47 protein-coding genes and 2 pseudogenes are annotated in these 48,552 nt (G+C 71.6%); 27 read left to right on the plus strand and 22 right to left on the minus strand.

Annotation, left to right across the window (positions count from 1 at the left end; translation table 11 throughout):
- Window positions 1-358: pseudogene (locus Pme01_RS12530) on the plus strand (methyl-accepting chemotaxis protein); the annotation flags it as partial.
- Window positions 359-447: 89 nt separating this feature from the next.
- On the opposite strand, the gene Pme01_RS12535 reads toward Pme01_RS12530, so the two are convergent.
- Both Pme01_RS12535 and Pme01_RS12540 read right to left on the minus strand, forming a co-directional pair.
- A complete protein-coding gene (locus tag Pme01_RS12535; RefSeq protein WP_168115531.1) occupies window positions 448-1,425 on the minus strand; it encodes a R2-like ligand-binding oxidase in 978 nt (325 codons plus the stop codon).
- A complete protein-coding gene (locus tag Pme01_RS12540) occupies window positions 1,422-2,000 on the minus strand; it encodes a TetR/AcrR family transcriptional regulator (RefSeq protein ID WP_168115530.1) in 579 nt (192 codons plus the stop codon). Before Pme01_RS12540 ends, Pme01_RS12535 begins: the two co-directional genes overlap by 4 nt.
- A 106-nt stretch (window positions 2,001-2,106) precedes the next feature.
- Here Pme01_RS12540 and Pme01_RS12545 point away from each other — a divergent pair, with 106 nt between their 5' ends.
- On the plus strand, window positions 2,107-2,517 hold the full coding sequence (locus Pme01_RS12545) for a RidA family protein (RefSeq protein WP_168115529.1): 411 nt from the start codon (window positions 2,107-2,109) through the stop codon (window positions 2,515-2,517).
- A gap of 13 nt (window positions 2,518-2,530) precedes the next feature.
- Here Pme01_RS12545 and Pme01_RS12550 read toward each other — a convergent pair whose 3' ends face one another.
- Window positions 2,531-3,010 carry a roadblock/LC7 domain-containing protein gene (locus Pme01_RS12550; RefSeq protein WP_168115528.1) on the minus strand — a complete coding sequence of 160 codons (480 nt, stop codon included), beginning with the start codon at window positions 3,008-3,010 and terminating at the stop codon, window positions 2,531-2,533.
- Between the two features lie 238 nt (window positions 3,011-3,248).
- Between Pme01_RS12550 and ggt the strand changes: the two genes are divergently transcribed.
- The 3 genes from ggt (at window position 3,249) to Pme01_RS12565 (ending at window position 7,241) form a co-directional block, all read left to right on the plus strand.
- A complete protein-coding gene (ggt, locus tag Pme01_RS12555; protein WP_373315486.1) occupies window positions 3,249-5,054 on the plus strand; it encodes a gamma-glutamyltransferase in 1,806 nt (601 codons plus the stop codon).
- Between the two features lie 144 nt (window positions 5,055-5,198).
- Entirely contained in the window at window positions 5,199-6,434 is a 1,236-nt protein-coding gene (locus tag Pme01_RS12560) for a cellulose-binding domain-containing protein (RefSeq protein ID WP_168115526.1), read from the plus strand.
- 105 nt (window positions 6,435-6,539) lie between these two features.
- A complete protein-coding gene (locus Pme01_RS12565) occupies window positions 6,540-7,241 on the plus strand; it encodes an SDR family NAD(P)-dependent oxidoreductase (protein WP_168115525.1) in 702 nt (233 codons plus the stop codon).
- A 9-nt stretch (window positions 7,242-7,250) separates the two neighbouring features.
- Here the strand turns inward: Pme01_RS12565 and def are convergent, their stop codons facing one another.
- Window positions 7,251-7,799, minus strand: coding sequence for a peptide deformylase (gene def, locus Pme01_RS12570; protein WP_168115524.1), 549 nt, complete (start codon window positions 7,797-7,799; stop codon window positions 7,251-7,253).
- 70 nt (window positions 7,800-7,869) lie between these two features.
- Here def and Pme01_RS12575 point away from each other — a divergent pair, with 70 nt between their 5' ends.
- On the plus strand, window positions 7,870-8,466 hold the full coding sequence (locus tag Pme01_RS12575) for a winged helix-turn-helix domain-containing protein (protein WP_203935584.1): 597 nt from the start codon (window positions 7,870-7,872) through the stop codon (window positions 8,464-8,466).
- A gap of 6 nt (window positions 8,467-8,472) precedes the next feature.
- Here Pme01_RS12575 and Pme01_RS12580 read toward each other — a convergent pair whose 3' ends face one another.
- A complete protein-coding gene (locus Pme01_RS12580) occupies window positions 8,473-9,828 on the minus strand; it encodes an NAD(P)/FAD-dependent oxidoreductase (protein WP_168115522.1) in 1,356 nt (451 codons plus the stop codon).
- Window positions 9,825-10,286, minus strand: coding sequence for a hypothetical protein (locus Pme01_RS12585; protein ID WP_239088194.1), 462 nt, complete (start codon window positions 10,284-10,286; stop codon window positions 9,825-9,827). Before Pme01_RS12585 ends, Pme01_RS12580 begins: the two co-directional genes overlap by 4 nt.
- 284 nt (window positions 10,287-10,570) lie before the next feature.
- Here Pme01_RS12585 and Pme01_RS12590 point away from each other — a divergent pair, with 284 nt between their 5' ends.
- Entirely contained in the window at window positions 10,571-11,941 is a 1,371-nt protein-coding gene (locus tag Pme01_RS12590) for a glycoside hydrolase family 28 protein (protein WP_203935585.1), read from the plus strand.
- Here the strand turns inward: Pme01_RS12590 and Pme01_RS12595 are convergent, their stop codons facing one another.
- Window positions 11,942-12,610, minus strand: coding sequence for a class I SAM-dependent methyltransferase (locus Pme01_RS12595; RefSeq protein WP_168115520.1), 669 nt, complete (start codon window positions 12,608-12,610; stop codon window positions 11,942-11,944). It abuts the gene before it with no gap.
- A gap of 115 nt (window positions 12,611-12,725) precedes the next feature.
- On the opposite strand from Pme01_RS12595, the gene Pme01_RS12600 reads away from it, so the two are divergent.
- The 10 genes from Pme01_RS12600 to Pme01_RS12645 all read left to right on the plus strand — a co-directional run bounded on the left by Pme01_RS12600 (window position 12,726) and on the right by Pme01_RS12645 (window position 20,597).
- A complete protein-coding gene (locus Pme01_RS12600) occupies window positions 12,726-13,010 on the plus strand; it encodes a hypothetical protein (protein ID WP_239088193.1) in 285 nt (94 codons plus the stop codon).
- Between the two features lie 111 nt (window positions 13,011-13,121).
- A complete protein-coding gene (locus tag Pme01_RS12605; RefSeq protein ID WP_168115519.1) occupies window positions 13,122-13,871 on the plus strand; it encodes an NAD-dependent epimerase/dehydratase family protein in 750 nt (249 codons plus the stop codon).
- Window positions 13,872-14,115: 244 nt separating this feature from the next.
- The gene (locus Pme01_RS12610; protein ID WP_168115518.1) at window positions 14,116-14,277 is read left to right on the plus strand and encodes a hypothetical protein; all 162 of its coding nucleotides are present in this window, start codon (window positions 14,116-14,118) and stop codon (window positions 14,275-14,277) included.
- A gap of 74 nt (window positions 14,278-14,351) precedes the next feature.
- On the plus strand, window positions 14,352-14,522 hold the full coding sequence (locus Pme01_RS12615; RefSeq protein ID WP_168115517.1) for a hypothetical protein: 171 nt from the start codon (window positions 14,352-14,354) through the stop codon (window positions 14,520-14,522).
- A 145-nt stretch (window positions 14,523-14,667) separates the two neighbouring features.
- Entirely contained in the window at window positions 14,668-15,432 is a 765-nt protein-coding gene (locus tag Pme01_RS12620; protein ID WP_168115516.1) for a DeoR/GlpR family DNA-binding transcription regulator, read from the plus strand.
- Entirely contained in the window at window positions 15,429-15,992 is a 564-nt protein-coding gene (locus Pme01_RS12625; RefSeq protein WP_168115515.1) for an HAD family hydrolase, read from the plus strand. The genes Pme01_RS12620 and Pme01_RS12625 overlap by 4 nt, the downstream gene beginning before the upstream one ends.
- Window positions 15,989-17,176 carry an MFS transporter gene (locus Pme01_RS12630; protein WP_168115514.1) on the plus strand — a complete coding sequence of 396 codons (1,188 nt, stop codon included), beginning with the start codon at window positions 15,989-15,991 and terminating at the stop codon, window positions 17,174-17,176. The genes Pme01_RS12625 and Pme01_RS12630 overlap by 4 nt, the downstream gene beginning before the upstream one ends.
- A gap of 100 nt (window positions 17,177-17,276) precedes the next feature.
- Window positions 17,277-18,203: an ABC transporter ATP-binding protein gene (locus tag Pme01_RS12635; RefSeq protein ID WP_168115513.1), complete on the plus strand. Its 927-nt coding sequence runs from the start codon at window positions 17,277-17,279 to the stop codon at window positions 18,201-18,203.
- Complete coding sequence (locus Pme01_RS12640; RefSeq protein ID WP_203935586.1) at window positions 18,200-19,258, plus strand: ABC transporter permease; 1,059 nt, start codon at window positions 18,200-18,202, stop codon at window positions 19,256-19,258. Before Pme01_RS12635 ends, Pme01_RS12640 begins: the two co-directional genes overlap by 4 nt.
- Window positions 19,259-19,379: 121 nt before the next feature.
- Window positions 19,380-20,597, plus strand: a complete 1,218-nt coding sequence (locus Pme01_RS12645) for an MFS transporter (protein ID WP_168115512.1) — start codon at window positions 19,380-19,382, stop codon at window positions 20,595-20,597.
- A 3-nt stretch (window positions 20,598-20,600) separates the two neighbouring features.
- Here the strand turns inward: Pme01_RS12645 and Pme01_RS12650 are convergent.
- Window positions 20,601-23,057: pseudogene (locus Pme01_RS12650) on the minus strand (lamin tail domain-containing protein); the annotation flags it as partial.
- 309 nt (window positions 23,058-23,366) lie between these two features.
- Between Pme01_RS12650 and Pme01_RS12655 the strand changes: the two are divergent.
- Window positions 23,367-25,457 carry a substrate-binding domain-containing protein gene (locus Pme01_RS12655; protein ID WP_168115511.1) on the plus strand — a complete coding sequence of 697 codons (2,091 nt, stop codon included), beginning with the start codon at window positions 23,367-23,369 and terminating at the stop codon, window positions 25,455-25,457.
- 10 nt (window positions 25,458-25,467) lie between these two features.
- On the plus strand, window positions 25,468-26,433 hold the full coding sequence (locus tag Pme01_RS12660; protein ID WP_168115510.1) for a glutathione S-transferase family protein: 966 nt from the start codon (window positions 25,468-25,470) through the stop codon (window positions 26,431-26,433).
- A 24-nt stretch (window positions 26,434-26,457) separates the two neighbouring features.
- Here the strand turns inward: Pme01_RS12660 and Pme01_RS12665 are convergent, their stop codons facing one another.
- The 4 genes from Pme01_RS12665 to Pme01_RS12680 form a co-directional block, all read right to left on the minus strand.
- Window positions 26,458-28,116: a hypothetical protein gene (locus Pme01_RS12665; RefSeq protein ID WP_168115509.1), complete on the minus strand. Its 1,659-nt coding sequence runs from the start codon at window positions 28,114-28,116 to the stop codon at window positions 26,458-26,460.
- A 106-nt stretch (window positions 28,117-28,222) separates the two neighbouring features.
- Window positions 28,223-29,860, minus strand: a complete 1,638-nt coding sequence (locus tag Pme01_RS12670; protein ID WP_168115508.1) for a methyl-accepting chemotaxis protein — start codon at window positions 29,858-29,860, stop codon at window positions 28,223-28,225.
- A gap of 195 nt (window positions 29,861-30,055) precedes the next feature.
- Window positions 30,056-30,820 (minus strand): lytic polysaccharide monooxygenase, encoded by a 765-nt coding sequence (locus Pme01_RS12675; protein WP_168115507.1) that lies wholly within the window; start codon window positions 30,818-30,820, stop codon window positions 30,056-30,058.
- Between the two features lie 231 nt (window positions 30,821-31,051).
- Window positions 31,052-32,503, minus strand: a complete 1,452-nt coding sequence (locus tag Pme01_RS12680; protein ID WP_168115506.1) for a S8 family serine peptidase — start codon at window positions 32,501-32,503, stop codon at window positions 31,052-31,054.
- 196 nt (window positions 32,504-32,699) lie between these two features.
- Here Pme01_RS12680 and Pme01_RS12685 point away from each other — a divergent pair, with 196 nt between their 5' ends.
- Together Pme01_RS12685 and Pme01_RS12690 are read left to right on the plus strand one after the other, a co-directional pair.
- Window positions 32,700-33,890: a winged helix DNA-binding domain-containing protein gene (locus Pme01_RS12685; protein WP_203935587.1), complete on the plus strand. Its 1,191-nt coding sequence runs from the start codon at window positions 32,700-32,702 to the stop codon at window positions 33,888-33,890.
- Window positions 33,891-34,096: 206 nt separating this feature from the next.
- Complete coding sequence (locus tag Pme01_RS12690) at window positions 34,097-35,686, plus strand: hypothetical protein (RefSeq protein ID WP_168115504.1); 1,590 nt, start codon at window positions 34,097-34,099, stop codon at window positions 35,684-35,686.
- Between the two features lie 49 nt (window positions 35,687-35,735).
- Here the strand turns inward: Pme01_RS12690 and Pme01_RS12695 are convergent, their stop codons facing one another.
- Window positions 35,736-36,176 carry an NUDIX domain-containing protein gene (locus tag Pme01_RS12695; RefSeq protein ID WP_168115503.1) on the minus strand — a complete coding sequence of 147 codons (441 nt, stop codon included), beginning with the start codon at window positions 36,174-36,176 and terminating at the stop codon, window positions 35,736-35,738.
- A gap of 294 nt (window positions 36,177-36,470) precedes the next feature.
- On the opposite strand from Pme01_RS12695, the gene Pme01_RS12700 reads away from it, so the two are divergent.
- Window positions 36,471-37,037 carry a hemerythrin domain-containing protein gene (locus tag Pme01_RS12700; RefSeq protein WP_168115502.1) on the plus strand — a complete coding sequence of 189 codons (567 nt, stop codon included), beginning with the start codon at window positions 36,471-36,473 and terminating at the stop codon, window positions 37,035-37,037.
- Window positions 37,038-37,076: 39 nt separating this feature from the next.
- Here the strand turns inward: Pme01_RS12700 and Pme01_RS12705 are convergent, their stop codons facing one another.
- Entirely contained in the window at window positions 37,077-39,143 is a 2,067-nt protein-coding gene (locus Pme01_RS12705) for a glycoside hydrolase family 55 protein (protein ID WP_203935588.1), read from the minus strand.
- A 281-nt stretch (window positions 39,144-39,424) separates the two neighbouring features.
- Between Pme01_RS12705 and Pme01_RS12710 the strand changes: the two genes are divergently transcribed.
- From Pme01_RS12710 to Pme01_RS12720, 3 genes are all read left to right on the plus strand, one after another.
- On the plus strand, window positions 39,425-41,539 hold the full coding sequence (locus Pme01_RS12710; RefSeq protein ID WP_168115501.1) for a sensor histidine kinase: 2,115 nt from the start codon (window positions 39,425-39,427) through the stop codon (window positions 41,537-41,539).
- A 65-nt stretch (window positions 41,540-41,604) separates the two neighbouring features.
- Window positions 41,605-41,997 carry a hypothetical protein gene (locus Pme01_RS12715; protein ID WP_205864106.1) on the plus strand — a complete coding sequence of 131 codons (393 nt, stop codon included), beginning with the start codon at window positions 41,605-41,607 and terminating at the stop codon, window positions 41,995-41,997.
- Between the two features lie 6 nt (window positions 41,998-42,003).
- Entirely contained in the window at window positions 42,004-42,348 is a 345-nt protein-coding gene (locus tag Pme01_RS12720) for a DUF3817 domain-containing protein (RefSeq protein WP_168115499.1), read from the plus strand.
- Here the strand turns inward: Pme01_RS12720 and Pme01_RS12725 are convergent.
- Window positions 42,323-42,715, minus strand: a complete 393-nt coding sequence (locus Pme01_RS12725; protein WP_168115498.1) for an ATP-binding protein — start codon at window positions 42,713-42,715, stop codon at window positions 42,323-42,325. The two genes, Pme01_RS12720 and Pme01_RS12725, sit on opposite strands and share 26 nt — an antisense overlap.
- A gap of 384 nt (window positions 42,716-43,099) precedes the next feature.
- Here Pme01_RS12725 and Pme01_RS31465 point away from each other — a divergent pair, with 384 nt between their 5' ends.
- Window positions 43,100-43,234, plus strand: a complete 135-nt coding sequence (locus Pme01_RS31465; RefSeq protein WP_275408521.1) for a hypothetical protein — start codon at window positions 43,100-43,102, stop codon at window positions 43,232-43,234.
- A gap of 105 nt (window positions 43,235-43,339) precedes the next feature.
- On the opposite strand, the gene Pme01_RS12730 is transcribed toward Pme01_RS31465, so the two are convergent.
- The 6 genes from Pme01_RS12730 to Pme01_RS12755 form a co-directional block, all read right to left on the minus strand.
- The gene (locus Pme01_RS12730) at window positions 43,340-43,816 is read right to left on the minus strand and encodes a YybH family protein (RefSeq protein WP_168115497.1); all 477 of its coding nucleotides are present in this window, start codon (window positions 43,814-43,816) and stop codon (window positions 43,340-43,342) included.
- Between the two features lie 139 nt (window positions 43,817-43,955).
- On the minus strand, window positions 43,956-44,456 hold the full coding sequence (locus Pme01_RS12735; protein ID WP_168115496.1) for a metallophosphoesterase family protein: 501 nt from the start codon (window positions 44,454-44,456) through the stop codon (window positions 43,956-43,958).
- A 16-nt stretch (window positions 44,457-44,472) separates the two neighbouring features.
- A complete protein-coding gene (locus tag Pme01_RS12740) occupies window positions 44,473-44,979 on the minus strand; it encodes a hypothetical protein (RefSeq protein WP_168115495.1) in 507 nt (168 codons plus the stop codon).
- A 140-nt stretch (window positions 44,980-45,119) separates the two neighbouring features.
- Complete coding sequence (locus tag Pme01_RS12745; RefSeq protein ID WP_168115494.1) at window positions 45,120-45,500, minus strand: STAS domain-containing protein; 381 nt, start codon at window positions 45,498-45,500, stop codon at window positions 45,120-45,122.
- Between the two features lie 129 nt (window positions 45,501-45,629).
- Window positions 45,630-46,355, minus strand: coding sequence for a GAF and ANTAR domain-containing protein (locus Pme01_RS12750; RefSeq protein ID WP_168115493.1), 726 nt, complete (start codon window positions 46,353-46,355; stop codon window positions 45,630-45,632).
- Between the two features lie 103 nt (window positions 46,356-46,458).
- Window positions 46,459-47,223 (minus strand): ATP-binding protein, encoded by a 765-nt coding sequence (locus tag Pme01_RS12755; RefSeq protein ID WP_168115492.1) that lies wholly within the window; start codon window positions 47,221-47,223, stop codon window positions 46,459-46,461.
- A 127-nt stretch (window positions 47,224-47,350) separates the two neighbouring features.
- On the opposite strand from Pme01_RS12755, the gene Pme01_RS12760 reads away from it, so the two are divergent.
- A complete protein-coding gene (locus tag Pme01_RS12760; protein ID WP_168115491.1) occupies window positions 47,351-47,641 on the plus strand; it encodes a hypothetical protein in 291 nt (96 codons plus the stop codon).
- Between the two features lie 23 nt (window positions 47,642-47,664).
- On the opposite strand, the gene Pme01_RS12765 is transcribed toward Pme01_RS12760, so the two are convergent.
- A partial coding sequence (locus Pme01_RS12765; protein ID WP_275408522.1) for an SGNH hydrolase domain-containing protein occupies window positions 47,665-48,552 on the minus strand: 888 nt, incomplete at its 5' end.

Below are 48,552 nucleotides of genomic sequence, written 5' to 3' on the forward strand. Positions count from 1 at the left end.
GGCCCAGGAGACCGCGAAGGCGACCGAGGACATCTCCCGCCGGGTCGAGGCCATCCAGGCCGACACCACCAACGCCGTCGAGGCCATCGGCGAGATCAGCCGGATCATCGACCGCATCAACTCCTACCAGACCACCATCGCCGCCGCCGTCGAGGAGCAGGCGGCCACCGCCAGCGAGATCAGCCGTAGCGTGGCGGCCGCGGCCACCGGAAGCACCGAGATCGCTCAGGCGATCGGTGGTGTGGCGGAGGCGACCGACACCACCAGCGGCGGTGTGATCGAGACCGAGCGCGCCGCCACCGAATTGGCCGAGATGAGCGGCGAGCTACAGCAACTGGTCGCGCGCTTCAAGTACTGACGGCCGTGGTGGAAGGGGGTGGCGGGGGACCCGCCGCCCCCTTCCACGTCGAAGGTCAGCCGGCCGAGGCGGTCAGCTCCGCCGCTGAGCTACGTGGCGGCCAGCTCCGCCGCGTCCTCGGCGCCGAAGGTCTCCTCCAGCTCCTCCGGGGACGCGTCGTAGTCGATCTGCCCGACCGGTGTCCCGATGGCCGACTCGATCGCGCCGAGGCGGCGTGCGGCGCGGCTCGACGCGTACGCCATCAGCTCGTCGACGTCGAGGTTGAACGCCTCCTGGTCGCTGTGCTCCATGGCCCACTCGATCTGGGCCATGGCGTGCGGCAGCAGCTCGACGAAGCGCTCCTGTACGACCTGCCAGTTCTTCTCGTCGGCGGCGACGTGCCGGCGGCAGGTGAAGGTGCCCCAGGCCATGTGCCGCCGCTCGTCGTCACCGATCCGCCGCACCAGCGTCCGCATGCCGGGCAGGATGTTCCGGGTCGTACAGATCTTGTTCCACACGTAGTAGCCGGTCAGCGCGAGCGAGCCCTCGACGACGTGGTTGTACGTGACGCTGGCGCGTACCTGGTTGGCCGGCGACGGGTCGTCGTCGAGCGAACCCAGCGCCTCGGGCAGGGCCTCGTAGAAGATGGCGCGGTACCCCGGGTTGTCCTCGATGTACGAGTGCAGGTCGTCGGTGACCCCGACCGCGTCGAGCCAGCGGCGGAAGACCTCGGTGTGCCGGGCCTCCTCGAAGGCGAACTGGGTCAGGTACATCTGGTCGCCGAAGCGGCCCTCGGCCGCCATGGCCCGGAGAAACGGCTGGATGTCCTGGGTGACCGCCTCCTCGCCGGCGATGAACTGGGCGCACAGCATCGTCGCGGAGAACCGCTGCCGCTCCTCGAGCCGCTGCCAGTCCTCGGCGTCCTGGCTGAAGTCGATGTCGGCGGCGTTCCAGAACTTACGGTTGCCCTTGGCGTACAGCCGAAGTGGCAGCGAGTCCCAGCTGAGGCCGCCGGCGCGCAGGGAGTGGAAGCCGGTCCGGTGGACGGTGTTCGTCTCCTGCTCGGTGTTCGTCGATCGGTCGATCATGGCTGCTCCGAGGGGATGAGTCGGGACACGACACGCGCGACGCTCTCCGCGGCGTGTTCGGGCGGGTCGAGGGGGAGAACCAGATGGCTGACGGTGAGCCGGACGGCGGTGTCGGCGACCAGCTCGGCGTCCGGGGTGGACCACTTGTCGCGCAGTTGGGCGACGATCCGCTTCCGGGCGGCGAGTACGACCGGCTCGCCCCGCGTGGTGATCAGCGGGAGCAGCTCCTCCGCGCCGTCGCCGGTGAGTGAGGCCTTGACCAGGGGGTTGTCCTGGCCGTCCTGGAGCACGTACCGCACCGCCTCCCGGATCGCCCGGTGCGGGTCGGCGTACGCGTTGAGCGCGGCCCCGATGCCGTCGAGCAGGCGGGCGGTCTCGTGCAGGACGAGCGCCTGGGCCAGCCGGCTCTTGTCGCCGAACTCGTTGTAGACCGTCTGCCGGCTCACGCCGACGCGGGCCGCGACGTCGGCCATGCGCAGGCGGCGGAAGCCGTACGCGACGATCAGTTCGCCGGTGGCCGTCAGGAGCGCGCTGCGGAGATCCCGGCGTACCCGGTCGGCGAACCGCTCACCCATGTCGGTGAGTTTTACACTCTTCGATGCGCCGTCAAGGGCCGTCGCGAATCGCGCCAATCGGCTACTCTCCGGTGCGTTCCGACCACCGCCGACGGGAGAGTCACCCATGTCTGTCCACGATCGCCTGACCGCCGTGCCCGACCTCGCCGCCGGGCCGGGGTACGCGCATGCCGTGACCGTTTCCGGGCGGTTGGCTTTCGTCTCCGGTCAGGTCGGCATGGACGCGGACGGGCGGGTCGTCGGCCCCGGTGACCTGGCCGCGCAGACCAGGCAGGCCCTGACCAACCTGCACCGGATCCTGCGTACGCTCGGCGCGGACTGGCCCGACGTCGCGCGCTTCGGCTGGTACGTGCTGGACGTGAGCCAGGTCCAGACGATCCGGGACGTGCGCGACGAGGTCATCCGGCCCGCGATGGGTGACCGGCCCAACCCGGCGAGCACGCTGGTACAGGTGTCGGCGCTGTTCCGGCCCGAGTTCCTGATGGAGGTCGAGGCGGTCGTCGCCCTTCCGGACTGACCGCGGCCTGATGTCACAGGCCGGTGCTCTGCTTGAGCGCCTCGATGAGCCGTGGCGTCAGGACCTCGCCGGTGCCGTGTGCGAAGAGCGTCATCGCGTGCGCGGTGGCGCCCAGGTTGGCCTCCTTGGTGGCGAGGACGCTCAACGCGCAGCCCGGGTTGATGGTGCGGACCAGTACGTACCCCTCGTCCATGCCGATGACGATCTTGTTGGCTTCGCCGAGGTCGAAGACGCGGGAGGCGCCGGCCGCGAGGCTGATGACGGCCGAGGTGATGGCCGCCAGCCGCTCGGCGTCCGCGCGCGGGCCGTCGGAGTCCGGCCGCCGACCCTCGGCGTCCCGCCGTGATCGCCAGCCCGATCCGGCGATCAGCAGGCCGTCGGAGGAGACCGTGATCGCCGCCCGTACCCCGGCGGTCTGCGTGACGAACCGGGTGAGCAGGCGGTTGACGTGGTCGGCGTCCGGGCTCGGGGGCGGCGTACGGCCGGGCTCCACGGCGTCCTCCTGGGCGGGGTGTGGGCGGGCTTCCCTACCCCGATGGGGGCAGCGGTACACCGGCTGAGCCGCATGAATTTTGACGCCGGTGAGTCGACCGATCGTGGATGGCGGACCCGGATTCGGTGACAGAGATCGTCATCACGATTACCCTTGGCGATGCTTCGCGGTTTGCGGCCGAGGCGCGACGGGTACCCGCGGACAGCGAAGCCCGTCGATCTGAGGAGCACCCATGCGAATGCGCCGGGCGACCATTCTGACCGCCCTCACGCTGTCGATCCCGTTGTTCACCCCGCTGACGTCGGCCCGGGCCGAGACCGTGCGGGCCGACCACCAGGCCGTCAGGTCGGCCGTTGCCGAGGGCTACGGCGGAGCCATCTCCACCGTGGACCCGACCGCCACCGACGTCGGCCTGGAGGTGCTGCGCCGGGGTGGCAACGCGGTCGACGCCGCGGTGGCCGCGGCCGCCACGCTCGGCGTGACCGAGCCGTTCTCGGCGGGCATCGGCGGCGGTGGCTTCTTCGTGTACTACGACGCGCGCAAGCACGCCGTGTACACCATCGACGGGCGTGAGGCGGCACCGATGTCGATGCGGGAGGACGCCTTCGTCGACCCCGCCACCGGCAAGGGGTACGCCTTCGACGAGGCGCGGGTCAGCGGCGTCTCGGTCGGGGTTCCCGGCACCCTGCTGACCTGGCAGGAGGCGCTGCGGCGGTGGGGTACCCGGTCGCTCGGCGCGTCGCTGTCGCCGGCCGCGCGGGTCGCCGACCGCGGGTTCCCGGTCGACGCCACGTTCGCCGGCCAGATCAGCGAGAACGCCGCCCCGTTCGGCCAGTTCGACTCGACCAGCAAGCTGTACCTGCCGAAGGGCGAGCCGCCGGCGGTCGGTTCGACGTTCCGCAACCCGGACCTCGCGGACACGTACCGTCTGATCGCGCGGCGCGGCGTCGAGGAGTTCTACCGGGGCGGGGTGGCCCGCGACATCGTCTCCACGGTGCAGCACCCGCCGGTCGCGGCCGACCCGGCCGTACCGTGGGCGCACCCGATCCGGCCCGGCACGATGAGCATGTCCGACCTGGCCGACTACCGGGTTCGGACCCCGGCGCCGACGCATTCGCGGTACCGCGGACTCGACGTGTACGGGATGGCCACGCCGTCCAGCGGCGGCACCACCGTCGGGGAGGCACTCAACATCCTGGAGCGCTCCGACCTGAGCCGGCTGCCCCGGGTCGAGGCCCTGCACCGGTACCTGGAGGCCAGCGCACTCGCGTTCGCCGACCGCAACCGCTACCTCGGCGACTACACCTCGCGCGCCACGCTGGAGCAGTTGCTCAGTGACGGGTTCGCGGGGGAGCGGGCGTGCCTGATCGACCCCGCGCACGCGCTGCCGAAGCCGGTCGGCCCGGGCGTACCGGACGGCTCCTACGGCCGCTGCGCCAAGGCGGCGGCCGGCGAGGCCAACACGCAGGGCACGCACACCACGAACCTGACCGTGGCCGACCGGTGGGGCAACGTCGTGGAGTACACCCTGACCATCGAGCAGACCGGCGGCAACGCCATGGTCGTACCCGGCCGCGGTTTCCTGCTCAACAACGAGCTGACGGACTTCAACTTCACCAACACGCAGGCCCCCGCCGCCGACCCGAACCTGCCCGGGCCGGGCAAGCGGCCGCGCAGCTCGATGTCGCCGACGATCGTGCTGGCGGACGGCAAGCCGTACCTGGCGGTCGGCTCGCCCGGCGGCTCGACCATCATCACCACGGTGCTGCAGATCCTGCTCGGGCGGCTCGACCTGGGCCTGACCCTGCCGGACGCGATCGCGGCGCCGCGGGCCAGCCAGCGCAACACCGCGAGTGTGCAGGCAGAGCCGGCGTTCCTGTCGTCACCGGAGGCCACGGCACTGCAAGAGCTGGGCCATGCGTTCACCGGTACCCCCGAGATCGGGGCGGCGACCGGGATCGAGTTCCGGCGTGACGGCCGGATGCTCGCGGCGGCCGAACCCACCCGCCGGGGTGGTGGCTCGGCGGCGGTAGTGCGGCGCTGACCGAACCTTCCATGATCGCGGATACTTTTCCATGCTTCGGCACGGCAAAGTATCCGCGATCATGCGATGCTGGGGTGGGCGTGCGGGATACATGTACATCGATGAGCGGGCGGTGCTCTTCACACCCCACCGATCGGAGAGAGCATGTCTTCGTCGCGCATCCTGTTCCCGTGGCGCCGGCGCCACCTCGCCGCGTTGGCCGCCGCCGCGACCTTGCTGGCGGCTGCCGGCTCCGTGGCCGTCACCACGAGAGCGAGCGCCGCCGGTACCTGTCGCGTCGACTACACGACGAACCAGTGGACCGGAGGGTTCACCGCGAACGTACGCATCGCGTCCGGTGACGCCCTCCACGGCTGGACGGTCACCTGGACGTACGCCGCGGGCCAGCAGGTCACCAGCGCCTGGAACGCCACGGTCACCCAGAGCGGCACGGCCGTGCGCGCCGCCAACGTCTCGTGGAACGGGGAGGTACCGGCCGGCGGGTCGACCGAGTTCGGCTTCCAGGGCACCTGGAGTTCGGCCAACCCGGCGCCGTCCGACTTCGCCGTCAACGGGGTCGCCTGCGGCGGCGGTGGAAGCCCGGGCCCGACCGGCGCCCCTACGACCGCGCCGCCGACGGCGGTGCCGCCCACGACAGCGCCGCCCACCACCCGGCCTCCTACCGCGCCTCCGACCTCGACGCCACCCGGCTCCGGCGGCTGTGCGGGTGCGGTGATCTGCGACGGTTTCGAGGGCCAGAGCGGCACCACGCCCGCTGGAAGCTGGTCACCGACCTATCCGGACTGTTCCGGCAGCGGCACCGCGACCGTCGACACGGCGGTCACGCACGGCGGCGCCCGGTCGCTCAAGATCACCGGTACCGCCGGGTACTGCAACCACGTGTTCGTCGCCTCGACCGCCGACCTCAGCAGGGTCGGGGCCAACTGGTACGTCCGCTTCTACGTCCGCCACACCACCCAGCTACCCGCGGCGCACGTCGCGTTCCTCGCGATGAACGACTCCGGCCAGAGCGGAAAGAACCTCCGCCTCGGCGGGCAGAACGGCGCCCTCCAGTGGAACCGTGAGCTCGACGACGCGACGCTGCCGGAGCAGAGCCCCGCCGGGGTGGCGCTCAGCGCCGCGCTGCCGACCGGTACCTGGAACTGCGTCGAGTTCAACGTCAACGGTGACGGCACGATGCGTACCTGGCTGGGCGGCTCCCAGGTGGCCGGCCTGACCGCCGACGGTACGCCGACGCACGATGTCGACAGCCAGTGGCTCGCCCGGTCCTGGCGACCGTCGCTGACCAGCCTCAAGCTCGGCTGGGAGGCGTACGGCGAGGGTACGGACACGCTCTGGTTCGACGACGTGGCCGTCGGGTCGAGCCGGATCGGCTGCTGACGGTACCCGGTGCCATGATCGCGGAGACTCTTCCGTGCCGGAGCGCGGAAAAGTTTCCGCGATCATGAGGTGGGAGCCAGCGCAGCCGGGGTAGGGGAGGGGGCCGTGGACCGGATCGTCGTGATCAGCGGCGCCAATCGTGGTATCGGCCGGGAGGCCGCCCGTCAGTTCGTCGAGCGCCGGGACACCGTGGTCGTGACCGCCCGCCGGGCCGACCAGGCCGGCGAGGTCGCCGCCGAGCTGAACAGCACCGCCGAGCGCGAAAGAGCCGTCGCCCGCCGGCTCGACGTCACCGACCAGGAGTCGATCGTGGATCTGGCCACCGACCTGGAGGACCGGTTCGGCCGGGTGGACGTACTGGTCAACAACGCCGGTATCCACTACGACGACTGGCAGAGTGCGGTCGACGCCGATCTCGACGTCGTACGGGAGGCGCTGGAGACCAACCTGTTCGGCGCCTGGATGCTGAGCCAGCACCTGCTCCCACTGCTCCGGGCCGCCAGGCACGGGCGGATCGTCAACGTCTCCAGCGAGCTCGGGTCGCTGGCCGTGATGGGCGGCGGCGCTCCCGCGTACAAGGTCTCGAAGGTCGGTCTCAACGCGCTGACCCGCATGCTCGCCGACGAGCTCGCGGGCGACGGCATCCTGGTCAACTCGGTCTGTCCGGGCTGGACGGCCACGGACATGGGCGGTCCCGGCGGCCGCCCGGTCGCGGAGGGTGCGGCCGGTATCGTCTGGGCCGCCGACCTGCCCGACGGCGGCCCGACCGGCGGACTGTTCCGGGACGGCCAGCCGCTGCCGTGGTGAATGTCGGCGCTACCGGATCCGGCCGAAGATGGGGTGGGGGCTGAGCTTGACGCGCGGCGCCGAGCCGCCGTTCCACGGCGCCTCGCGGATCGCCTTCATCGCCGCCCTGCGCCGCTCGGTGTCCATGCGGTCGATGAAGAGCACGCCGTCGAGGTGGTCGGTCTCGTGCTGGAGGCATCGCGCCATGTCACCGGAGCCGACGATCTGAAGCGGGTCGCCGTGCTGGGAGAAGCCCTTCGCGACGACGTTCAACCGCCGCTTGGTGTCGAAGTACAGGCCGGGGATGGACAGGCAGCCCTCCGGGCCGTCCTGCTCCTCCTCGTCGGGAAAGCGCAGCACCGGGTTGACCAGGTGACCGTACACACCGCCCACGTGGAACACGAAGACCCGCAGACTCACGCCCAACTGGGGCGCGGCGAGGCCGGCGCCCCGCTCGTCGCGCAGGGTGTCGGTCAGATCCCTGAGCAGGCTCCGCAGCTCCCGGTCGAAGGTCATCACCTCGTCGGCCGGCGTGGTCAGGACGGGGTCTCCGAACAGGCGTACGGGCAGGACGGCCATGGCGCTCCCTCGACGGCGTCGACACGCAGGTGCGTTGACTCGGTCTTTGCAAAGAACCATACTTTGCAAAGTGACGGAGGAACAGCGTGATGCGGTAGCCGAGGCGGCCCTGCGGCACCCGGTACGGGCGGCGTTGATGGAGCTGATCGGCGTGCGGGGGACCGTCACCTCCGCGCAGGCGGCCGAGGCGCTCGGTGGCAGCACCGGGCTGTACTCGTTCCACCTGCGCCAACTCGCCCGGTACGGTCTGATCGAGGAGGCGCCGGCCGGCCGGGGACGGGTGCGACCCTGGCGCCTGGCCACCGCGGAGCCCACGCCCGACGCCGCGAGCAGCGCCGCGACCGATCTCGACGGCCTCGCCCGCGGGCTGGAGGACGAGAGCTACCGGCGCTGGCAGGCCCAGCGCGACCGGGCGCCGGCGCGTTGGCGTCGGGACGAGGCGTTCAGCCAGGTCCTGTACCTCACGCCGGCCGAGCTGACCGAGATGGGCAGCGCGATCCGGGACCTCATCAGCCGGTACCGGCGGCGTGAGGACCGGCCTGCCACCCGGCCACCCGGCGCCGCCCCGGTGGCCGTCGTCGCCCGCCTGTTCCCGCTGCTGGAGCCGGACGCGCTGGAATCCGGTCCGGCGCAGCCCGATCCGCCGGAGCCGGACGCGGAAGCCTGACGCCCGTCAGCCGGACTGGGTCACGAGTGTGGGCGCCCGCGCCGCCGTCTGCAGCGGCTTGCGCGGCTCCTCCAACTCGCCGAGGGCGTTGATGTCGCGGGGGAAGACCGACGCCAGCACCCAGTCGGTGAACACCCGTACCTTCCTGGGGTTGCTCGGCAGCATCGCCAGGTGGTACCCGCGATGCAGCAGCCAGGCGGGCACGCCGCGCAGGCGGATGCCGTAGATCTGGGCGACGCCTTCGAGCCGGCCCAGCCCGGCGACCGCGCCGGCGAAGCGGTGCCGGTACGGCTCGGGCGGGTGGCGGTGGTCGGCGCGGAGTTCGGCGACGAGGTTGTCGGCGAGCCGCCGCCCCTGCCGGATCGCGTGCTGGGCCGTGGGAGCGCAGAGGGCGTTCGGATCGTCGCTGGTCAGGTCGGGTACGGCCGCGCAGTCACCGCCGGTCCACGCGCCGGCCTGGCCACGCACCCGCAGGTACGCGTCGGCGAGTATCCGGCTGCGCTCGTCGCGGGGCAGGTCGGTGTTGTCGACCAGCGGGTTGGGCCGTACCCCGGCCGTCCACACCAGCGTGTTGGCCTCGAGCACGTCGTCGGCGTACCGGCCGCCGAACCTGATCCGGCCGCCTACACAGGACGTGATGGTGGTGTTGAGACGGACCTCGACCCCCCGCTCCCGTAGCACGTCCGCGGTGTACTCGCTGAGCTCCGGGCTGACCTCCGGCATGATGCGGCCGGTAGCCTCGACCAGGATCCAGCGCAGGTCCTCGCGGCGCAGCCCGTGGAACGCCTCGACCGCGTCCCTCGACAGGTCCGACAGCTCGCCGAGCGCTTCGACACCGGCGTACCCGCCGCCGACCAGCAGGAACGTCATGGCGCGCCGCCGGACCTCGGGGCTGGTGGTCGACGCCGCCAGCGAGAGCTGGGTCAGTACCCGGTTGCGCAGGAAGACCGCCTCGCCGAGGGTCTTGAAGCCGACGGCCAGTTCGGGCAGCCCGGGAATCGGCAGCGTCTTGGAGACGGCGCCGGGGGCGACCACCACGTGGTCGTACGGGAGGTCGCGCTCCTCGCCGTCGACCAGCCGTACCTGGGCCGTACGGTCGGCGTGCCGTACCCTCACGGCCTGGCCGTTGCACACGGAGAACCGGGGGAGCACGCGGCGCAGCGGAACGGCGACGTGCCGTGGTTCGACGGTCCCGGCGGCCACCTCGGGCAGCAGCGGCTGGTAGGTGAAGTACGACAGGGGATCGACGATGATCAGTTCGGCCTCGCCCGGCCTCAGCCTCTTCTCCAGCCGCCGGGCAGCGTAGAGGCCGACCGCGCCGCCGCCGATGATGAGGATCCGGGGGGTGTGGGCCCTGGTCATGGCGGTCTCCTCAGCTCGTGGTCCGCCCTGTCCGCTGCGCTTTCCAACGCCTTGTTGTCGAACGCCCTGTTGTCCAACGCCCTGTCCACCGTCGCCGCGACCGCGCCGTACGCCAGGTGCGGCAGCACGTCGGCGACCCAGTCCGCGGCGCTCCACTCGCGCGGGTCGGTGATCCGCAGCAGGGTCATCGGTACGTTCGACCCGAGCATGGCCAGGGTCGCCAGGGTGACGGCCTCCCGCGGCCACGACCGCGGCCGGCCCGCCGTCAGCGCGTACCCGGCGGCGACGGCCATTCCGGTCGCGTACCCGAGCAGCGCCCCGATCCCGGCGCTGCGGTTGTCGGCGCGCTCGTCCTCGCCGAGGTCGAGGCCCAGGGCGTCGGCCAGACGCCGTGCGGTCCGCTGCGGTGTCGTACTGGCGGGGCGGCCGCGAAGCGCCATGTCGAGGTAGCTGACCATGTCGAGCGCCACCGTGCCGGCGGCGCCGGCGACGAGGCCGCGGTACAGCGGACGCACCACCTGCGGCTACCCGCCGGTCGACCCGCTACACCCGTCGCCGCCGTATACAGGCCCCCACGGACCGGCGATCGCGATCGCCGGTACGACGGTTCGCGCAGAACGTTGCCGTGACGCGGCAACCGGGAGCGAAGATCCTTGACGCTGTTCCCCGGTGTCGGATACATCTCCATCGAGATTCATCTCTTGATGGCCGTTGTCGACGGGAGGCGAAGGTGGCGAAGCGGGTGTCCCGCCGACAGGTGCTCATCGGCGGACTTGGCGTCGCTGGTGCGGTGGCGGCCACGGTCCCGGCCCGTCCGGCGTCCGCCCGTTCGACGACGGTCGCGGTATCGGCCGCCGACCTGCCGTGGCCGCATGCGCGGGCCATCGTCGCGGAGACCGTGGTCCCATCGTTTCCCCCGGTGACGTTCGACGTGACGGCGTTCGGAGCGAAGAACGACGGCACGACCGACAACACGGCGGCGTTCAGGCGGGCGATCGAGGTGTGCAACGCCGCCGGTGGAGGGACCGTCCTCGTGCCGCCGGGTACGTACCTCACCGGCGCGATCCGCCTCAGGAGCAACGTCAACCTCCGGCTCGCCGGCGCGACGCTGATGTTCTCCGGCGACGAGAGCAGGTACCCGGTCGTGCTCACCCGGTACGAGGGGATCGAGTGCATGAACCGGTCGCCGATGATCTACGCGTACGGCGAGCGGAACATCGCGCTGACCGGCGACGGCACCCTCGACGCCGCCGCCACGTCATCCTGGAACAAGGGCTCCGACCGGGCCTGGCTGGAGACCCAGGTGTCCAAGCCGCCGCAGCAGCGGGTGGTGCCCGGCTCCGGCCACGCCATGCGCTCGGCGTTCGTCGAGCCGTACCACTGCCGGAACGTGCTGATCCAGGGCGTCACGCTGAGGAACTCGATGTTCTGGCAGATCCACCCGACGCTGTGCCGCAACGTGACCGTGGACGGCGTAAGTACCGATCCGAGCACGGCGCACAACAACACCGACGGCTGCGACCCGGAGTCCTGCGACCACGTGGTCATCCGCAACTGCGACCTCGGCGCGCACGACGACAACGTCGCCATCAAGTCGGGCCGCGACGCCGACGGCCGGCGGGTCGACGTGCCCTGCCAGAACATCGTCGTGTTCGGCTGCCAGATGAACGGCAACTGGGGAGCGATCACGTGCGGCAGCGAGCAGACCGGTGGGATCCGCAACGTGTACGCATACCGCAACGCGCTGGTCGGGGCGACCAAGTTCGCCCTGTACGTGAAGTCCAATACGCAACGCGGTGGTTTCAGCCAGAACATCAACCTGGACAGCTTCTCCGGAACGGTCAACCGCGCGTACGCGTACGTGACCATGACCTACAACGGTCAGACCGGCAGCTACCCGCCGGCGTTCGGGCCGTTCACGATCACCAACTCCTCGTCGTCGAGCGCGCCACGGGTGTTCGACGTGAGCGGCCTGCCGAGCGACCACGTCAGGGGCTTTGCGGTCAGCAACTGCGACTTCAACGGCGTGGCCGACCCGTCGAACGCCTTCAACCACGTCGACGGCGTCGTCTTCAACGACGTGAAGATCAACGGCAGGACTGTCCAGCCGTAGCTACAGCCGGGACGGCAGCCGCCACACGGTCGTGGTCTTGACGTCGGTGCTCTCCAGGGATCGGTTGACGGGCACCTCGTGGACCGCCACCGACTCCAGGTGCTCCCGGGGCAGGTAGGCCCGCCCCGGATCGCCGACCAGGACGAGAGCGCCGCGCGCGGCGGCGCGGCGCAGGAACGGCAGTACCCGGTCGGTCATGGCCTTGCTGTAGAAGACGTCCCCGGCCAGCACCACCTCGGCCCCGTCGGCGTCGCCCGACAGGACGTCACCCAGGACAGCGGTGATCTTGACATCGTTGGCGTCCGCGTTGGCGGCGATGGCCGTGACCGCGAGCGGATCGATCTCGTTGGCGGTGACGGTCGCCGCACCCGCCCGGACGGCGGCGATCGCGACCAGGCCCGAGCCGGCGGCGAGGTCGAAGACGGTCCGGCCCCGGATCAGGTCGGGATGATCCAGGATGTACCGCGCCAGGGCCTGCCCGCCCGCCCAGGCGAACGCCCAGAACGGCGGCGGCTGCTCGCTGCCGCGCAGGTTCTCCTCGGTCTTCTCCCACAGCGCGATCGCGTCGTCGGCCAGGTGGAGGTGGACCTCCGGCACGTACGGGGCGGGGGAGAGCCGGGTGTGGGCGCGGACGAAGGCGTTTTCGGGCGAGTTGACGAGCGGGTGCACAGGCCGAACTGTACGCACCGGGCCTGGCTACCGGTTGGCACCCGTACCGGCACTCCGTCGCACCGCCTCTGCCGTTAGCTGAGTCACTGACGGAGATCAGCCAGAGGGGGATGCGATGGTCACCAGTGTGGAGTCGGTACGGGCGGAGGCGTTGTTCGCCTCGCCTCTTCAGTCCTCCGACCAGCCGGCCGCCCCGGAGGTCCTGCGGGCGGTGGCGACGACGCTGCGCCGGTTCGGGTCGCGCGGGTGCGCCGCCCGGGTGGCCGGCGAGTTCGGTGAGCACCCGGATACCGCGGTCCACCGGATGACGTGGGCCCTAGAGATGATCCGGTCCGTGTACCCGACGCCGGCCCAGCCGGACGCGCAGCCCGAGCCGCAGCCCCTCGCCCTCGCGGGCTGACCGGGATCGCACGGCGTCGCCGAGGCGGTGGCCTCAGGCGCGGCCCCGGGATCACGACCTTGCCGACGTCGTGACGATCACGGGACGGCCCGACGTGAGATCATTTTCGATGTGCGAGTACTCGTCGTAGGTGGTTCGGGGTATGTCGGCGAACTCCTCACGCCGCTGCTGGCTCGGCTGCACACCGTCCGCGTTCTCGACCTCCGGCCGCCCTCGATCCGGTTCGACTACGTCGCCGGGGACGCCACCGACCCCGCCGTTCTGGCGGAGGCGATGGCCGGGGTCGACGCGGTGGTGCACTGCGCGATGGGCACCAACCGGCTGGACCAGCCCGGCGCGGTGGCGAACGCGTTCGACGTCAACGTCAAGTCCGTCCATCTGACGCTGGTCGCCGCCCACGACGCGGGCGTGCCGCACGTCGTACACATCAGCAGCATGTCGGTCTACCGTGACCTGGAGCGCCGACGCCTCGACGACGAGTCCGTACCGCCGGACGCGACGGACCTGTACGGGTTGACCAAGCGGCTGGGGGAGCAGGTGTGCCGGGCGGCGGTCGAGGAGTTGGGGATCTCGGTCACCGCGCTCCGGCTGACCTGGCCCACTCCGGATGACGTGTGGCCGGCGTGGGGGTACTACGACCCGCCGAAGGTGCTGCGCAACGACGACGGCGTCGTCATACAGGCGACCGCGGCGACCGACCTGGCCCGCGCCGTGGCGGCGGCGCTGGAGTTTCGCGACGGCTTCCAGGTCTTCACGATCTCCGGTGACCGGTCGGCCCGGCTGTGGAGCACCGCCAGGGCGCAGCGCCTGCTGGGCTGGGCGCCAACCTTTGAAATGACCTCCGAACCGGATGGCCGTTAGTCCGATTCGTCCGAGTTCGGTGTCGTACGCGGGACGTTTTTGTTAAGTGCCCGTCAACTGACGCAAAAAGAACGGCGTGCTGTCGCTTTCCCGCGAAACACTGCACATGCGATGTTGGAGGGGCCCCGACGACCGAGGAGGCGTCGTGCTGATTAAGACGACCAGCTGTGATGTGGGTGTTCGGATCGATCTGTCGTGTGACTCCTGCGATCTGTTGTTTTTGCCGCGGCCGAGCACCCCGCAGGTGCTCTCGGCGGTCTGGAAGGCGGCGGCGGCCCGGGGGTGGAAGGCGACGGAGCCGGGACCGCGGGGGCGGCACTACTGTCCGGCCTGCGCCGACCTGCTCGCCGGGGGGAGGGTGGCCGAGGTCGTGGAGCCGGAGGCGTACCCGCGCAAGTCGGCCTGAACGTCGCCGGGGCTACCCCTCGAAACCGCCTCGACCTGCGGATAACCGGGTGGTGCGATGGGTATCCGTACCGTGTGACGAAGCCTGAGCCGCTGCCGGAGTACGAGCAGCGTACCGATGTCCATCCGATCGAGGATCGCCCCGATGTCCTCGAAGCGGTCGAGGACGACACGACCGCGCCGGGGTTCCCGGTTCCCGAGGCCGGCCCCGACGACCTGACCCCGCGGTTCCGGGAACCGCTGTAGCGCCGGTCGCTGAATGAGCGCGGCGGGGCCATGCTTCCCCGCCGCGGCGGTCTGCTGCGTCCACCTGATCTCGATGGGCTCGCCGCGCGCCCGTCCGAACAGAATATCTTGCTAAACGAACAGCATTGATGTTCTACTCGAACACGTGACTGTTCAACAACGCCACCAGGCCATCGTCGAGGCGCTCCAGGCCCACGGTCGGGTGACCGTAGCCGAGCTGAGCGCCCGGGCCGGCGTGTCGGAGATGACCATCCGCCGCGACCTCGAGCTGCTCGAGCGCGAGGGGCTGCTCCAGCGGGTGCACGGCGGTGCGGTCAGCACCGTCTCCGGCAGCTACGAGCCCCCGTTCGGGGTCCGCGCCCGCCTGCGCTCGGAGGAGAAGGCGCGCATCGGTACCGCTGCGGCCGCACTGATCGGCGCGAACGAGACGGTGGTCATCGACGCGGGTACGACCGCGCTGGCCGTCGCGCACGCGCTGCGGGGCCGCCGGCAGTTGACCGTGTGCGCGCTGAGCGTGCCGGCCGCCGCCGCGCTCGGCGACGAGCCGGGCATCCGGCTGATCGCCGCCGGCGGCGACGTGCGCCAGGGCGAGCAGGCCTTCGTGGGCCCGCTGGCCGAACGGATCTTCGACGACTTCCGCTTCGACACCCTTGTCCTGTCGGTCGGCGGCGTCGACGCGGAGCACGGGCTGACCGACTTCAACCCCGACGACGTACGCCTCAAGCGCGCCGCCGTCGCGGGCTCCCGCCGCCGCATCGTGGTGGCCGACTCGGCCAAGCTGGGTCGGGCGACCTTCGCCCGGATCGGCCCGACCCAGCTCGCCGACGTCCTCGTCACCGACGAGGGTGCGAGCGAGGACCAGGTGACGGCGCTGCACGCGGCGGGCGTCAACGTGGTGATCGCGGCATGATCGTCTTCGACTTCTGCGGCGTGCTCGGCGAGTGGCCGACACCGGCGGACCGGGCGGGGCTGGAGCGGCTCGCCGGCCGGGCGGGCGAGGAGTTCTGGGCCGACTACTGGTGCCACCGGCCGCCGTACGACATCGGGGCGCTCACCGACGAGGAGTATTGGGCCCGGGTGGCACCCGCCGCCTCGGTGTCCGCGCTGGTCGAGGCGGACACCGCCGCGTGGGTACGGCTGCGGCCGGAGGCCCTGACGCTGGTGGACCAGTTGCCCGGGCCGAAGGCGATCCTGTCCAACGCGCCGGCGCGGCTCGCCCACGCGATCGACACCGCGCCGTGGGCCGGACGCTTCGCCCACCGGGTGTTCAGCGCCGACGTCGGTGTGGCGAAGCCGCACGCGCGGGCGTACCGGGCGCTGTGTGAGCGGCTGGGTACCGCGCCCGACGAGATCGTGTTCGTCGACGACCGGCTGGAGAACGTCGTCGCCGCCGAGGCGGAGGGCCTGCGCGCCGTCCACTTCACCGACTTCCCGACGCTGAAGACGGCCCTGCGGACGGTGCTGCGGTGACAGGCGTGGCCGTGCCGCCGGTCGCGCCGCCCCGGCTGCGGCCGCTCGCCGTCGTGGGCGCTGTCGCGGCGTTCGCGCTGATCGGGGTGCAGCAGGCGCTGTACGGGCCGGCGATCCCGGCGCTGCGCGAGGTACACCAGATCTCGGCCGCCACCGCCGGCGCCGCGCTCAGCGTGCACTTCGCCGGCGCCATCGCCGGGGTCCTCGCGCTGCCGCTGGCCCGCCGGCTCGGCGTACCGGACGGCCTTTTCCTGGCCGGGTCGCTGGCGCTCATCGCGGCCGGCTGCGTCGCGTTCGTGTTCGCGCCGGCCTGGCCGGCGGCCCTGGTCGCGGTCTTCGTCGCGGGCGTCGGGTTCGGCGGCGTCGACGGCGGGGTCAACCAGGTCTTCACCGAGGTGTACGCCGACGGCGGCCACGGCATGCTCAACCTGCTGCACGGATGCTTCGGGGTCGGCGCCATCGCCGGCCCGGTCGCGGTCGGCGTGCTGGCCGGTCGCGCCCCGGCCGGTTATGCGGCGGCGTTCGCCGGCTGCGCGCTGATCGCCCTGGTGGCTCTGCCGATGCTGCGGGGCGTCGCGGGGACCGGTCGGTCCGCACGAGCGGAGCGGCCCGAGCCGGCCGAGCGGGCCCGCGGGTCGTCGTGGCGCCGGGCCGGCCTGGTCGGCGCCACCGGGTACGCGTTCATCGCGTTCTTCGTCCTGAACGTGGGCCTGGAGACCGGCGCCGGCGGTTGGGAGACCACCCACCTGATCGCCATCGGGCTGACCGCGCCGGCGGCGGCCTCCGCCACGTCCGGTTTCTGGCTGGCCTTCACCGCGGTGCGCTTCGCCGTCGTACCGCTCTGCCGGCGGTACCAGGCCCGCACCATCGTGATCGCGTCCACGGTGCTGACCGTGGTGGCCGGGGTCGCCACCCTGCTCGACCCGCTGGCGCCCCTGGCGTACGGGCTGCTCGGCGTCGCCGTCGGGCCGCTGTACCCGACCGGCCTGGCCTGGCTGGCCCAGGTACGGCCGCAGCTGACCTCGACCGTGGTGGCCGTGTCGATGGTCGGCGGCATCTGGGGCCCCTCGGCCATCGGGCTGGCCGTGGAGGCGTACGGCGCCGGTGCCGTCGCCTGGGCGATGGTCACGCTCGCCGTCGCCGGTCTGGCCACCGTCGTCGCGATCGACCGGGCGAGACGGTAGACGGTCGGGCGCCGGGGCCGCGATGGTGGTCGATGGTATGGGGGCCCCGAGGCTTGCCGGCGGACGCTACGATCGCCGCGTCGACGGGGAGGTACAGACGTTGCCCGATCATGAGTACGGCGTGCTGGCAAGGGGTGTCACACGCCGGTTCGGCTCCGTGGAGGCGCTGCGGGGTCTGGACCTGACCGTCCCGTACGGCCGGGTCACCGCCCTCGTCGGCCCGAACGGTGCCGGTAAGACGACGCTGCTGCTGGTGCTGGCGACGCTGCTGCGGCCGGACGCGGGGGAGGTGCGGGTCGCCGGCCTCGACCCGGCTGTCCACCCGGACCAGGTACGGGCCTCGATGGGCTGGATGCCCGATGTGTTCGGCGTCTACGACCAGCTCACGGTGCGCGAGTACCTGGCGTTCTTCGCCGACGCCTACCTGCTGGGCCGGTCCCGGGCCGGCGAGCGGGTCCGGTCGCTGCTCGGCCAGGTCCACCTCGACGAGTACGCCGACCGGCCGGTACACGTACTGTCGCGAGGCCAGAAACAGCGGCTGGCGCTGGCCCGCGCACTGGTGCACGAGCCGCGGGTCCTGCTGCTCGACGAGCCCGCGTCGGGGCTGGACCCGCGCTCCCGGATCGAGCTTCGCGACCTGCTGCGCGGCCTGGCCGAGGCGGGCACCGCGGTGCTCGTGTCCAGCCACATTCTCACCGAGCTGGAGGAGATCGCCGACCGGATCGTCTTCGTCGCCGACGGCCGCACCGTGGCCGAGCACGAGATCGGCGACCTCGCCGCGCGGACCGCGACCGGCTGGCGGGTACGCGCGACGGACCCGGTGGCGCTGCACGCCGCGCTGGAACGACACGGGGTGGCCGCCGGCGAGGCCAACGGCTCAGGTACCGAACTCCCGCCGATGTCCGAGGACGAGGCGGCCGATCTGCTCGCGGCGCTGGTCGCGGAAGGGGTACGCGTGGTGACCTTCGCGCCCATCGGGAGCCACCTGGAGTCGGCCTACCTGGCCATGGCGCAGGAGCGGCGATGACCGGCGGCACGATGACGGACGACCCGACGACCGGTGAGCACCTGAGCGGCGGCCCGACCACAGGCGGTGGCTTGGTGCGCGGGATCGCGCTGGTCACCCGCCACGAGTTCCGGGTCCGGCTGCGTACCGGCCGATGGCGGTGGCTGCTCGGCGCCTGGGTGGCGGTGATCGCGGTCTTCACCGGACTGCTGCACAGCGCGCTGGCCGTCACCGAGACCGAGCCCGGCATACCGCTGTTCGGCGGCCTGATGCTGTTCGTCCTGGCGCTGGTTCTCATCATCAGCCCCGCGCTGACCGCGCAGTCGATCAACGGCGACCGTGAGCGCGGCACGCTCGCCACACTCCAGGTGACCCGGCTGTCCGCGGCGCAGATCGCGCTCGGCAAGCTCCTCGCCGGTTGGGGGGTGGGGCTCACGGCGCTGGTGCTGACCGTGCCGTTCGTCGGCTGGGCGATGCTCCAGGGCGGGGTCGGCGGTCTGCGCGCGCTGGTGGTCATGGTCGTCGTCGCCCTGTTGATCGGCGTGGTGTGCGCGGTCTCCCAGGCGCTGTCGGCGCTGGTCGCCCGCAGCATCACCTCGGCGCTGCTGTCGTACGTCACGGTGTTCGCCCTGACCGTCGGCACGCTCGTCGCGTTCGGCCTGGCGTTGCCGTTGACGGCGGAGAAGGTCCAGCAGAGCACCTTCGACGGCCAGGAGTACACGACCAGTCGGGTGCGCACCGAGCGGGTCTGGTGGCTGCTCGCGCCCAACCCGTTCGCGGTGCTCGCCGACGCGGCGCCGCGACTTCCCCGGCCGGTCGACCCCTACACCGGCCAGCCGGAGCCGGTGCCGTTCGACCCGCTGGGCGAGGTCGGGCACGAGGTGCGCCGGCTGCGCGTGCCGTCGACGCCGGGCGGTCCCGAGGCGCCGGTGCCGGTGCCGGAGACGGAGTCCGGGCCGGTCTGGCCCTACGGGCTCGCGTTCGACCTGCTGCTCGGGGTCGGCGCCGGCTGGTTGACCGTACGGCGGTTGCGAACCCCCGCCCGTACCCTCGCGAAGGGGGTCCGGGTCGCCTGAGCGATCGTGGACACTCGGCCGATCCCGGGGTCGTACGAGTGTCCAGGACCCGCTGTGATCCGCGCCCAAAGCAGGTCTGATCCGGGCCGCGGCGTCAGACGCGTGTCGCAGGATTGGGCCCATGCGTCTGGAGCCCTACCGTCACGTCTTCGCCCTTCCCGGAGTGCTGCGACTACTACTGGTCGCGCTGCTGGCTCGGGTGCCGGTGACGGCCGTGGGGATCACGCTCACCCTCCACGTCGTACTCGATCTCAAGCGGGGATACGCGGCGGCCGGGGCGGTCAGCGCCTTGACGACGATCGGGATGGCGCTCGGCGGGCCGATCCTGGGCAGGTTCGTCGACCGGCGCGGGCTGCGGCCGGTGCTGCTGCTGACGACCGTGGCGTCGATGATCTTCTGGGCGGTCGCGCCCGAGCTGCCCTATCCGATGCTGCTGCCGGTAGCGTTCGTGGGTGGAGCGTTGACGCTCCCGGTGTTCTCGGTGGTCCGGCAGTCACTGGCCGCGCTCGTCCCCGACGAGCACCGCCGCGCGGCGTACTCCATCGACTCCATGTCGGTCGAGATCACCTTCATGGTCGGCCCGGCGCTGGCCGTGGTGATTCTGACCAGCACGTCCGCGACCGCCACCATGTGGGGACTCGGCACGGCCATTGCGCTCGCCGGCATCGGGCTCTACGCGTTCAACCCACCGACGAGGAGCGACGAGGAGCGCGCAGCCGGTACCCCGACCGAACGCCATCGCGTGCTCAACCCACGACTGGTCACCGTGCTGGCGGCGGTCGCCGGGTCGACGTTCGTGCTCGCCGGCACCGACGTCGGCATCGTCGCCGTGCTCAGGGATTCGGACCAGGTCAGCTGGACCGGGGTTGTGATCATCGCCTGGTGCGCGGCGTCCCTGGTCGGCGGCTTCGTCTACGGTGCCCTGCCGCGCCCGTGGTCACCTTTTGTGATCATGGCGCTGCTCGGCCTGCTCACGATGCCGGGTGGGCTCGCCGGCCACTGGCAATGGCTGTGCCTGCTGCTGGTACCGGCCGGCCTCCTGTGCGCCCCGGCGATGGCGTCCAGTTCGGACATCATCAGCCGGATGGTGCCGGCCCCGGTGCGGGGCGAGGCGATGGGCTGGTACAGCTCGGCGCTCACCACCGGCTCCTCGCTGGGCGCGCCGGCGGTTGGGTTCGTCATCGACCGGTTCGGGTCGGCCTGGGGCTTCGTTCTCGCCGGCGCCGGCGGCGCGGTGGTGGCACTGTTGGCGCTCCTGGTGACCCAGCGTCGTCCCGGCGCCCCCGCACCGACGCCGGCGCCGCAGGCGTTGGCCGGCGTCGGTGCGGGGGCCCCGTGATCGCTAATCGTCGTTGGTGATCGTCCCGGTGGCGGCCGCGCGGGTGTACCGGATCCGCGAATCGCCGCCGACCACCAGCGCGAACCGCTCGTCGGGCTCGCGGCGCCGGTCGCCGTTGACCGTCACGGTGAACGTCACGCTCGTCGTACCGGCCTTGACCTGCTGGCAGCCGAACAGCCGCTGGTAGTCCTGACCACCGGCGGCGGTCTGGTCGAACGTCGACGCGCACAGCAGCCCGGCCTCCGACAGCGGCCGCGACAGCGTCACCGTGAAAGCCAGCGGCCGGGTACCGCTGTTGCCCTCGGCCACCGACGCGTCCGTTACCGAGACGTACGGCCGCGACCTGAACCGCGCCACCTGCGGGTCGTGGTCGCTCACCCCACGTGCGCCGTCACCGGAGAAGTCCGCCGGGAAGTCGGCGTTGACGTGCGCGGCCCGTACCTCGATGAAATCGCGGTACAGGTTGTCGTCGACGAACAGGTTGTCCAGCGTCTGCGCCTGCCCCTGGAACACGTACGAGTACGCGGCCGCCGGGTTGACGCGGGCCAGGTCGTCCCACAGGTTGTGCAGGCCGGCCCGGTACAGCGGGCCCAACTGGTCCGACGGGGTGTCGGCGTCGGTACGGGCGATCGGGTCGTCCGGGCGCGGGAACACGTTGAGGTCGCCGCCGTAGACGAACCGGGCATCGGGAGCGGCCGCACGTACGGCGTCAGCGATCGCGGCACCGTACGCCGCCTGCTCGGTCCGCTGACCGACCCGGGCGTCCGGGGTGGAGGAGTAGTGGTTGCTCACCGCCCACAGGTCATAGCCTTCGGAGATCCCCGGTGCCGCCTTCACGAAGAAGTGCGCCACCTGGGGTGCGCGGGTGTAGACGTTGCTGCCGTCCACGCCGGTCGACCGGTCCACGTCGGTGGGCAGCGCCGCGTTGAGCGCCTTCGGGTTCTGCACGTCGGCGTTGTACGCCAGCCCGGCGGCGCGGTAGCGCACCGTCGGCGACGAGCCGAGGATCGGGTCGGCCGCCTCCGGCGCCGGCAGCGACAGCCGGTCGGTCCGGTACAGGAACGCCGACGTGATGCCGCGCGCGTCGGCGCCGTTGCGGTCGTACGCGGTGTCGTACGCCGGCCCACCCCGTGCGGCGATCGCGAGCGCCAGATCCTGGAGCACGTCCGGCTTCCCGTCGGCGTTGTCTTTCGGCCCGGTGTCGGCCGTGCCGCAGACGAGAGCGCCGGCTGCGACCGTGCAGATGTCCTGGTCCTCGGCCTCCTGGGTCAGGATCAGGTCCGGCGCCTTCAGGTCGTCGACCACCTGGGCCGCGATGCCGTTCAGGTGAGTGGTGTACGCGGCCTCGCTGGCCGGCACGTAGTCGAACGGCGGCCGGACACCGGTACAGCCGGGGTTGCCGGTGAAGTCGCAGCCGTCGAACGGGTCGTCGCGGTAGTCGTACAGGTTCTCCATGTTGAACGTCGCCACCGCGGCCTGTTCGTCGCGGTCGGCCGCCCGCACCGGGTGGTTGGCGGCCGGGTCCGGGCCGGGCGTGAACGCCACCTGCTCGGGCTGGACGCTGTACTTGCTGAAGCCGTAGCTCACCCCGCCGAACGCGTCGGCGGTCACCGTGTCGAGGTCGCGAGCGGGCGGGAGCAGCGCGGTGTTGTCACCGGCCCCGTTGTTACCAGCCGCCTTGACGCCCTGGCTGCCGATCAGGATGCGCTGCCCGTTGCCGTTGTCGAAACGGGTACCGGCCACGTCGTCGAGCGGGTGCGCGTCGCGGAAAACCCTTCTCGCGTACGGGTCGGAGCGGGTGGCGAGCGGTTCCTCCCGGTCGATCAGCCAGATCTCCGAGTCGGCGGTGGAGGCGAAGACGTCCCGGGCCCCGGTGACGGGGCTGCCCGCCCGGATGCGCATCCGTTCGCCCTCGTGGCGTTCCCAGTACCGGTCGGCCGCTGCCGAGTCGGCCGGCGGCCGGGTGTCGGTCACCGCGACGGCCGTGTTCACGTCCAGCCCGCTGGCGAGCACGCTGACCAGCGAGGCGGAAGACAGCTGGGTCTGGTTGAAGTACTCCGACACCCGGGCGCGCAGCACCACCTCGTCGCCGACCGTCGGCGCGTACCCGCCGACCAGGGTGGTGAACGAGCCCATGAACACGAAGATCCCGTCGGAGCTGGTCGGGTCGCCGTCTCCCGAGCCCAGCCGGCTCTGCAGGAAGAAGCCGTACTGGTCGGCGCCGGCAGACGTACGGGCCAGGGTCTTCTGGGTGATGACGCCCCGCACCTGGTACAGGCTGCTGCTGGTGGCGTTGCCCGACGCCGGGGCCAGCGGCGAGCGGTCGGTACCGCCCGTCTCGCTGTCCAGTGTGGAGCCCTGTACCTCTCCGACGGTGAGTACGGTGTCCGCCGCGGCCGCGCCGCTGACCGGCCCGAGTGCGGATAACGCGGTGGCGGCCACGGCGACCGTGGCCAGGATGTTCGGTAAACGCATCGATCCTCCGACCTCGCTGATGCACCGCAGAGGTTACGGCCCCGCATTGACGGATGTCTGATCCGCCATCGACGCGAGGGTGAACACGCGGGTCGGGGAAGGGCGCTGTCTCCCCTTCGGGTGAGGGCGTCGTTTTGGCGAGGGGTGTTGTTTCGTGCAGGAAAACTTTGATCTTCTGTGATCGGACGGTCACACGGAGCGCTCGAACGGTGCTAGCGTCAATGACCGGCGTAAATATTCACCCGACAGGGGTGCCTCGAACATACGACTCCGCGACCGGAGGGAATCGAGGCGATGGCCGACGCTCGGCACGACAGCGGCGATGTGGGTGGCACCGAACGCGGCGACGCGACGACTGAGTACCGGCGGGGCACCGCCAAGGGTGCCGCGTCGGTTCCGGGTGGCCTCTCGTCGCCGTACACGCCGGGCGTTCCACGCCGGCCCCCCGCACATCCGACACTCCCGTACGCTCCGGTCCCACGGCGCGGAGTAGCGCCGTTCGTCGGCGAGTTGCTGCCACCCGCCATGCCCGGCCGCCCCCGGCTGCGGCGGGTGCCGATCGACCAGGTACCGGCCGATCGGGTGCCGATCGATCGGCCGCCGGTCGCCCGGCCGCCGGTGGATCGCGTACCCGCCAGCCATACGGCGGTGGGCCGAGCGCAGGTCGGTCGGACGATCGCGGGTCAGGCGACGGCGCCGCTGCCGTCCAACCACCGGCGCCGCGAACGGGGCCGCCACTGGGCGGCCGTGTCCGGCCTACTGATCGGCGCCCTGACCATCGGAGTCGGCGGGGCCACCCTGATCAGCCAGGGCCCCGGAGCGATCGGGGTCTGCCCGCCCCCGATCCTGCGCATCGTCGCCGCACCGGAGATCGCGTCGCCCATCCGGGACGCGGCGAAGAGCATCGGCGGCCACTGCGCGCCGGCCGCCGTCGCCGCCCAGGAGCCGGCCGAGACCGTACGCGACCTCGAGGCCCACCCGCCGGACGTGTGGGTGCCGTCCTCCACAGCGTGGCTTCGGCTGGCCGATGCCCAGGGGTACCGGGCGGCCGGCACGTCGCTTGCCCGGTCCCCGCTCGTGGTCGCCACTCCGCGCCCGGTCGCCCGGTCGCTGGGCTGGCCGGGTCGCCAGCCGACCTGGACCGAACTGGCCGACAGGACGTACACCGGCGAGATCCAGCGGTTCAGCGTGCCCGACCCGCAGCGGGTGACCGCCGGGCTGCTCGCCGTGCTCGGGGTGGACGCCGCGGTCGGCCGGGGCGGCGACGGCCCCGGCGCGGCGAGGATGCGGGCGCTGACCTTCCGCAGCCGGCTCGCCGACGCCGACGCCGACCCGGCCCGGCTACTTCGCCAGGTGACCGCCGTACCGGACCCGGCCCGCGACGTCGGCCTGTTCCCGGTCACCGAGCAGGCGCTGTGGTCGAGCCTGACGGAGACCGGCGCCCGGTCGCTGGTCGCGGTGTACCCGCCCGACGGCCTCGTCGAGGCCGACTACCCGCTGGTGGCGTCGGACGGCGTACAGCACGACGCGGCGCGCCGGCCGGTCGTCGCGCGCCTGGGTGCCTGGTTCCGGAGCGGCGCCGGCGTCCGCAAGCTCACCGAACACGGCTTCCGGCCACCGGCGGGTGTGGCCGACGCGGCGGTGCCGGTCCGCGACGGGCTGCTGCCGCGGTACGGCCTGGCGTCGCCGATCCCGCCGGACGCGCGGGCGGTCACCGAGGCGGTCACCGCGTGGGCGCGGTACCAGCGGATGCGGTTCCAGGCGCTGTTGCTGGTCGACCAGTCCGCCTCGATGGGCGACCCGGTCCGGGACGGCGCGGGCGACCCCACCACCAAGGCGGCGCTGCTGCGCGAGTGCGCGGGCGAGGCGGTCCGGCTGCTGGGCGAGGACACCAGCCTCGCGATGTGGCTGTTCCCGCCGGCCCGAGCATCCGGCACGCCGTTCGTCGAGGCGGTACCGTTCGGCCCGCTCGACGGGGCGGTCGGCGGGGTGCCGCGCAGGACGGCGCTGAGCCGGGCGCTCGCCGACTACCAGCCGACGTCCCGTACCGGCGCACCCCTGCACGAGGCGGTGCTGCGGGCCACCGACGAGATGCGGCAGAGGTACCGCTCCGACGAGGTCACCCTCGTCGTCGTGGTAACCGACGGGCCGGACGGAGGGTCCAGCAGTCGGGCGTCGTTCCTGTCGAAGCTGGCCGGGGACGTCGACCCGTCCCGCCCGGTACCGGTGTTCGCCGTCGGCTACGGACCCGGCGCCGACATGGCGACCCTCCGCGAGGCGGCGCGGCTGACCGGCGGGCAGGCGTTCGCCGCCGCCAACCCCCGTGACCTCGACAGCGCCGTCCTGGCGGTGTTCCTGGCCGCGCACCAGGGCAGATCGGGCTAAGGTCGACAGCATGTCGGTCGCGCAGTTCAGCCAGGAGACATCCGGCAAGGGTGAGTGGGTACGCCAGGCCAACCGGTTCACCGGTCGGGTGAGCGCCGCGTCGACGTCGGCGCCCGGCGAGGGCCCTGACGACCAGGGGCGCTGGCCGGTCGAGCCCAACCGGTACCGCTTGATCTGGTCGAAGGCCTGCCCGTGGGCGCACCGCGCGGTGATCGTGCGCCGCCTGCTCGGCCTCGACGACGTGATCTCGCTCGGTACCGTGGACCCGATCCGCGACGAGCGTGGCTGGCGCTTCACCCTCGACCCTGACGGGCGCGACCCGGTCCTCGGCGTCGAGTTCCTCGCCGACGTGTACCGCGCCACCGACCCCGACTACACCGGCCGGGTCACCGTGCCGGCCTTGATCGACACGCTCACCGGTCAGGTCGTCACCAACGACTACCCGCAGCTCACGCTCGACTTCTCGACCGAGTGGACGGCGTTCCACGGTGACGGCGCCCCGGACCTGTACCCCGAGGCGCAGCGGCCCGAGATGGACGAGCTGATGTCGGAGATCTACACCGACGTCAACAACGGCGTGTACAAGTGCGGCTTCGCCGTCTCGCAGGAGGCGTACGAGAGCGCGTACCGGGGGCTGTTCGCGCGGCTGGACGCCCTGTCGGACCGGCTGGCCAGGCGCCGCTTCCTGATGGGCGACGCGATCACCGAGGCGGACGTGCGGCTGTTCACCACGCTGGTGCGCTTCGACGCCGTCTACCACAATCACTTCAAGTGCAACCGCAACAAGCTCACCGAGATGCCGGTGCTGTGGACGTACGCCCGCCGCCTGTTCCAGACCCCGGGATTCGGCGAGACCGTCGACTTCGACCAGATCAAGCGGCACTACTACGGTACGCACGCGGTGATCAACCCGAGCGGGATCGTGCCCGCCGGCCCGGACCTGCGCGGCTGGGTCATGCCGCTGGGCGACCGCTGACGGTGTCTGTGTGACGCCCAGCGCTCACCAGGGCAGGTCCGGTCGGATGCTCGGCCGGTAGACGCGGTAACCGGCGGAGTCCTGAGCCATCGCCGGGATCCCCTGGCGGGCGAGTTCGCCCTCGAAGGCGCGCCGCACCGGTGAGTCGACGGGGAAGGCGTACGCGGGGTCGGCCGCGGCGTCGACCGCGCGCCGGTACGGCTCGTACCGGTCCTTGCCGCGGGCCAGGTCGTCGCGGACCACGGCGCAGACGATCCGCTCCCGGGTGAGGTAGGACAGCCGGTTGCACGTCGGGTAGTCGCTGTAGACCCGGTCGGCGTCCAGCCGCCCCAACGCTGTGATCAGGTCGCGGACCTGGCGGTCCGGCGCGGACGCCTGCGGTACGTTCCGCACCGCGACGACCGTCGCGATGAGCATCGTCGCGGCGAAGCAGGCGAGCACGGCTGTCGAGGCGACCGCGGCGGCTCGTCGGGTCGTCCCGCCTGTCCCGCCGTCCGGCCGCAGCCGGCGCGCTGCCGCCCACAGCGGCCACAGGACGGCGGGCAGCGAAACCGGTAACGCGTGCAGGTAGCGGGCGTTCGACATGGGGTCGATGCCGGCGGTCGCGCTGCGCACGTACAGGAAGAGGCCGAGCGCGGCGGCGACGACCAGGGCGAGCCGGCCCGCGTGCCGGACCCGCTCGGTCGGCTCGTCCGCTCGCGTGGTGGCCCTTAGGCCCGCGACCGCGAGCGCTGCCGCGAGCGCCAACAGCGCCAGGTACACCGGAGCCCAGGACAACTGCCAGGGCACGCACCGGTCCGGACGGCACAGCCCGGTACTGAACGGAATCCCGACCAGGACCCCGCCGTACAGCCGGTCGGTCAGGCTGACCGGCGCGATTCCCTGGCTGAGCGCGACCACCTGGGTCAGCACGTTCTGGCCGGGTGCGGCGTGAAGCAGATGCGCGATCATCGGCGCGGCGCCGATTGCGGCGCCCGCAGCCAGCATCGCGCCCGCCCGGCCGAGCAGCTCCCTCCTGCTCGTCCAGATCAGCAGCGCGGCGCCGGCCGCCAGGTACGGCAGCGGCAGCCAGTTGTCCCACAGTACGAACCCGACGGTCAGGCCCCAGGCGCCGAACATCAGCGGGCGTCGCCATCCCCGTTCCGGACTTCTGTTCGCCAGCTCCACCGGGATCAGGACCAGCAGGGCGGCGGCGGCGCTCAGCTCGGGGTACCCGCCGGAGGCGCGCAACTGCATCGACACGATGTGGTCGGAACCCAGCGCCATCAGCCCGACGACCGCTACTGCGAACCAGCGGGTGCACAGGCGCGCGGTCAGCCGGTACATCAGCCATCCGAACGCCACGTACAGCGCCAGCACCATCGGTAGGCGCAGCGCGAGCACCGACGGGCCGAACAGTCCGACGACCGGAGCCGCGAGGTACGCCTCGAACGCGCCCATGTAGTCGTCGCCGTAGAAGTACGACGGGAAGTGGCGCCCCTCGGCGATGTGCAGCGCCATCAACCCGGTCGTCGACTCGTCGCCGTCGGTGTTGGGCACGTTCAACAGGATCAGTACCAGGCGATAGACCACCCCGAGCGCCAGCAGCGCGGCAGCGACGGCCGACGGCCTCCACCGCCCCCGGCGTGGCACGGGCGTGGGGGAGAGCGGCGGGCGGACCGGACGCTCGACCGTGTAGGTCACGGTGGCAGTATCTCAAGTGGACATCGATGGGTGTGCCCCGCTCCGGCGCCGAATCACCGGAGCGGGTTGCCCAATGTGTACAGAGCCGGCGGCTGGAGCCGGTGGCTCACACCCGGAACTGGGTGACGATCTGCTGCAGCTCGGTCGACATCTGAGCCAGGTCGGCGGCGGCCCGGTTCGCCTCGGCGACGCCGGTGCTGGTCGACTGCGCGGCGGCGGCGACGCCGGTGATGTTCTGCGCGATGTCGGTGGAGCCGCTGGCCGCCTCCGCCACGTTGCGCCCGATCTCACCGGCCGTCGCGGTCTGCTCCTCCACCGCGGAGGCGATCGTCTCGGAGTACCCGTGGATCTTCTCGATGACCTCGGCGATCTGTCGGATCGTCTCGACCGCGGCGTCGCTGTCGGTCTGGATCGCCTGGATCCGATCTGAGATGTCCTCGGTCGCCTTCGCGGTGGCCTGGGCGAGGTCCTTGACCTCGCTGGCGACGACGGCGAAGCCCTTGCCAGCCTCGCCGGCGCGGGCCGCCTCGATGGTGGCGTTCAGCGCCAGCAGGTTGGTCTGCTCGGCGATCGAGGTGATCAGCTTGACCACGTTGCCGATCTCGGTGCTGGACTCACCGAGCTTGGTGACGGTCTCGTTGGCCTGCTCGGCCACCTTGACCGCGCCCTGCGCCACCTGGGCGGCGTCGGTGGCGTTGGCGGAGATCTCCCGGATCGAGGCGTTCATCTCCTCGGCGCCGGTCGACACCGTCTCCACGTTGCGCGAGACCTGCTCCGCGGCGGCCGAGACGTTGTCGGCCTTCGAGCTGGCCTCCTCGGCGCTGCCGGCGATCTGGTGGCTCACCGCCGACAGTTCCTGGGCGGCGCCGGCCAGGGTCTCGCTGCTGGCACCGATGGTCGCGACGGTCTCGCGCAGCCGCGCGGTGGCGGTGTCGAGGCCGTTGGCCATCTGGCCGATCTCGTCACGGCCCGTCAACCCGGCGGTACGGGTCAGGTCGCCGACGGCGAGCCCCGCGGCCACGTCCGACACCCGGCGCAGCGAGACGACGATGGCGCGCGCCACCAGCAGTCCGAACGACGCGGCGATGGTCATGGCGAGGAGCTGTAGGCCGAGCGTGGTGTTGCGGGCGTGGATGTACGTCGCGTGCGCCTGGTCGGCCCGGTGCTTGTTCTCCTTCTGCTCCGTGGCGACGAGCTCCTGGACGATCCCCTCGGCCCTGTTCCCCGTCGGGGCGAGGAGCGTGTCACGTACCCGCTCGGCGCCGTCGAGGTCGTCGGTCCTGCTCGTGTCCATGAACTGCTGCCGGCCGCGCTGGTAGTCCGCCCAGACGGCGCGTAGCTCGTCGACTTTCCGCGGCTCGACCGACTCCTTCTGGTAAGCGGCGAGCTGGGCGGAGAACCGCGCGTCGTGGTCCTTGATGGCCTGCTCGTACCTGGCCACGTTGGCCGCACTCTGCGAGACCGAGTAGTTGAGCACGTCGGTACGGGTCTGGCGCATGGTGAGCGACAGTTCCTCGAGGTTTTGCAGCCGGAGGGTGCCCGAGACGTACAGGTTGCGCGCCGCGTCGTCGAGCGCCGACATCTTGCTCACCGCGTACAGACACACAGCGTCGGCCGAGAGCGCGAGAAACATGATCACGAGCATGATCTTCGTGAGCATCCGCCGGTTCGCCAGCCAGCGATTGAAGCCGCCGAGAAGCGACGTGCTCGGTGTCGAAGCGCCACCCTTGTCCGATACAGACATCGGTATCCCCGTTTGCTCAACAACTCCCGCGTATCGGCCGGTCGGCTCGCCAACGCCTGTCCAGGCTCAGATCGGAGACTCGGGTCGTACGTTGAGAAATTGGGAGAGGTTGAATGGTGGCGATTTTCACTGGCTGGCTACCCGTCGGCTACCCGGTCGCTCCGGGTCGACCGATTTGTCGGATCTTCTGCCTTGTCACACCTTCTGCCAGAGGGCCGGCGTGTTCGGCGGCTCCCAGCCGGTCTGCGCGGTGTGCGCCTGCCGGCACTGGTACGTCGCGCCGCCGTACGTCACCCGGTCGCCGACCTTGTACGCGGTGCCCGCCGACCAGGTGCCGCTCGCCGGCGGCGCGGTCGTGGGTGTCGGGGTCGGGCGTGGCGTGCTGGGCGGCGTGGCCGTCGGGGTGGGCGTGGGGTTGCCCCCTCCGCCGCCTCCGCCGCCGATCTGGAGGTCCACGCAGGAGTAGAAGGCGTTCGTGGTGTCGGCGATGTTCCACACCGCCAGGACCAGCTGACGCCCGGTCCGGCCGCCCAGGTTGACGCTATGGGAGACGTTGGCCCCCGGCTGCCGGCCGCCGTCGTCGAACACCGCGATCCGGCTACCGCCGATGAAGTACTCCCAGGTACTGGTGGCGTGGCGGGCCGTCAGCACCCAGTTGAACGTCACCGTGCTGCCGACGGACGTGGCCGGCCAACCCTTGTTCGGGTCGTCGAGCTGAGCGAAACGGCTGTTGCCGCCGCTGCAACTGCGTAGCCCCTTGGGCCCCTCGACGCTCTGCGGTTCGTACACGATGTCGCCGCAGTTGGCGACGCGTCCCTGGGCGCACATCGCCTGCCGGCTCGGCGGTGAGGACACGTACCCGTGTGCCGAAGCGGGCGAGGCCACCATGAGCGAGGCGGCAATGAAGGACACGGTCATCGAGACCAGCGCCATCAGCGGTATGCCGAACTTTCTTCGCATCGGACTGCTCCTTATGCGTGGGGCGGGTGCGGTCACGCTATAAGAAGGCTTGTTTATAGTAAATAAACTTTATCGAAATTTGCTGATGGAGAAACGGCGGGGACCGATCGCTTGGCCGGTAGGTCGTTACTGGTCACGTCGCCGGATGACGGGCCTGAAGCCGTCCGGTGATGGCGCCCGGCGCCGTCGAAAGCTCCGACGGCGCCGGGCGGCGGTGGGTTCGCGGAGTTCTTACCTGGCGCCGAAGAACCACGCCGCGGAGGCCGCGTCGACCAGGCCGGCGCCCTTGTCGGGCGCCATGGTGTACGAGCCGACCGTCGCGTACGGTGCGCCGTTGCTGAACTTGTACGCCGTCGACTTCAGCGCGTTCTCGATCTGCGCCGGGGTCGCGTTCGGTGCGACCTGGAACAGCTGGGCGACGATGCCGACGATGTGCGGCGTCGCCATCGAGGTACCGCTGATCGTGTTGAACGTGCCGATGTCCAGTAGCCCCGGGCCGTTCTGGGGAGCCAGGCCCGTGGTGCAGACCACCAGGTACAGCCGGCAGGACGAGGTGATGTTCGATCCGGGAGCGGAGATGTCCGGGTAGGTGTCCGGGTGGCCGGCCCAGCCTCGGCTGGAGAAGTCGGACACGGTGCCGTTGCGGGTACCGGTGCCCTGGTCGTCGTACGAGGCGACCATGATGATGCCGCCGGTCGGGTCCTGGCCCGGCGGGTTGGTGGCGGTGTTGTCCGGTCCGTCGTTACCGGCGGCCCAGACGGTGACCACGCCCTCGGCGGCCAAGGCACGCTGGAACTTCACGGTCGCGGAGTTCGGGTCGAACGGGCCGCCGCCGGACGGACCGTACGAGTTGTTGGTGACCTTGATCGGCGGGCAGCCGGCGCACGGGTTCGCGTGGTGCTCCAGTACCCAGTTCAGCGCGGCGTCGGAGCCGAAGATGCTCAGGCCCGCGCCGACCGACAGGCCGATCAGGGTGGCGCCCGGCGCCGCGCCGTGCAGCTTCGTACCGTCGGAGAGTTGGGTGTCGCGCCCGGCGACGATGCCGGCGACGTGCGTACCGTGCCCGCCCGCCGACAGCGTGTCGGTGTCGTTGACCGCGGTCGTGTCGACGAAGCAGGTGTCGTTGGGGACCGGTAGCGCCACGCCCAGGTCGGTGAGCGGGCCGCAGATGTTCTTCAGGTTGAGCTTGACCGCGCTGGAGCCGTCGGCGTTCTTGAAGAACGGGTGGGTGCCGTCGATGCCGGTGTCGATGACCGCGGCCGAGACGCCGCGTCCGTCGACCGGGCGGCCCTGCGCGTCGTGCAGTTGGGCCCGGGTCTGTTCGCCCCGGGTGGCGACGTTCGAGGTGGACAGGTACGGCTTGATCGCCTGGTCCCCTTCGACGTACGTCACGCCGCTGTGTGCCCGGACCGCCGCGATCTGGCTGGCGTTGCCGCGCGCCACCGCGACACCGATCTTGTTCCAGCTGGTGACGAGCGTCAGGCCGGAATCGGTGACCGCCCGCCGGGTGGCGGCGATGTCGGTGCCGTGGACGAAGACCGGGACGCTTCCGGTGAGGTTGCTCAACTGCCGGGACAGCGAGGCGGACACCGGCGCGAGCACACCGTCCGCCTGTGCAGGCGCGGGCATCAACGCGATGCCGGCCAGGAATGCGCTGAGCAGTACGGGGGTGGTTCGGCGCATAGGGGGGTCCTCTCGTGCGGGCAGACGCCGACTGCCGCGGCCGGTGATGACGGGAGCCGCGACTGGTTACCAAACGGTAGCCGCAGGGCAGCCGTCGATGTCAATGCATGAGATCGTTTCGATTTGTCGACACCCGATGTCGGGGGTCGATGGTACGAAGGTCGATGGCGGGAAGGTCGAGGGCAGGAAGGCTGCTGTGAGGCACATCGGGATCGAGGAGCGGCGGGCTCGGCTCGGTGTCCGCCACCGGCTGGCCGCGGCGGCGAGGGCGGCGACCCCTGCCGACGCCGCCCGCAGCGTGGTGGCGCTGCACGCCACCGATCCGGCGTCGGTGTTTCTTTCGGTACAGGCCCGCACCGTCGCGGCCGCCGCTGACGACGTCGATGTCGACGTAGAGGCGATCGAGCGCGCGCTGTACGACGAGCGGACCCTGAGCCGGATGCTCGGCATGCGCCGGACGATGTTCGTCGTGCCGACCGAGTTGGCACCGGTGATCCAGGCCGCCTGTACCAGCGCGATCGCGGCGGTGCAGCGGCGCAGGTACACGCAGTTCATCTCGGACGCCGGCCTGGGCGACGGCGCCTGGCTGGCCGACGTCGAGTCCTCGACCGCGCGGGCGCTCGCGGCCCGTGGCGAGGCGACCGCGGCGCAGCTGTCCATGGACGAGCCTCGCCTGCGCAGCCAGGTGCTGATGGCCGCCGGTAAGCCGTACGAGAGCAGAACGAACATCACCACCTGGGTGTTGTTTCTGCTCGCCGCCGACGGCCGGATCGTGCGTGGCCGGCCGAGCGGGTCGTGGACGAGCACGCAGTGGCGCTGGTCGCCGGTCGAGGAGTGGCTGCCGGGCGGGATGGTCGAGGTGCCGGTCGAGGAGGCCCGGGTGGAGTTGGTGCGCCGCTGGCTCGCGGCGTTCGGCCCCGGTACCGTCGCCGACCTGCGCTGGTGGACCGGGTGGACCGCAGCACATGTCAAGCGGGCCGTTGCCGCGGCCGGCGCGGTGGAGGTCGAGCTCGACGGTACGACCGGGCTGGTGCTGCCCGACGACCTGGAGCCGGTGGCGTCGCCGGAGCCCTGGGTGGCGCTGCTTCCGGCACTCGACCCGACGGCGATGGGCTGGCAGGAGCGGTCGTGGTACCTCGGCGCGCACGCCCCGGTGCTCTTCGACCGGTCGGGCAACATCGGGCCGACCGTGTGGAGCGACGGCCGGATCATCGGGGGCTGGGCCCAGCGGGCGGACGGTGAGGTGGTGTACCGGCTGCTCGAGGACGTCGGCGGCGACACGGTCGCGGCGGTGGAGGCGGCCGGCGCCCGGCTCACCAAGTGGATCGGCGACGTCCGGGTGATTCCGCGCTTCCGTACGCCGCTGGAGCGTGAACTGAGCGCCTGAGCCGGAGACCGCAGATGTCGGCGCTGATGATTTCGAAGTGTCCGCATCGACGGATTGAGAAAATAGACCTTGGTCACTTGTCGCGGGTGGCATGCATCGCGTTTTGTAGATATCGCGATTTGTAGATGCAGCCAGCGATGCGGCACCAGCGATGCGGCACCAGCGATGCGGCAGCCAGCGATCGGCGGACCGAGGGGCGGCATGCGATGTCGGAACCGGGCGGCTTACCTGGTCAGGAGTGGGAAACCCGCGTCACCGACCGTACCGAGCGGGCCCGGTTACTGGCGGCGTCGGGCCGTCCGGCCGCGGCGCTGATCCTGCAGGAGGAGGCGCTGGCGATCGTCCGGGACCTCGCCGCCGAGTACCCGGACGACCTGCGCGTCACGCGGATGCTCGCGGACGCCCTGTACGCGACGGGGTCCAGCCTGACCGCGATCGGCCGCCCGGACGTCGCGGTGGCGGTGCTGGACGAGGGTGCGCGGACGTACCAGGAGCTCGGCCGGCGGGGCGCGACGGTGCGGCGGCCGCTCGCCGACGTACACGCGGCCAAGGGCGCGGCGGAGCTGGCCCGCGGCCACGGCGCCTCCGCCGTCCTGGAGCTGGACTCGGCCGTCAACACGTACCTCGCCCTGCGGGCACTCACCGATGACAACCCCGCCGACGACAATGACGGCGACACGGACCCGCTCGACCTGGCCCGGGTCCTCGCGCTCAACGCGTCCGCCCTGCGGGCCCACGGTGACCCGGATCTCGCGGTGGCGTCGGCCGGAGCCGCACTCCGGCTGTACGCCTCGCACGCCCCGGCCTCTCCCGCGCACACCACGTACCTGCTTCTCGCGGCCAGCACCGCCTCGGATCTCCACGGCGCGCACGGCCGGCTGGAGAGCGCGCTGGAAGCCGACGACGTCGCGGTGCGGGCCGCCCGTGCGGCGGCGGAGGCGGGTGGGCGGCTCGGTCGGACGGCGGGTACCGGGGCTGCCGGTGACAGGGCTGCCGGTGACAGGGCTGCCGGTGACGGGGCTGCCGGTGACGGGGCTGCCGGCGATGACGGGGCTGCCGATGACCCGGTCGACCGCGACCGGGTCACGCGTGAGCTGGCCACCGCGCTGACCCGCAAGGGGGTACACCTGCGCGCGGTCGGGCGGGGCGCGGAGGGCGACTCCTTCGTGGCGCAGGGCCGGGCGGCCGACGCCGCGGCGTCGGACCTCGTGACACAGGAGTGGGAGGCCGGTACCCGTCCGGTGACGCTGGCCGGGTCGCTCGAGACGGCGGTCCGCGTACTGGGGCCGGGGCGGGTACCCGACACACTGGTGGAATCCCTGGTCGGGAGCGCCGCCAGCCGCGAGCTGCTGGCGCCGTCGGGGCGGTGCGGCCCGCAGGGGTCGCCCGGGTACGCGGCCACGCTCGCCGACATCGCGAACCAACTCCTGCCCGTGGCGCCGGCCGAGGGGGTGCGGATCGGGCTGGAGGCGCACTACCTGTTCGCGGTCGCCTCCCGAGCGCAGACCATGCCGATGCGCCACGCGTACGCGGAGTTCGGCTTCCGCTGGGCGCTGGTGCTGCTCGCCTGTTCCCGGCACTACGCCGCCGACGACCTGCCGATGGCGCTGGACCTCGCGGGCTGGGCCGACGTAGCCGCGATGGGCCTGGTGCCCTTCCTGGCCGGCTCACCGGGCATGACCGCGCTGGTTCGGGAGTGCCTGGTCCACCATGCCGACCTGTACGCCCGCAACGGCGAGACGGAGGCCGGCGCGGAGGTGCTCAGGGTGGTGCGCAGCCTCGACGAGTACGCCTGAATCCACGGGGTCACCGGCAATCCACGGGGGTCACCGGCGCGGAGCGCCGTCAGAGGAGCAGGGAGCGGTACTCGCCGGAGGCGAGGAACGCCGGCAGCACCTCGTCGACCCGGCTGGCCAACGGCAGCCGGATCGCCTCCTCCGGGGCGAAGAACCGCAGCGCCGCGCCCTCGCCGAGCACCACGTCACCCTGGTGGGCGGAGGTTGCGCCGCAGAAGACGTGCCAGTCGATGCGCGTACCCGGAGCCAGCCGAGCCGGGAAGGTGTCGTGCCGGAAGAGCGTGAGCTCGCCGTGGACCCGCAGGCCGGTCTCCTCGAGCAGTTCGCGCCGGGCCGCGACGGCCGGGTCCTCGCCCGGCTCCACGTGTCCGCCGGGCAGGCTCCAGCGGTCAGGGTCCATCCGCGCGTCGGGCTCGCGCAGTTGCAGCAGGACCGCGCCATCCGGGTTGACCAGGAGGACGCTGGCCAGGCGCAGGACTGCGGGAGACATGTGATCACTCTAGGGGGCGCGCGCACGGCCGAGCCGCAAATGCGTCGGGTAGTCAACGCGCGTCGGGGGTACATGGACCTCGATGACACCCGGTACCCCGATGAGCACAGCGACACCACGTTCGCTGGGGAGACCGCCGACGGGCCCGAACACGCCCGCGAGCCCGACCAGCCCAAGGGCCGCGACGCCTGGGCCAGCCACCCGCGGCCGCCGGGTCGACGAGGTGGGTCGGCGAGGCGGTTAAGGGCGGCGACTGCCGGGTAGCAGCGCTAACCCAGTCACCGGGAGGGCGCTGTGAGTACGTCACCGGAGCGCGGCGAGGACCTCGTCGATGTTCTCGTCCATGACCACCGCGAGATCGAGGAGATGTTCGCGGAGCTGGAGCCCGGCGACGCCGGCCTAGTGGAGCGTCGCCGGCTGACGAACGCCGTCGTGGCCGAACTGGTACGCCACTCCGTCGCGGAGGAGCAGTACCTGTACCCGGTGGTCCGCAGGGCGCTGCCGGCCGGCGACCGGATCGCCGAGCACGAGATGCACGACCACGCCGACGCCGAGCGGGACATGAAAAAGCTGGAGAACCTGGACCCGGCGACCGATCCGGATTTCGAGCTGGTGCTCACGAAGTTGATGGCCGAGACGCGCCAGCACTTCCTCGAGGAGGAGGTGGACCTCTTCCCCCGACTGCGCGCCGTGGTCGAGCCGGACGAGCTGCGCGAGCTGGCCCGCAAGGCGCAGCTGATCAAGAAGATCGCCCCGACCCGGCCGCACCCGGCGGCGCCGGACAGCCCGGCGGTGAGCAGGCTGCTCGTCCCGGCTCTCGGCCTCGTCGACCGGATCCGGGACGCCCTCAGGAAGCCGTGACCGGCGGGCCCGGACGGACAGATCAGGCGGCGTGCGAGATCAGCCGGTGTACAGGGGCACCGTCCGTCCGTCGCCGCGCCAGTACGCCTGCTGCCTCGGCAGGTCCTTGGTCACCTCGCCGCGCCGCTGGCGGGTCAGGATCCGGTATCCACCGTTGCCCGGCCCCATCGTCGTGAACGCCAGCGACATCGAACCGTCGACGCATTCGAAGGCGATGTCGTTCGCGCTCGCCGACGACTCGTACACCGCGCCGCCGAGCACCTCGGTACGGCCACCGCGCTCGGTCCGCATGACGGGCCCGTCCCGCTCGGTCTCCAGACCGAGCACCCATACCGTCGCCCCGGCGTTGACCAGCAACGGGGACTGGTCGTCGCCGGTGCCACGGTCGAGGTGGTTGAACTGGCGCGCCCACACCTGCTGCGGCTGGTCGAACTGCCAACCGGCGGCGGAGACGTTCTCGAGGTACAGCGGGCCGACGCCGGCCTGGGCCTGGTAGCTGGCCTTGGCGACGCCGCAGCAGTCCACGTCCTTGAGGACCAGCGGGCGGGTGGTGCGCTGCGCGAACCCGATCAGCCCGGCGGTCTTCGGCGATCCGGTCGTGGCCGTGCCGCCCTGGGGCGCCTTGGCGATCCTCAGCCCCCAGACCGTCACGTCGCGGGCGGTGCCCTCCTCGACCTGGATGACGGCGGCCGGCGCGGCGGCGTCCCCGAACGCCGCTCCGCCCGGGGTCAGCGTCGAGCCGAAGCCGGCGAGCTGCCGTACCGCGCCCTTGACGTGCAGCGTCTTGGAGATCACGTACCGGCCGGTGGGCAGGTAGACCACCGGCTTGCCGGAGTCGAGCGCCTTCTGGATCGCCGCGGTGTCGTCCTCGGCGTCGTCGGGCTTGGCGCCGTACGTGGCGACGCTGACCCAGTCCGTCGGCTGGGCCGCGACGAAGTCCGGGGTCTCCCGTACCGGTAGGTCGGCGGCGAGGCTCTGGGTCTCTGGGAACGGTGCGACCGCGGTCTTCGACGAGTACTGCGCCAGGTCGTTACCGCTGATGATCCTTCCGCCCTGGGTGAGCGCGGACCGGTACCCGGCGGTGCTGATCCGGCGGGCCATCAGCTCGCCGTAGTTCTGGATCGCGCTGAAGTCGGCGGTGCCACCGGTGAGCTTCGCGTCGACCAGGGAGATGAAGCCGCCACGCTCCCCGCTGCGGATCGCCGGTACGGTGTTGGCGCTGGTGAGGTCGCGGACGGCAAGGACGTTGCCGCTGTTGTCGAGTCCAGCGATCTTCTGCCCGGACAGGTTCAGGTGCTCCAGCGTCAGCCCGTACTGCCCCTGCGCCACCCGGACGCCGTAGTCGAAGCCCTTCACCGCCAGCCGGGAGATCAGGGCGGGACCGGGCAGGCCGCGCGTGATCGACAGGCCGGTGGCTCCCTGGCCGGTGATGGTGAGCCGGCGGATCGACGCGACGCTGCTGCCGGTGTAGTCGATGCCGGTGGCGCCCCGGTTGGCGCCGGTGTCGACGGTGAAGTTCTCCAGTTGGTTGCCGTACCCGCTGGCGTCGCCGCTACGGCCGGCCCCGTTGATGCTGGCGGCGCCCGCCCGCAGGACCGGGCGCGGGTTCCAGCGGTCGCCGTAGCCGGCGGCGCGGTCCTTCAGCTTGATGACCGTGCCGTTGCGCTCCTCGCCGACCAGCCGCAGGCCGGACTGCCAGCGCCCGGCCTTGTCCCGGGCCTCCAGCGGCTTGCTGACCAGGTACGTGCCGGCGGGCAGGTAGATGGTGCGGCCGGCGTTCTCGGTGATCGCCCTCTGGAGGGCTGCGGTGTCGTCGCTGCTGCCGTCGCCCTTGGCCTGGTAGGCGGCCTTGACGTCGACCACCGCGTCGGACGGGAACCGCAACCGGGGGCTGTCCAGCGCCGGGTCGCCGGCCGGCGTCGCGTTCGGCGCCGGGTCGGGGGCAGCGGGGGCCTTGGCCACGGGCGCCGGAGGCTGCGCCGCCGCGTGGGTGACGGGCCGCACCCCGACGCCGGCGGTGCATGCCACGGCCAACCCGCCGACCAGACTCAGCATGGTCAGGGCTGCCGTTGCCACCGTCTCGGACGACGGTCGTCTCTTGGTCATACGCTCCCTCGGGCGAACCGCTGGCAGGCCGCATCACCCTACTCAACCGTCGATGGAATTGGCACATTCGTGGCCAGACCAAGTTCCCCATCTCACGCCGCGTTACACGAAAATCCGGAAATATCGTGAACAGCGACGGTCGTACATGGTCGATAGAAGCAGGGCCGATAGAGGCAGGGCCGATAGAGCCGAGGCGAGCCATCTTTCCCTCAGGCGCCGCCGCGGCCCGCCGATGCTCCAGAACAGGGCGTCGCCGACGTTCAAGGCGGGGGAGTGGCGGAGTGAGCGGGTCCAGCGGGTATCAGCGGTCCTCCGACCGCGATGCCGCGCTGGTCAGGCTCATGCAGGAGGTGACCAGGGCGGCCAACGCGACCGACAGCGTGGTCGACGCGGGCCGCGTCGCTCTCGCCGCGGTGTGCCGGTTGACCGGCTGGCCCCTGGGACACCTGCTGGTACCCGCCGACGACGGTACCGACGACTACGTCAGCAGCGGGGTGTGGCACCCGGACCCGGCCCACGGGTTCGCCGAGCTGCGCGAGGTGAGCGCGGCCGTCCGCTTCCCGAGCGGCGGCGGCATGGTGGGCAGGGTGCGCGTCACGGGGGTACCGGCCTGGATCTACGACATCGGTACCGATCCGCTCTTCATCCGCAACCGCTTCGGACGCCCGCTCGAGGCCGTGTCGGCGTTCGCCTTCCCGGTGCTGTCGGCGCGGGGCGTCGCGGCGGTGCTGGAGTTCTTCTCGCCGGTGCCGGTCGGGCCCGACGAGCGGCTGCTCGAGGTGGTCGCCGACGTCGGTACCCAGCTCGGCCGGGTGATCGACCGGCTGGACGCGCGGCTGGAGCTGGAGGCCAGCAAGCGGCGCCTGGAACAGATCATCGAGACCTCCGCCGAAGCGTTCGTCGGCATGGACGAAGCGGGTCTGATCACCGACTGGAACGCCGCGGCCGAGCGCATGTTCGGTATCGAACGGGCCGATGCGATCAGGCGCTCGCTCGCCGAGACCGTCGTGCCGCCGCGCTACCGGGATGCGCATCGTCACGGCGTGGAGCGCTTCCTCGCCACCGGCGAGCGGCGGGTGCTCGGCCAGCGCGTCGAGATCAGCGCCTGGCACCGCGGCGACGAGCGGGAGTTCCCGGTGGAGATGGCGACCTGGGCCACCCGGGACGGGGACCGCTGGACGTTCTCGGCGTTCCTGCACGACATCAGCGAGCGGCGGCGCGCCGAGGGCGAGCGTGAGCGCCTCCTCGTCGAGCAGAAAATGCTGCTCGACTCCTCGTCACAGGGGATCTTCCGGCTCGACCGCAACGGCTACTGCACGTACGCCAACCCGGCCGCCGCGCAGCTGCTCGGCTGGCGCGCCGACGAGCTGATCGGCCTGGACATGCACGCGCTGACCCACCACCACCGCGCGGACGGCCGGCCGTACCCCTGGTTCGAGTGCCCGGTCGGGGAGGTCCTGCGCGGCGGGCAGGCGGTGCGGGTCGACAAGGACCTGATGTGGCGCCGCGACGGCACGTCGTTCCCGACCGAGTACTCCTGCGCCCCCATCATCGGCGCCGCCGGGACCGAGGGCGTCGTGGTCCTCTTCACCGACATCAGCGAGCGGCGGGCCGCCGAGCGGTCGCTGCGCCTGGCGTACGAGCACGAGCGGGTGGCGCTGGCCAAGCTCAAGGAGCTGGACGACGCCAAGACCAACTTTCTCGCCACCGTGTCGCACGAACTACGTACCCCGCTGACCAGCCTCGCGGGCTTCCTCGAACTGCTGATCGAGGGCGACGTCGGCGAGGTGTCCGCTCCCCAGCATCGGGTGTTGGAGACCATGTCGCGCAGCGCCGACCGGCTGCGCGCCCTGATCGAGGATCTCCTCACCGTCTCGAACGTGGAGGCCCGCCCGCTGGTCCTCCGGCCGAGGGAGACCGATCTGGCCGAGCTGCTCGCCGAGGCGGCGGCGCTGGTCGCCGAGGCGGCCCAGCGGCGCGACCACGAGCTGCGGGTACGGGTGGAGCCGTCGATCGGCCCGGTACGGGCGGACCCGGCGCAGCTCCGGAGAGTCCTGACGAGCTTGATCGACAACGCCGTCAAGTGCACGCCGGACGGCGGGGTGATCGAGATCAGGGCTGATGCCGCCGACGGCCACGTCGAGATCTCGGTCTCCGACAACGGCATCGGCATCGACCCGGACGAGGTGCCCCGGCTGTTCACGCGCTTCTTCCGGACCAGCGCGGCGACCCAGCTCGCGATTCAGGGCGCCGGACTGAGCCTCGCCATCGCCCGGCAGATCATCGACGGGCACGGCGGTCACATCGACGTACGGACGGCGCCCGGCGAGGGAGCCACGTTCACGGTGTCGCTGCCGGCCGAGGTCACCGTCACTCCGCTCCGGGACACGGCCTGAGGGGCGGTACGCTCGCAGGCGTGGCCCGGTTCCTGACACCCTCCTGGCTGGTGCGCCACGCGCTCATGCTGGTGCTGGTCAGTGTGTGCCTCGCAGCCGGCTGGTGGCAGATCGACCGGGCCCGTGGCGGCAATACGCTCAGCTTCGGGTACGCGCTGGAGTGGCCACTGTTCGCGGCGTTCATCGTCTTCGTCTGGTACAAGGAAGTCCGTGCTGAGCTGCGCAAAGGCGAGCCCGAGCCGGACCCTGAGCCGACCGAGGCGGTCCCGGCGGACCTCGCCGCGCTGCCCGGTTACATCCCGTTCGACGCCACAGTGCCGGCCCGGGCCACCCCGGCGCGGCCGCAGCTGGGGGCCGACGACGGCGACCCGGACCTGGTGGCGTACAACCGGTACCTTGAATGGCTGGCCGCCAACCCGGGCCGCCGGCCCAGCGAGTACCCCCGATCGGAAGGATGACCTTCAGTGGAGTCCGCCCTCAAGCGCTTCCGCGTGGCCGCGTACGTCGTCGGGGTCTTCCTGTTGATCCTCACGCTCGTGGCGATGCCCATGAAGTACCTAGGTGACGACAAGACGCTGATCGCCATCGTCGGACCGATCCACGGCTTCCTGTACATGGTCTATCTGGTCGTCGCGTTCCACCTCGCGGCGCTGGCCCGCTGGCCCTTCAAGTACACGCTGGGTGTGCTGCTCGCGGGGACGATCCCGTTCCTGTCGTTCGTCGCGGAGCGCAAGGTGACGCACCGCGTGCAGGCCGCCCAGGCGGCCGCCGGGGCGGAGCCGGTCAGGTCGTCGTCAGCCGCCCGATGAGCGACTGAGGCTCCCACGCCAGCTTCTTCTCGAAGTGCATGATCGTGCCCTGCTTGGGGTGGTGGTCCAGCCGCACGTTCTCGGTCAGCATGCGGATCAGGTGCAGGCCGCGGCCCTCTTCGGCGTTGGGGTGCGGCATCGACGCCTGTAGCGACTCCTCGTCGTAGCCCCGGCCGCTGTCCACCACGTCGATGCCGCAGACGGCGCCCTCGATCGAGATGGTCACCTCGTACTCGTCGGAGTAGGCCGCGTGCTGCACCACGTTCGCGCAGGCCTCCGTCAGGGCCAGCTCGACGTCGTACCGGACCTCCTCGACCACGCCCAGAGCGCTCAGCGCCGACCGTACGACCTGGCGACTGATCGACACGCTCGACGTCTCCCGAGGTAGGCGAAGCTGGACTCTTACCTGCACCTTGTGCCCCTCACGTTCAGCCGCGGCCGTCGGTGGGAACCGGCGGCGCGTGACAGTAGAGGTTAGTTGCGGCCACGCTATCCCGCTACACCTGGTGATGCCCGACGGCCGTCCGCGGCAAACCGAGGAGGGCAAGATCGCGGGTACGCGCCGGAACGGCGGAGGGTCAGCGGAGCCGACCGAAACACTGAGGGTCAGCGGTAGCGGACCGAAACCTTAAGCTTCGGCGCACCTCGTCCGATCGGTATGGTGCCGGACCCCACCACCCGACGGACCGCTCGCCGCCGGGATGGGGTCCGGCCCGCGTAACGGCGCAATGTCTCCAGGAAGGGCCCGACGATGGCGCAACTATGGCTCGACCTGGCTCCGACGCTGGTCGGTGGTCTGGGCGGCGTCCTCGGCGTCCACCTGGCCGAGGCCTACCTCATCGGACCCCGGGGCATCATCCGCCGGCTGTTCCGGCGCGGCTCCTAGTTACGGCAGAGCGTCCGGTAACGGCAGAGCGTCCGGTAACGGCAGAGCGTCCGGTAACGGCAGAGCGTCCGGTAACGGCAGAGCGTCGCCCACGGTGCCGAGTTGCTACAGCAGCGAGTCGGACGGGGCGAGCTCGTCCATCTCGCGGCCACCGGCAAAGGCCTCCTCGCCCACCGTGCCGCCCTCGTCGGAGTCGTAGTCCATAGCGATCCGCCAGACACCGTTCCGCTTGCGGCAGACGGTGTGGAACCTCCCGTACCAGAGCCGCTCGTCGGTGTCCGGGTAGGTCAGTGCGAGCCGGTACACACCCCGCTCGGACGAGGCCTCGTCGCCGGTGTGCCGCTCGGAGAACCGGAACCGGATGTCGAGGGCGCCCTCCTGCACCGCGACCCACTGGAACCACTCGCGAAGGCGCTCCGCGTACTCCTCGAAGCCGCCGACCCAGCCGCCGTTGCCCTCCACCCGGATCACGTCGGGGGAGTGCAGCGCGATGAAGGCTTCCGCGTCACAGGACGCGTACGCGGCGGAGAACGGGATCCAGACGTCACGATTGAGCTCGGTGAGCAGGTCCGCATTCGCCAACCGGATCGCCCCTCCTTGTGCCACAAGGCCCTCGGTGCCATAAAGACACTCGGTGCCACACCGACACTCGCGGCCGTACGTTAACACCGTGCGGTGAGGACTGTTAAGAGCCAGTGGTACCGGTTCGTGACGGGGAGCGTCACCCCCGCGGCAGTGGGTGCAGCGTCACGTCCAGCAGTTCGCCGTCGCGGATCTCGGCAGTCAGGTACGTGGCGACCGGCTGGCGGCGCCGGTCCGTGGGGGAGCCGGGGTTGAGCAGGCGCAGACCCCCCGGTGCGACGCTGTCCCAGGGGATGTGGCTGTGGCCGAAGACCAGGACGTCGGTATCGGGGAAGCGCTCGGCGCACCGGCGCTCCCGGCCGAGGGCCGGCCCGGTCTCGTGGACCACGGCCAGCCGCAGCCCGGCCAGCCCGACCCGCGCCACCTCGGGCAGCCGGGCGCGCAGCGGTGGGCCGTCGTTGTTGCCGTACACGCCGACGACCCGGGCGGCGCGCTCCTCCAACCGGTCGAGCAGCGCGACGTCGACCCAGTCGCCGGCGTGTACCACCACGTCGGCGGCGTCGATCGCGTGCCAGAGTGGCTCGGGCAGGTCACGGGCCCGCTTCGGTACGTGGGTGTCGGCGGTGAACAGGACCTTCACAGCACCGGATCCTTGCTCAATACTGCTCCCGGACGGCCCGCCAGCGCGGGCCCATCCGGGCGCCGAGATCGGCGAGGAAGGCCGGCGACAGCGACGGCCAGTTGTTGAACCGGACCGCGAGCTCGCCCACCAGGTACCCGTCCGGCCACTCGCCCAGCGGGCGCACCGCCGCGCAGCCGCCGCAGGTCACCCGCGGCTCGGTACCGTCCAGCCACGGCCGGATCAGGCCCTCCAGGGTCGCCTCGGCCAGTTCGTACCCGCAGTCCGGGCAGGCGGGGGCCTCGTGCGGTGACGTGTCGCGGTAGAGCTCGCGCTCGACGAGGATGTCGACGCCGTTGTTGGCGAGGGTGTAATCGGTGTCGCTGAAGCCGGGCGCGGCGTCCGACGCCCGCGGGCCGGGCAGGTACCCGCTGGGCTGCCAGGTGCTGCCCCGCAGCGGGTTGGACACGACCACCCCGGAGTCGAGGAGCCACCGGATGACGGCGTCGGCCCGATCGGCGGCCTCCAGGGGGCCGATCGACATCTCAACGACCGTGACGCACTCGTCACCCACGGTGCACCAGCCTAGGGGGCCGGCCGGCCCTGAGCGACCCCTCGGCCAACACGACCTCCCTGATCGTCGGTTCAACCCCCCGATCAGGGGGCTGTCACGGCTCCGCTCGGTCAGAGGCCGACGACCACCAGTCCATCCGCGTCGGCCCGGCGCGCGGCGTCGACGCTGCTGTAGACCGGGAACGTGTCGAGCAGCCCGACGATCGCCAGTACCCGGGAGATGTTCCGGTTGGGCGAGGCCAGCCGCAGGTAGCCCCCCTCGTGGAGACAATCGGTATTGGCCCGGACGAGGGTGCCGATGCCCGTCGAGTCACAGAAGATCAGGCCGGCGAGGTCCACGACGAGACGGTTGTGCCCGGTGTCGAGGAGGACGCCGAGGCGCCGCTCCAGTTCGCCGGCCGAAGCGATGTCCAGCTCGCCGGTGAGCGTGACGACCGTCGCGTCCGTACCCACGGGAACGGTCTCTCCGATGGTCTCGATGCCCAGATCCATTGCTCGCCCCTTCCGACGGGTGGCGTGAGCATACGTGCCGGCGGACCGGCACGTACGGCACGACCGTGGGCCAGTGAGACGGATGTTCAAGGAGGTGGATCGCTCTCCGGGTCGGGTCATCGAGCGGGTCTAGGCGGATCGGTTTCCGATCGCGGCGACCAGTCGGTCGGCCACCTCGTGCAGCGGGGCGTGCAGGTTGTTCGACGCCTGTCGCAGCACCTCGAGAGCATCCTCGGCGGGGCAGCCCCGCTGCGCCATCACGATGCCGATCGCCCGGTTGACGCTTTCCCCGCTGGACAGTGCCTCGGAGAGGTCGGCGGCCAGACCCGCGCGGCGGCCCCGGTCGAGCACCGCCGCGAGCAGCAACCCGGCGTGCTCGGCGACCAGCATCACCGCGAGTTGGACGTCCGGGGTGAAGGCGTGCGGCCGGCCGACGTACAGGTTCAGCGCCCCGATCACGTGGTCGTCGATGTCGAGCGGCATCGACAGTACGCCGGCGATGGCGTCGTCCACCGCGGCCTCGCGCCACTGCGGCCACCGGGGGTCGTTCGCCAGGTCGTCGGCGACGACCATCTCCCGGGTACGGATGGCGGTCAGTGCCGGGCCGTCGCCGACCTTGTACTGGATGTCGTCCACCCGGGCGGTCAGCGGGCTCGACGTGGCCTGCGTCGTCGGCGCCCCCGCCCGGATCAGGGTGATCCCGCACCAGGACTCGCCCGACACCGCCTGCGCGGTCGTGGCCACCAGGAACTCCAGCGCCTCGTCAAGGTCGTCGCTGGTGATGAGGCCGGCGGTCAGTTCCCTGAGCAGCGAGGCGATCTCGACCACGTGGAGCTGACCGTTTCCGTTACCCATCCCTATGTCTCCCCTCGGGGCGCCGGTACGCCGGCGCTCTGCCTACCCCACGGGGCTGTCGAAAACACGTGGCCCAGAACACGTAGCGGACAGCCGTAACCATTCACGTACGCACCGCGACCTTCGCCCACACCACCTTTCCGGCGCGCATGCACGTCATGCCCCAGTCCTCGCTCAGCGCGTCCACCATGAGCAGGCCCCGGCCGTTCTCGTCGGCCGGCGTGCTGGCCCGCGGCCGTGGCAGTGAGGGGTTCTCGTCTCCCACCGAGATCTGCAGGCACCCGTGGTGCAGCGACACGGTGAGCGTCACCTCACCGCCGCCGTGCCGGACCGCGTTGGCGACCAGCTCGGTGGTGACCAGCTCCGCGGGTTCGATCAGTTCCGGTACCGACCACGAGCGGCAGACCTGGCCGAGCAGCCGCCGGGCCGCCGGCGCGGCCACCGGGGAGGCGGGCAGCGCCTCGCGCAGCCGGTACCGGGGTGCGTCGGGGTCGGCCCCGTCCCGCGCGGCGGCCACCGACGGGTACGACGCGAGGTCCGCGCCGTGCCGGCGCACGGACGCGACCAGGGCGGCGGAGGCGCCGGCGAAGACGAGCGTGCTGCCGGGCCAGACGCAGGTCTGGCAGCACAGCACGGCGAAGTCCGGCAGGCACTCGTCGTCCGCCACGGCCAGGCCGGCCACGTCGAGGACGATCACGTCCGGCTCGGCCGCCAGGCAGTCCCGCACTCCGGCCCGCAGGTCGGGTAGGCCGCCGAGATCCAGCCGCCCGCTGACGTGAACCACCGCGACCGGGAAATCGGACTCGACGGTGCAGGTGAGTGGGCGGCCGAGGGGTGAACTCTCCAGCTCCCCGGTCCATCGGTCCATGCCCACGTACTACCCGAGGGCGGGAGATCCAATCGCCACCGTCGGTAATACCACACCACCGGGTACGGCCGTTTCGCTCCTAGCCGGGTGGGTAGACAGATACGCAGCGTTATGGAAGGAGCGTTCGATGAGCGCACCTCGCGATGACAACGTGAGCGCACCGCGCGACGAGTCCGGTGTATGGCGGGACGACCGGCGGCTGCCGCTGGCCGAACTGCACAAGGCGATCGCGGTCTTCTCGTTCGACGGCCACATCGACGACCCGACCGGTGGGGACGCGGCCTCGGAGGAGAAGTTCGGCGACGAGGAGCGGCTGGCCCAGTTCGACAAGTTGGCCCCCGACCACGATCCCGATCCCGACACCGAGGTCGGGCGCCGGTTGCGCCCGTCGTTCGAGGGCCACTCCGGTCCCGGCTGAGCCGTCGCCGACCGTACGGCGTCTCACCGCGGCCCCGGGCCCTGCCGCGGCTCGCCGGTCGCCAGCCGGTTGAGCCGGGGCAGCAGCCACGGGGCGATCACCTGTCGGACGCCCTCCGGGGTGAAGTGCAGACCGTCGCTGCGTACCCGTAAGCCGCCGACCGACCACGCGAAGGCACCGTCCGGGCACACCACCCGGTTGAGGTCGAGGACCGTCGGGTGGGCCGCGTCGGCGACCGCCTCCCGGGCCAGCAGCCGGTTCCAGGCGTCCACCCGCTCCGGGGTGTCCTCCGGGTACAGGGTCCCGTCGGGCCGCTCGTCCCGGTGCGTGTACGGCGCGGTCAGCAGCGCCACCCGGGCACCCCTGGCCGCCACGACGGAGATCGCGAGTCTCAGCTCGCCGGTCACGTACGCGTCGTAGTCCGGATCGCTCAGGTGCTGGTAGCGGCCGTTGATCCGGCGATCCATCAGCTCCCACCGGTCGAGCAGGATGACGGCGACGTCCGGGTCGTCGGTGTCCACGTCCCGGCGCCACCGGTCGTCCCAGTGGTCGCAGCCGGGGTAGTTGGTGTGTGGTGAGTCCAGGTACCGAACGTCTGGCAGTCGGGCGATCCCGCAGCCCTGCACCCCCCGGTTGGTGACGCCCAGGCCGCCGCGCACCGGCAGGAGGTACTCGCCGAGCGACCAGGCCACGGAGTCGCCGAAGACCGCGATCCGGGGTTCGTCGCCGGGGAGCCGCCCCGGCCGCGAGATCGGCGGCGGACCCGTTGTCGGTGGGTTCGCGGGCTGCGCCGGGTTGCTGGGCTGCGCCGTGGCGACCCAGACGGGGGTCGGCGCGGGGACCGCACCCGCGACCACCACCACGCCGACGGTCATCGCCGCCGCGCTCAGCCCGGCCGCCGCGGCGACCGG

It is taken from the genome of Planosporangium mesophilum, from assembly GCF_016863255.1.
Taxonomy (GTDB): domain Bacteria; phylum Actinomycetota; class Actinomycetes; order Mycobacteriales; family Micromonosporaceae; genus Planosporangium; species Planosporangium mesophilum.

Coding starts and splice junctions, on each gene's coding strand:
- Pme01_RS12625 (WP_168115515.1), top strand. CDS start 15,429: ATGATCGTCTTCGACTTCTGCGGCGTGCTCGGCGAGTGGCCGACACCG.
- Pme01_RS12705 (WP_203935588.1), bottom strand. CDS start 39,143: ATGACCAAGAGACGACCGTCGTCCGAGACGGTGGCAACGGCAGCCCTG.
- Pme01_RS12745 (WP_168115494.1), bottom strand. CDS start 45,500: ATGGATCTGGGCATCGAGACCATCGGAGAGACCGTTCCCGTGGGTACG.
- Pme01_RS12545 (WP_168115529.1), top strand. CDS start 2,107: ATGTCTGTCCACGATCGCCTGACCGCCGTGCCCGACCTCGCCGCCGGG.
- Pme01_RS12540 (WP_168115530.1), bottom strand. CDS start 2,000: ATGGGTGAGCGGTTCGCCGACCGGGTACGCCGGGATCTCCGCAGCGCG.
- Pme01_RS12580 (WP_168115522.1), bottom strand. CDS start 9,828: ATGACCAGGGCCCACACCCCCCGGATCCTCATCATCGGCGGCGGCGCG.
- ggt (WP_373315486.1), top strand. CDS start 3,249: ATGCGCCGGGCGACCATTCTGACCGCCCTCACGCTGTCGATCCCGTTG.
- Pme01_RS12660 (WP_168115510.1), top strand. CDS start 25,468: ATGTCGGTCGCGCAGTTCAGCCAGGAGACATCCGGCAAGGGTGAGTGG.
- Pme01_RS31465 (WP_275408521.1), top strand. CDS start 43,100: ATGGCGCAACTATGGCTCGACCTGGCTCCGACGCTGGTCGGTGGTCTG.
- Pme01_RS12670 (WP_168115508.1), bottom strand. CDS start 29,860: ATGTCTGTATCGGACAAGGGTGGCGCTTCGACACCGAGCACGTCGCTT.
- Pme01_RS12680 (WP_168115506.1), bottom strand. CDS start 32,503: ATGCGCCGAACCACCCCCGTACTGCTCAGCGCATTCCTGGCCGGCATC.
- def (WP_168115524.1), bottom strand. CDS start 7,799: ATGGCCGTCCTGCCCGTACGCCTGTTCGGAGACCCCGTCCTGACCACG.
- Pme01_RS12655 (WP_168115511.1), top strand. CDS start 23,367: ATGGCCGACGCTCGGCACGACAGCGGCGATGTGGGTGGCACCGAACGC.
- Pme01_RS12675 (WP_168115507.1), bottom strand. CDS start 30,820: ATGCGAAGAAAGTTCGGCATACCGCTGATGGCGCTGGTCTCGATGACC.
- Pme01_RS12755 (WP_168115492.1), bottom strand. CDS start 47,223: ATGGACCGATGGACCGGGGAGCTGGAGAGTTCACCCCTCGGCCGCCCA.
- Pme01_RS12645 (WP_168115512.1), top strand. CDS start 19,380: ATGCGTCTGGAGCCCTACCGTCACGTCTTCGCCCTTCCCGGAGTGCTG.
- Pme01_RS12715 (WP_205864106.1), top strand. CDS start 41,605: ATGCTGGTGCTGGTCAGTGTGTGCCTCGCAGCCGGCTGGTGGCAGATC.
- Pme01_RS12750 (WP_168115493.1), bottom strand. CDS start 46,355: ATGGGTAACGGAAACGGTCAGCTCCACGTGGTCGAGATCGCCTCGCTG.
- Pme01_RS12690 (WP_168115504.1), top strand. CDS start 34,097: ATGTCGGAACCGGGCGGCTTACCTGGTCAGGAGTGGGAAACCCGCGTC.
- Pme01_RS12740 (WP_168115495.1), bottom strand. CDS start 44,979: ATGTCGATCGGCCCCCTGGAGGCCGCCGATCGGGCCGACGCCGTCATC.
- Pme01_RS12640 (WP_203935586.1), top strand. CDS start 18,200: ATGACCGGCGGCACGATGACGGACGACCCGACGACCGGTGAGCACCTG.
- Pme01_RS12560 (WP_168115526.1), top strand. CDS start 5,199: ATGTCTTCGTCGCGCATCCTGTTCCCGTGGCGCCGGCGCCACCTCGCC.
- Pme01_RS12600 (WP_239088193.1), top strand. CDS start 12,726: ATGGTCACCAGTGTGGAGTCGGTACGGGCGGAGGCGTTGTTCGCCTCG.
- Pme01_RS12535 (WP_168115531.1), bottom strand. CDS start 1,425: ATGATCGACCGATCGACGAACACCGAGCAGGAGACGAACACCGTCCAC.
- Pme01_RS12585 (WP_239088194.1), bottom strand. CDS start 10,286: ATGGTCAGCTACCTCGACATGGCGCTTCGCGGCCGCCCCGCCAGTACG.
- Pme01_RS12760 (WP_168115491.1), top strand. CDS start 47,351: ATGAGCGCACCTCGCGATGACAACGTGAGCGCACCGCGCGACGAGTCC.
- Pme01_RS12695 (WP_168115503.1), bottom strand. CDS start 36,176: ATGTCTCCCGCAGTCCTGCGCCTGGCCAGCGTCCTCCTGGTCAACCCG.